53 protein-coding genes (2 of these 53 running past the window's edge) are annotated in these 57,671 nt (G+C 49.4%); 17 read left to right on the top strand and 36 right to left on the bottom strand.

Going from position 1 to position 57,671, the window contains the following annotated elements; genetic code table 11:
• The 3 genes in view from BSPA111_RS17900 to BSPA111_RS17890 are tightly spaced (at most 47 nt apart) and all read right to left on the bottom strand, a layout consistent with a single transcriptional unit that may run on beyond the window.
• Positions 1-247 carry the 5' portion of a BamA/TamA family outer membrane protein gene (locus BSPA111_RS17900; protein WP_183272504.1) on the bottom strand. It extends 887 nt beyond the left edge of the window, so the window shows 247 of its 1,134 coding nt (coding positions 1-247); its start codon is at positions 245-247; the stop codon falls past the left edge of the window.
• Entirely contained in the window at positions 247-1,209 is a 963-nt protein-coding gene (locus BSPA111_RS17895; RefSeq protein ID WP_183272503.1) for a hypothetical protein, read from the bottom strand. Before BSPA111_RS17895 ends, BSPA111_RS17900 begins: the two co-directional genes overlap by 1 nt.
• 47 nt (positions 1,210-1,256) lie before the next feature.
• Positions 1,257-2,408 (bottom strand): BamA/TamA family outer membrane protein, encoded by a 1,152-nt coding sequence (locus tag BSPA111_RS17890; RefSeq protein ID WP_183272502.1) that lies wholly within the window; start codon positions 2,406-2,408, stop codon positions 1,257-1,259.
• 302 nt (positions 2,409-2,710) lie between these two features.
• On the opposite strand from BSPA111_RS17890, the gene BSPA111_RS17885 reads away from it, so the two are divergent.
• Positions 2,711-3,805: a GGDEF domain-containing protein gene (locus BSPA111_RS17885; protein ID WP_183272501.1), complete on the top strand. Its 1,095-nt coding sequence runs from the start codon at positions 2,711-2,713 to the stop codon at positions 3,803-3,805.
• A gap of 99 nt (positions 3,806-3,904) precedes the next feature.
• On the opposite strand, the gene cspA is transcribed toward BSPA111_RS17885, so the two are convergent.
• The 4 genes from cspA to BSPA111_RS17865 form a co-directional block, all read right to left on the bottom strand.
• A complete protein-coding gene (gene cspA, locus BSPA111_RS17880) occupies positions 3,905-4,117 on the bottom strand; it encodes an RNA chaperone/antiterminator CspA (protein WP_034461105.1) in 213 nt (70 codons plus the stop codon).
• Positions 4,118-4,425: 308 nt separating this feature from the next.
• Positions 4,426-5,262: a shikimate dehydrogenase gene (locus BSPA111_RS17875; protein ID WP_183272699.1), complete on the bottom strand. Its 837-nt coding sequence runs from the start codon at positions 5,260-5,262 to the stop codon at positions 4,426-4,428.
• A 57-nt stretch (positions 5,263-5,319) separates the two neighbouring features.
• Positions 5,320-6,636, bottom strand: coding sequence for an MFS transporter (locus BSPA111_RS17870; protein ID WP_183272500.1), 1,317 nt, complete (start codon positions 6,634-6,636; stop codon positions 5,320-5,322).
• A 73-nt stretch (positions 6,637-6,709) separates the two neighbouring features.
• Positions 6,710-8,575: a bifunctional sugar phosphate isomerase/epimerase/4-hydroxyphenylpyruvate dioxygenase family protein gene (locus BSPA111_RS17865; protein ID WP_183272499.1), complete on the bottom strand. Its 1,866-nt coding sequence runs from the start codon at positions 8,573-8,575 to the stop codon at positions 6,710-6,712.
• A gap of 193 nt (positions 8,576-8,768) precedes the next feature.
• Here BSPA111_RS17865 and yghU point away from each other — a divergent pair, with 193 nt between their 5' ends.
• Positions 8,769-9,635: a glutathione-dependent disulfide-bond oxidoreductase gene (gene yghU, locus BSPA111_RS17860; protein WP_183272498.1), complete on the top strand. Its 867-nt coding sequence runs from the start codon at positions 8,769-8,771 to the stop codon at positions 9,633-9,635.
• A gap of 136 nt (positions 9,636-9,771) precedes the next feature.
• Positions 9,772-10,167, top strand: coding sequence for a hypothetical protein (locus tag BSPA111_RS17855; RefSeq protein WP_183272497.1), 396 nt, complete (start codon positions 9,772-9,774; stop codon positions 10,165-10,167).
• Between the two features lie 55 nt (positions 10,168-10,222).
• Here BSPA111_RS17855 and BSPA111_RS17850 read toward each other — a convergent pair whose 3' ends face one another.
• From BSPA111_RS17850 to BSPA111_RS17835, 4 genes are all read right to left on the bottom strand, one after another.
• Positions 10,223-10,624 carry a Spy/CpxP family protein refolding chaperone gene (locus BSPA111_RS17850; protein WP_183272496.1) on the bottom strand — a complete coding sequence of 134 codons (402 nt, stop codon included), beginning with the start codon at positions 10,622-10,624 and terminating at the stop codon, positions 10,223-10,225.
• A gap of 714 nt (positions 10,625-11,338) precedes the next feature.
• The gene (locus BSPA111_RS17845; protein WP_183272495.1) at positions 11,339-11,881 is read right to left on the bottom strand and encodes a YfaZ family outer membrane protein; all 543 of its coding nucleotides are present in this window, start codon (positions 11,879-11,881) and stop codon (positions 11,339-11,341) included.
• A 109-nt stretch (positions 11,882-11,990) separates the two neighbouring features.
• Positions 11,991-13,046 carry a porin OmpA gene (gene ompA, locus BSPA111_RS17840; protein WP_183272494.1) on the bottom strand — a complete coding sequence of 352 codons (1,056 nt, stop codon included), beginning with the start codon at positions 13,044-13,046 and terminating at the stop codon, positions 11,991-11,993.
• A gap of 184 nt (positions 13,047-13,230) precedes the next feature.
• Positions 13,231-13,860, bottom strand: coding sequence for a helix-turn-helix domain-containing protein (locus BSPA111_RS17835; protein WP_183272493.1), 630 nt, complete (start codon positions 13,858-13,860; stop codon positions 13,231-13,233).
• 324 nt (positions 13,861-14,184) lie between these two features.
• On the opposite strand from BSPA111_RS17835, the gene BSPA111_RS17830 reads away from it, so the two are divergent.
• From BSPA111_RS17830 to BSPA111_RS17815, 4 genes are all read left to right on the top strand, one after another.
• Positions 14,185-14,505, top strand: coding sequence for a DUF3302 domain-containing protein (locus tag BSPA111_RS17830; protein ID WP_183272492.1), 321 nt, complete (start codon positions 14,185-14,187; stop codon positions 14,503-14,505).
• Positions 14,506-14,529: 24 nt separating this feature from the next.
• A complete protein-coding gene (locus tag BSPA111_RS17825) occupies positions 14,530-15,669 on the top strand; it encodes an HlyD family secretion protein (protein ID WP_183272491.1) in 1,140 nt (379 codons plus the stop codon).
• Between the two features lie 23 nt (positions 15,670-15,692).
• Positions 15,693-16,604, top strand: coding sequence for a DMT family transporter (locus tag BSPA111_RS17820; protein ID WP_183272490.1), 912 nt, complete (start codon positions 15,693-15,695; stop codon positions 16,602-16,604).
• 78 nt (positions 16,605-16,682) lie between these two features.
• Positions 16,683-17,648 (top strand): sensor domain-containing diguanylate cyclase, encoded by a 966-nt coding sequence (locus BSPA111_RS17815; protein WP_183272489.1) that lies wholly within the window; start codon positions 16,683-16,685, stop codon positions 17,646-17,648.
• Here BSPA111_RS17815 and yghX read toward each other — a convergent pair.
• Positions 17,645-18,532: a YghX family hydrolase gene (gene yghX / locus BSPA111_RS17810; protein WP_183272488.1), complete on the bottom strand. Its 888-nt coding sequence runs from the start codon at positions 18,530-18,532 to the stop codon at positions 17,645-17,647. The genes BSPA111_RS17815 and yghX overlap by 4 nt on opposite strands.
• 64 nt (positions 18,533-18,596) lie before the next feature.
• Positions 18,597-19,484: a DMT family transporter gene (locus BSPA111_RS17805; RefSeq protein WP_183272698.1), complete on the bottom strand. Its 888-nt coding sequence runs from the start codon at positions 19,482-19,484 to the stop codon at positions 18,597-18,599.
• Positions 19,485-19,870: 386 nt separating this feature from the next.
• Between BSPA111_RS17805 and BSPA111_RS17800 the strand changes: the two genes are divergently transcribed.
• Positions 19,871-20,635, top strand: a complete 765-nt coding sequence (locus BSPA111_RS17800) for a hypothetical protein (protein ID WP_183272487.1) — start codon at positions 19,871-19,873, stop codon at positions 20,633-20,635.
• A 277-nt stretch (positions 20,636-20,912) separates the two neighbouring features.
• On the opposite strand, the gene BSPA111_RS22695 is transcribed toward BSPA111_RS17800, so the two are convergent.
• From BSPA111_RS22695 to tssB, 18 genes are all read right to left on the bottom strand, one after another.
• Positions 20,913-21,167: a hypothetical protein gene (locus BSPA111_RS22695; RefSeq protein WP_255459300.1), complete on the bottom strand. Its 255-nt coding sequence runs from the start codon at positions 21,165-21,167 to the stop codon at positions 20,913-20,915.
• Between the two features lie 101 nt (positions 21,168-21,268).
• On the bottom strand, positions 21,269-21,724 hold the full coding sequence (locus tag BSPA111_RS17790; RefSeq protein ID WP_183272486.1) for an adhesin: 456 nt from the start codon (positions 21,722-21,724) through the stop codon (positions 21,269-21,271).
• Between the two features lie 19 nt (positions 21,725-21,743).
• A complete protein-coding gene (locus BSPA111_RS17785; RefSeq protein ID WP_255459299.1) occupies positions 21,744-22,541 on the bottom strand; it encodes a peptidoglycan-binding protein in 798 nt (265 codons plus the stop codon).
• Positions 22,542-22,615: 74 nt separating this feature from the next.
• Positions 22,616-23,095: an Hcp family type VI secretion system effector gene (locus BSPA111_RS17780; protein ID WP_183272485.1), complete on the bottom strand. Its 480-nt coding sequence runs from the start codon at positions 23,093-23,095 to the stop codon at positions 22,616-22,618.
• 24 nt (positions 23,096-23,119) lie between these two features.
• Positions 23,120-24,460 carry a VasL domain-containing protein gene (locus tag BSPA111_RS17775; protein ID WP_183272484.1) on the bottom strand — a complete coding sequence of 447 codons (1,341 nt, stop codon included), beginning with the start codon at positions 24,458-24,460 and terminating at the stop codon, positions 23,120-23,122.
• A gap of 17 nt (positions 24,461-24,477) precedes the next feature.
• Positions 24,478-28,002 (bottom strand): type VI secretion system membrane subunit TssM, encoded by a 3,525-nt coding sequence (gene tssM / locus BSPA111_RS17770; RefSeq protein ID WP_308738508.1) that lies wholly within the window; start codon positions 28,000-28,002, stop codon positions 24,478-24,480.
• 19 nt (positions 28,003-28,021) lie between these two features.
• Positions 28,022-29,428, bottom strand: coding sequence for a type VI secretion system protein TssA (gene tssA, locus BSPA111_RS17765; RefSeq protein WP_183272482.1), 1,407 nt, complete (start codon positions 29,426-29,428; stop codon positions 28,022-28,024).
• A gap of 4 nt (positions 29,429-29,432) precedes the next feature.
• Positions 29,433-30,155: a type VI secretion system-associated protein VasI gene (gene vasI / locus BSPA111_RS17760; RefSeq protein ID WP_183272481.1), complete on the bottom strand. Its 723-nt coding sequence runs from the start codon at positions 30,153-30,155 to the stop codon at positions 29,433-29,435.
• On the bottom strand, positions 30,152-32,818 hold the full coding sequence (gene tssH / locus BSPA111_RS17755) for a type VI secretion system ATPase TssH (protein WP_183272480.1): 2,667 nt from the start codon (positions 32,816-32,818) through the stop codon (positions 30,152-30,154). Before tssH ends, vasI begins: the two co-directional genes overlap by 4 nt.
• An 8-nt stretch (positions 32,819-32,826) precedes the next feature.
• On the bottom strand, positions 32,827-33,642 hold the full coding sequence (icmH, locus tag BSPA111_RS17750; RefSeq protein ID WP_183272479.1) for a type IVB secretion system protein IcmH/DotU: 816 nt from the start codon (positions 33,640-33,642) through the stop codon (positions 32,827-32,829).
• Positions 33,643-33,646: 4 nt separating this feature from the next.
• Positions 33,647-34,990: a type VI secretion system baseplate subunit TssK gene (gene tssK / locus BSPA111_RS17745; RefSeq protein WP_183272478.1), complete on the bottom strand. Its 1,344-nt coding sequence runs from the start codon at positions 34,988-34,990 to the stop codon at positions 33,647-33,649.
• Between the two features lie 2 nt (positions 34,991-34,992).
• Positions 34,993-35,517 carry a type VI secretion system lipoprotein TssJ gene (gene tssJ, locus BSPA111_RS17740; protein WP_183272477.1) on the bottom strand — a complete coding sequence of 175 codons (525 nt, stop codon included), beginning with the start codon at positions 35,515-35,517 and terminating at the stop codon, positions 34,993-34,995.
• Positions 35,514-36,812, bottom strand: coding sequence for a type VI secretion system-associated FHA domain protein TagH (gene tagH / locus BSPA111_RS17735; protein WP_183272696.1), 1,299 nt, complete (start codon positions 36,810-36,812; stop codon positions 35,514-35,516). Before tagH ends, tssJ begins: the two co-directional genes overlap by 4 nt.
• A 16-nt stretch (positions 36,813-36,828) precedes the next feature.
• On the bottom strand, positions 36,829-37,875 hold the full coding sequence (tssG, locus tag BSPA111_RS17730; protein ID WP_183272476.1) for a type VI secretion system baseplate subunit TssG: 1,047 nt from the start codon (positions 37,873-37,875) through the stop codon (positions 36,829-36,831).
• A complete protein-coding gene (gene tssF / locus BSPA111_RS17725; RefSeq protein WP_183272475.1) occupies positions 37,842-39,662 on the bottom strand; it encodes a type VI secretion system baseplate subunit TssF in 1,821 nt (606 codons plus the stop codon). The genes tssG and tssF overlap by 34 nt, the downstream gene beginning before the upstream one ends.
• 5 nt (positions 39,663-39,667) lie before the next feature.
• Positions 39,668-40,093: a type VI secretion system baseplate subunit TssE gene (gene tssE / locus BSPA111_RS17720; RefSeq protein ID WP_183272695.1), complete on the bottom strand. Its 426-nt coding sequence runs from the start codon at positions 40,091-40,093 to the stop codon at positions 39,668-39,670.
• 5 nt (positions 40,094-40,098) lie between these two features.
• Positions 40,099-41,574: a type VI secretion system contractile sheath large subunit gene (gene tssC / locus BSPA111_RS17715; RefSeq protein WP_183272694.1), complete on the bottom strand. Its 1,476-nt coding sequence runs from the start codon at positions 41,572-41,574 to the stop codon at positions 40,099-40,101.
• 29 nt (positions 41,575-41,603) lie between these two features.
• Complete coding sequence (gene tssB, locus BSPA111_RS17710) at positions 41,604-42,104, bottom strand: type VI secretion system contractile sheath small subunit (protein ID WP_183272474.1); 501 nt, start codon at positions 42,102-42,104, stop codon at positions 41,604-41,606.
• A gap of 661 nt (positions 42,105-42,765) precedes the next feature.
• On the opposite strand from tssB, the gene BSPA111_RS17705 reads away from it, so the two are divergent.
• The 8 genes from BSPA111_RS17705 to BSPA111_RS17670 all read left to right on the top strand — a co-directional run bounded on the left by BSPA111_RS17705 (position 42,766) and on the right by BSPA111_RS17670 (position 52,296).
• Complete coding sequence (locus BSPA111_RS17705; protein ID WP_183272473.1) at positions 42,766-43,284, top strand: Hcp family type VI secretion system effector; 519 nt, start codon at positions 42,766-42,768, stop codon at positions 43,282-43,284.
• Between the two features lie 184 nt (positions 43,285-43,468).
• Positions 43,469-45,433: a type VI secretion system tip protein TssI/VgrG gene (tssI, locus tag BSPA111_RS17700; protein WP_183272472.1), complete on the top strand. Its 1,965-nt coding sequence runs from the start codon at positions 43,469-43,471 to the stop codon at positions 45,431-45,433.
• Between the two features lie 18 nt (positions 45,434-45,451).
• Positions 45,452-46,696: a hypothetical protein gene (locus BSPA111_RS17695; RefSeq protein WP_183272471.1), complete on the top strand. Its 1,245-nt coding sequence runs from the start codon at positions 45,452-45,454 to the stop codon at positions 46,694-46,696.
• 13 nt (positions 46,697-46,709) lie between these two features.
• Positions 46,710-46,946: a hypothetical protein gene (locus tag BSPA111_RS17690; protein WP_183272470.1), complete on the top strand. Its 237-nt coding sequence runs from the start codon at positions 46,710-46,712 to the stop codon at positions 46,944-46,946.
• An 87-nt stretch (positions 46,947-47,033) separates the two neighbouring features.
• Positions 47,034-48,059, top strand: coding sequence for a DUF2169 domain-containing protein (locus tag BSPA111_RS17685; protein WP_183272469.1), 1,026 nt, complete (start codon positions 47,034-47,036; stop codon positions 48,057-48,059).
• On the top strand, positions 48,056-49,096 hold the full coding sequence (locus BSPA111_RS17680; protein WP_183272468.1) for a hypothetical protein: 1,041 nt from the start codon (positions 48,056-48,058) through the stop codon (positions 49,094-49,096). The genes BSPA111_RS17685 and BSPA111_RS17680 overlap by 4 nt, the downstream gene beginning before the upstream one ends.
• Positions 49,083-51,605: a PAAR-like domain-containing protein gene (locus tag BSPA111_RS17675; RefSeq protein WP_183272467.1), complete on the top strand. Its 2,523-nt coding sequence runs from the start codon at positions 49,083-49,085 to the stop codon at positions 51,603-51,605. Before BSPA111_RS17680 ends, BSPA111_RS17675 begins: the two co-directional genes overlap by 14 nt.
• 13 nt (positions 51,606-51,618) lie before the next feature.
• Complete coding sequence (locus BSPA111_RS17670; protein ID WP_183272466.1) at positions 51,619-52,296, top strand: hypothetical protein; 678 nt, start codon at positions 51,619-51,621, stop codon at positions 52,294-52,296.
• Positions 52,297-52,521: 225 nt separating this feature from the next.
• Here the strand turns inward: BSPA111_RS17670 and gadC are convergent, their stop codons facing one another.
• From gadC to BSPA111_RS17650, 4 genes are all read right to left on the bottom strand, one after another.
• Complete coding sequence (gadC, locus tag BSPA111_RS17665) at positions 52,522-54,042, bottom strand: glutamate:gamma-aminobutyrate antiporter (protein WP_183272465.1); 1,521 nt, start codon at positions 54,040-54,042, stop codon at positions 52,522-52,524.
• A 112-nt stretch (positions 54,043-54,154) separates the two neighbouring features.
• Positions 54,155-55,552: a glutamate decarboxylase gene (locus BSPA111_RS17660; protein ID WP_183272464.1), complete on the bottom strand. Its 1,398-nt coding sequence runs from the start codon at positions 55,550-55,552 to the stop codon at positions 54,155-54,157.
• Between the two features lie 58 nt (positions 55,553-55,610).
• Positions 55,611-55,913, bottom strand: a complete 303-nt coding sequence (hdeB, locus tag BSPA111_RS17655; RefSeq protein ID WP_183272463.1) for an acid-activated periplasmic chaperone HdeB — start codon at positions 55,911-55,913, stop codon at positions 55,611-55,613.
• Positions 55,914-55,928: 15 nt separating this feature from the next.
• Positions 55,929-56,531, bottom strand: coding sequence for an HdeD family acid-resistance protein (locus BSPA111_RS17650; RefSeq protein ID WP_183272462.1), 603 nt, complete (start codon positions 56,529-56,531; stop codon positions 55,929-55,931).
• Between the two features lie 230 nt (positions 56,532-56,761).
• Here BSPA111_RS17650 and BSPA111_RS17645 point away from each other — a divergent pair, with 230 nt between their 5' ends.
• Positions 56,762-57,394, top strand: a complete 633-nt coding sequence (locus BSPA111_RS17645; protein ID WP_373925641.1) for a YfdX family protein — start codon at positions 56,762-56,764, stop codon at positions 57,392-57,394.
• A 146-nt stretch (positions 57,395-57,540) separates the two neighbouring features.
• Here the strand turns inward: BSPA111_RS17645 and BSPA111_RS17640 are convergent, their stop codons facing one another.
• A protein-coding gene (locus BSPA111_RS17640; protein ID WP_183272461.1) for a response regulator crosses the window boundary here: on the bottom strand, positions 57,541-57,671 show its 3' portion. The gene runs 3,100 nt beyond the window's last position; only the last 131 of its 3,231 coding nucleotides appear in the window; the start codon falls outside the window, past its right edge; its stop codon occupies positions 57,541-57,543.

Genomic DNA, 57,671 nt, shown 5'->3' with positions numbered 1-57,671 from the left:
TTGCACGATCGTTGGGATCAACCCGGTAAACGCCCGCCACGGCAGTCCCCAAACCCAGTTTCAATTCAGGGGTATAAAACGGCCCTGGCAGCACGCTCCAGTTAATACCTTTGCTGGCATCATATTGATTATCCGCGCCTAAATTTCCCAGAAAGCCGTCAATCTCTTCGCGCGTCATGGCTTCAGTACTCGCCGGTGCCATCATGAAACTTAGCAAACCCCAAAATAGCGCGCCGCGTTTGTTCATTAGAATCTGTATTCACCCGCGATGAAAAAGCTGTTGCGTTCGTTAAAGCCAAATTCAGTCAGCACATTGAAGTTCTTCGTAATTTCATACTGCGCCCCCACCAGCATGTTCCACGGCGAGCTCAGGTGTTGCTTGACGTCAAAGCGCCCATTTTCCACCACGCTGTTCAGCGCCGCAGGCAAACCTAAATCCGACAGATTCCCCTTAAACTCTTGTTCAACATCCTGATACATCGTGCCCACCCAGAGGCTCAGGTGTGAAGGGCCGGAAACCCCCGGAAGCTCAAAGCGATAACCCACGCGCGGCGAAACCGTCAGCGCCGAAATTTTACCGTCGAGAATATCGAAACTGGTCTGCGTATAGTTGGTATCCAGCAGCGCGAACCAGTTTTCATAGCCCCCCGCCAGCGTCATCCCTGCACCGTAGGTCGTACCTTCAAATTTCAGGGTAAAGTCGAGATCCTGTAGCGCTCCACTCTCATAACCCGCATGCACCGCCTGGGCAATGATCCGGTTCGGATCGAAGCGACCATATTGCGACGGATCGGCATCCACCGAGATTTGTGAAACGGAAGACCCTTTGGTATGCCCGAGAATGCCGTAGAAGTTGAGGAACGGAAACACCCACATATCAAGGCGCAGGTTTTCGGTTTCACTGCGCTCGCGGGTATCGCCGACGCCGATATTAAACAAGTCATCAGGGATCGGTCGGCCAGCAAAGCTCAGTCCCGTCAGGGCAATACTTTCGACATCAACGTTCTGGCGCATGTTCATGTAACTGAGATTCACGCCAAACGGCAGTGGAATGGAATAACCACGTGCGCGCGCTTCATCTCCCCAGATTGGAAACGTGCTGCTCTCACTCGCCGTATCCGTTGATGCACCAAATGCTCCGCCGGATAAAAACAGCAACGGCAGCGCGTAAACCCGACACTGTTGCACACCTTTTAATATTGATTTCATTAGGTTCTCTTTATAATTTGCTTTGTCAGTCTCGCGGTAAATTCCATTTACAGACCCGCCCCCACGTTGAAATAGACCGCTTGTTCGTCGTCGCTAAATGCAACATCAATACCAGTATGTAACCCAAACTCGCGCGCGATCAGGTAACGGAACCCCCCGCCCCACGCCACTTCAGTCGTCTGATAAAGCTCATCCACATTATTTGCAGCGCTCCCTGCGCCCACAAAACCCTGCAACACCCAGCGCGGCGTCATTTGCCACTCAAGCTGCGTTTGCACGGTACCGACATAATCACCTTGATAGCGATATCGCGAGATGCCTCGCAAATAGATATAGGGTCGCGCCATCGGCGGCAAATGGCTGTCAGCATTCGAAAGTGACTGATAATTTCCCGCCAACGCCAAAGTGAAATCGGCTCCGAGCGGCTGGAAATATTTACCGTCAATGGTCAGCATGTTGTACCGATAATCGCCGCCGAGAAAGTTGGAATAAAACTGGTATTCGCCAGTGACCGACAAGCCACTGCGTGGATAGAAAAAGTTATCTGTCGTGTCATATTCCATCAGCAACCCAACGCCCGAGGTCGAACTTTCCTCGCCAAGCACCCGCTGAAATGTACGGTTGATAAGCTTGTTATCGGCCGAGATTTTCATATTTGCATAGAATTGCGAACCACCAAGGAAAAACGGAGTATCTGCAACGCGGAACAGTAATTTTTGCATACCTCCGTACCCCTTTGTTTGGGTACTAATGCCTTTTCCGTTCTCAAAACCTGCAATATCACCCGAATAAATATCAATATTTACATTGGCATAGCCAAGGCCGACCAGATATCGAATGCTGTCGTTGTTCCAGGTATGACGATGCCCGCCGCCAACAAACCAGGTGCCATTTTGCGTCGCCCCACCACCAAAAGCCGAAACGGCCGGAGGAATGGGTCGCCCATCGGGACGGTTTTTTGCTCTCCGACTGTCTTCAGTGTCATGCAAAAACAGGCCAAATAGCCCGCCTCCGTAACCTACTGCGGGTTCGGTTATCACCACCGGAACCGGTAAGAAGCCGTAGCGGTTTTCACTCAGGTACTGGCTCATATCCAGCATGCCGTCGCTATCATCAATAAACCCAGATGCACGGGCTTCTACGGGCTGCCACAGCCCTGCCGATATAAGAACAGCGAGCAGGAACGTGAATTTATTCATAGCGTTTATCGGGTTGTACTGACGTTTGCAGCACGCAGGAGGTATACACAGGTGTCCATGCCAAAAGGAAAAGCAACGCCCTAATCATATGCATCATCCAGTAAAAATGTAATTTTGTTTTATTATTCAATCACACGAGAAATATCATTCCCGTCAAAGAACTGATTTGAGCATAGTCCAGCATCATGCACATTCAAGATAAAGGGGGAGAAGTTCAGGGCCTGGAGAGTGCGGATTTCAACGATGGCACAGCCAAAGCAAGCGCGGTATCATCAAAAAAACTTATTAAAAGGCAGGCATTAATGGATATTAATCACAGCACTGGCGAAAATGTCATTACCAGCACCAAAGCCTATATGTGGTTTTTGTCTCTGAACATTATATTTTGTGCCTGGTTATTGTTGCGTAGCACTTACCGACTCGATGCCGACGCACTTCCTCCGATATTACAAATTCTGTGTGGTTGTATCGCTGCGCTCTCCGCCACCAATCTCATTATTACGATCAATATAAAGAAGAATATCAACGACGGTTTCTACCACACCGTACTTCCTTTTGTGGTGCTGACTCTTGGATTGTTGTGGGCCGCTCTATTTATTAATTTCACCCTTTATTATCAAAACCCACTCATCACCTTGATAATGATCGTGTCGGTGTTACTCCCTGCCACCATTACCTTCTTTATTTCAGGGCGATTGTTGCTGCTTTTCTCCACACCTCTGGTGCTGTGTTTGCTGTATGTCGAGACTGCATTAAAAGAGCAATTTAGCCTGATGCAATTCATCGGCTCGCTGATCATGCTGTCAGTTATCTATTCTGCACGCTACATATTGCTGGAGTGGTATCAGCGCGTACAACGTAGCGAATACGAGAAGAACATCCTGATTAAAAAGTTGATGCAGCAGGCGCACTATGATGCCTTAACCGGCTTGTTCAACCGGCTGAGCATGGCGCGTTTTTTCGAAGAGTGTGTCAGCGCCCTTTCCGGCAATAAGAAAAAGCTGTTCATGATTGTTCTGGATATAGATTACTTCAAACAGTACAACGACAAGTATGGCCATGTGGCCGGTGATAAATGCCTGATCAAAGTCTCACAATGCATTGAGCAATCCCTGCGTAAAGAGACTGACAGCGCGTTTCGTTTTGGCGGTGAGGAGTTTGTCGTCATGACGGTGTGCAACGATATTTCCCAGGCCAAAGCGATCAGCCACAGGATCCAACAAAATATTTCTCATGCCCATATTCCTCATGAGGGTTCGGCTATTTCTTCAGTGCTTACGGTCAGCCAGGGTATTGCGCAATGGAGCGAAGGAGTGACACTGGAAGGGTTGGTCGAACAGGCCGATCAGCAACTTTATCAAGCGAAGCAAAACGGTAGAAATAGGGTTTGCTATTAAAACGGCGCAGCACTTATCTGCTCCACGAAATCGATGCCACAAAAACGAAAAAACCCGCCGAAGCGGGTTTTTAAATTTCTAGCTTAGTTAACGCTAACCTTACAGGCTAGTTACGTTACCAGCTGCTGGGCCTTTAGCGCCGTTCTCGATGGTGAAGGAAACTTTCTGGCCTTCATCAAGAGATTTGTAGCCATCGTTCTGGATAGCAGAGAAGTGTACGAACAGGTCTTTAGAACCGTCGTCTGGAGTGATGAAGCCGAAGCCTTTATCAGCGTTGAACCATTTTACCAGACCAGTCATTTTGTTAGACATGAATATTACCTTTTGAAATAAGTGTGCCTTACGGCGATTTGGTATGCTTTACAGATTTTATGAAGCGGTAGAGGAGCACACGACAAAGGGTATCCAGGGATGACTCTTGAAGGACTGCTTTACTAAGTTGCTTTAAAGGTCTGTACGTCAAACCGATGGGGCGTATTAACTCATGCTTAGGCGATGAATGACAAGGATTATTTTAGCCGTCCACAGGTCTGGAGCTAAAGCCCCCCTCTTTTAGCGCTTCGCTTAGAGGGGGTAAATGGCACCACAACACACCCATGGTTTGCACCGCTAATCCATTGTTAGTAATCTATTTTTGCTACCCTACGTAGCGCTTCTGGCGTCACTTCTGGCAGGCCAAAAAACTCCATATATGCAGGAATCATCTCAAATAACATATCTGTTCCAGGTTGTATCTGGCAGTCTCTTTCCAGGGCTGCGCGTAAAAATGGCGTGATTTCGCTTTTCATCACCACTTCACCGACAAAACTTCCCGGCGTTATCGCGTTCATATCCATCGGCAGTTCGTCGCCAGCATTCATACCCAGCGGCGTTGCGTTCACGACAATGGAAAACGCCTTTGGGTTGCGCAAGTGGGTCTGCACGGTGAGCCACGGATAATGGCGGCGCAGGCGTTTTGCCAGCTCTTCGCTGCTTGCCGTGCGGTTATCAAATAACGCTAGCGTATCGACACCAGCCGCCGCCAGCGACGCGGCAATAGCCGAACCGACTCCGCCGCATCCCACCACTAACGCCCGCGCCCCTTTCACCTGAATCCCTTTGCGCAACACGCCGCGGACGAAACCGTCGCCATCAAACATATCGCCGCGCAAACTGCCATCCGCTTCACGACGAATGGCATTGCAAGCGCCGGCAATTTGCGCGGTAGGGCTCAGGCTTTGGACTAAGGCGCAGGTCGAGACTTTGTGCGGCATGGTCACCAACGCCCCCACAATATTGGTCAGACGAAATAGAGAAGGAATCATCTGCGCATAATCTTCGCCTTTTACCCCCATTGGCACCACTTTGATATCAATCCCTTGCTCTTCAAACCATGGGTTGTAAATCATCGGCGCTTTGAAGGTGGTGGTTGGGTAGCCCAGATGAGCGATTAACCGGGTATTGCCACTAATTTCCATTGCATCTTCCTCATTAACGGCGTCACCGGGTTCTGGGACGCCGTTGCGCATCATTAATTAATCATCCAGTTCAATACGTTTGATATCGCCAAGAATAAAGACATACGACAATACGCCCAGCAGCGCTGCTCCGCCGATGTAGACCAGCGCATAGAAGAAGTTGCCCGTTGCCGCGACGATAAAACCGATGATGAGCGGCGTGATGATAGAGGCAAGGTTTGAGCAGAAGTTGAATAAGCCGCCGGTCAGCCCCGCCAGATTCTTCGGCGCCATATCGGAAATCAGCGTCCACCCCAGTCCCACCATCCCCTGCCCAAAGAAGGCAATGGACATCACCGAAATCACCAGCGCATCCGTCGGCATCCAGTTAGCCGAGATAATCAGGCTCGCCATCAACAGGCCAGCGATAATCGGCAATTTACGCGCGATGTTCACCGAACCCGTGCGTTTCAGTATCTGATCAGATACCCATCCACCAAACATCACGCCAACGGCGGCGGCGAGGAACGGCAGAATGGCGAAGAACCCCACTTTCAGCCAGGGCATATGGCGTTCGGTTGCGAGATAAGTTGGGAACCAGGTCAGGAAGAAGACTAACGTGGTATTCCCGGCAAACTGGCCGATTCCCGCGCCGAGGATCTGGCGACATTTCACCAGTTTGGCCACGTTCGCCCAACTGAAGTTCATCTTCGGCTCAGGTTCTGCTTCTTTTCGGTCATGGCCGATATATTCCAGCTCAAGCTGGTTAGCCGTTTTCGATTCATGCGGCTCGTGATAAAAACGCCACCACACCAACACAAACAAGATCCCCGCAACGCCGACGGTGATAAACAGCGTCCGCCAGCCGAAGGTTTCCATAATAAAGAACAATAACGGCGCAAATGCCGCGAGGCCGATGTATTCCCCTACGGTATACACCGCCGTAGCACGGGCGCGTTCGTGTTGCGGGAACCATTTGCCAACCACGCGGCTATTCACCGGGAAGCACGGTGCCTCACTAATCCCCAATCCTAAACGGCATAGCAGCAGAGTTTTCAGCCCCATGGTTAAACCGTGGAATAAGGTAAATGCCGACCAGAAAAACAGCGCCAGTGCATAGGTGATTTTGTTGCCAAAGCGGTCGAGGAAGATACCGCCGGGTATTTGCATGGCCGCGTAAGTCCAGGCAAACGCAGAAAAAACGATCCCCATCGTTGCCGCACCAATGCCGAGATCGGCACTCAACTGCGGCGCGGCGATACCTAATACCGTTCGGTCGAGGTAGTTAATCATGGTTCCAATAGCCAGAAGGGTCAGGATAACCAGCCGGGTACGGGAGCGTTTCTCTACACCAGTTTTCGGGGCGGCAATGTCGCCCTGGCCATAACTCGCCATTTTTTATTCCTCTGTCTGTAGGTTGCAGGTGTTCTAATTGAACCTGATGGTTCATTTATTGTTTTAAATCGCATTAACGCATTTGCATCGCCGCCAGACGAACCGCCGCGTTGGTTGCTCCATATTGTTGATAATCTCCTCGCCGCTCGACCAATTCAAAGAAGAAACGATCGGGGCGGAAAGGTGGTGTGTATGCGTGTAAAAACTCCTGCTGCCGGGCATCTCGCTCATAAAGGATATCCAGACGTTCCAGCCCTTGTAATAACGAATTGTTTACCCCGTAACGCGCCAGCAAATCGCCATAATAATTCGCCGGGATCGGCAGCAATTCCAGGCCGTTAGCTTGCAGACTTTCGACGGTTGCCGGTAAATCATCACAGGAAAATGCCACGTGTTGCAGCCCGGTTCCCTGATAACTCGCCACCGAACGTGCGATTTGAGTATCCAGGCTGTGCGACATATTTAACGGCAAGCGAATCGAATGACAGGGGCTGTGCATGACCTGGCTTCTGACCAACCCGTACGGGTCCGGCACACTCAACTCGTTATCCAGCTCAAAGCCAAACACCGCGCGGAAAAACATAATCCAGTTATCGCGACTGCCTTCGACCAGGCCTAACGCCAGGTGATCAATGCCGCGCAAAGCACCCGAGGCCGCGGGATCTGAAAGCTTAAAATCTGTCTGATAAATATCCCTCTCGCCTAAATCTGGCGCTTCAATCAGATAAATTAAGCTGCCATCTGGGGCGCAAATTGCCGCCAGCGCTCGCTCGTCTGGGCCATGTTCTTCATGCCAGATGGGATAGCCATAATCCTGCGCACGCTTGAGCACATTTGCCGCACCCTTGACGCGCCACGCCATAGCGCAAAGCGAAACACCGTGACGGCGATGAAACTCATCTGCCCAACTGTGTGACTGATGGTTGATGATCACATTCACGCCACCGTTACGCCACAGCGAAACGTCTTTTGAACGGTGCTCCCCAGCCAGCGCAAACCCCAGCGGTTGCAGCGCCTCACCCAGGGCGACGGCATCCTGGGCATCCGTGGCAAACTCTAAAAATTCGATGCCCTGATAACTGGCCTGGGGCGCACTGTGGAACAACGGTGCATCAATGTGTGGATTGTTATTCCAGGTCTGCTCTTCCAACCAAAGCAGCGAACGATAGCCATCTTTTGCGGTTGGCGCGTTTGGCGTGGCACGAAAATTGTCATTGAAAATCTCCAGCGACCACGGGCCACGATACCCTTTCTCAGTCAGCAGGCGGGTAAATTCAACTACCGGCAGTTCACCTTGCCCCGGGAAGCAGCGGAAATGGCGGCTCCACTCAAGCACATCCATTTTCATCAGTGGCGCATCGGCCAATTGCAGGAAGGTGATTTTCTCCAGTGGAATGTCATCAAGATTAATCAACTGGTCGCCAAGAGACAGCACGTGGAAACTGTCCAGCACCAGCCCTAACGCCGGGCTGTTAACTTGCTTTACCCGTTCCCAGGCCTGACGATAACGGTTCACATGTGTGCCCCAGGCCAGCGCCTCATAGCCAACAGTAATTTCATTTTGCTGTGCTAATTCAGCCAGATGTGCAAGGTCGCTCACTTGTAAATCAATATTCGCGGAGCAGTCCGGTGCCACGTTGCTGCACAGCAACATGGTGTTGCACCCCAGCTCCTGCATCAGAGCAAATTTACGCCGCGCACGTTCCAGGTTGCTGGCAAACTGCGGGCGCGATGCTCCTTCAAAATCCCGGAAAGGCTGAAATAGCGTGATGGAAAGCCCAAGATCAGCCGCCATTTTTCGCACGTCGGCGGGTGTTCCCGGGTAATAGAGCAAGTCATTTTCGAAGATTTCGACACCGTCAAAACCCGCAGCCGAGATTGCGGCCAGTTTTTCTGGCAACGTGCCAGAGAGAGATACGGTTGCAATTGAACGCTGCATGTTGACTCCTGGGGATCGGGGTAAGTGAGTTAATGTTGTATCATTTGGTTCATATTGCAAACTTATAGTTAATTAATTGTTACCCCAGATCACGCCGCCAGAAGTTAAAAAAAATAGCGGGCGATTACCGAACAAAACAAAGAGGGATTACACTTTTTAGTCACTCCCCTGGCAACTAAAAGGCCGACACAACATGTCAGATAATAACTATCAGCCCCCAAAAGTTTGGACGTGGAAAAAAGGCGAAGGCGGCACCTTTGCTAACATCAATCGCCCGATTGCAGGCCCAACCCATGAGCGCACGTTGCCCATCGGCAAGCACCCGTTGCAGCTCTATTCTCTTGGTACACCGAATGGGCAGAAGGTAACCATTCTGCTTGAAGAGTTGCTGGCGATAGGCGTGAACGAGGCAGAATACGATGCTCACCTGATTCGAATCGGCGAAGGGGACCAGTTCTCCAGTGGCTTTGTTGAAGTGAACCCGAACTCGAAAATTCCGGCGTTGATGGACCATTCAGTCACACCACCGATTCGCGTCTTCGAGTCCGGTGCAATCCTGTTGTATCTGGCGGAGAAGTTCGGCCATTTCTTACCAAAGGATCTTGCGGCACGCACCGAAACATTGAACTGGCTGTTCTGGCTGCAAGGTTCCGCCCCCTACCTCGGCGGCGGGTTTGGCCACTTCTACAATTACGCCCCCATGAAAATCGAGTACGCCATTAATCGCTTTGCAATGGAAACCAAGCGCCAACTCGATGTGCTCGACCGACAACTGGCGACGCATCGCTTTATTGCTGGCGAGGAATATACCATTGCCGATATCGCTATCTGGCCGTGGTACGGAAGCCTGGCAAAAGGTGGGTTGTATGACGCGGCAGAATTCCTCGACATAGCTTCATATAAAAACTTCGTGCGTTGGGCCGATGAAGTGGCAAATCGTCCTGCGGTGAAACGTGGGCGCATTGTGAATCGCACGTTCGGGGAGCCGTCTGAGCAGTTACACGAACGCCATGATGCATCTGATTTTGAGTTACGTACCGAAGATAAACTGGCGAAATAACATTCTCATGGCAGGTTGCAACCGTGGCCTGCCTATTTTATCGTTTAAAAATAAACAAACTTAATAGTGTTTCAAGATAACCGTGCAGGTAAGTTGCCGTCTGAGTTAATCAGTAAGCAAACTGCAAGGAAATACCGTGTTCAAGAAATCTATCCTGTTATTCACTCTAATTCTCGCTGGTTGCGCTAATCCTGGAGATGATAAGGTCGAAGCGTTAAATACTCTCGACTTCCAGGCCAGCCCGAAAACATCTGCTACCGCTAACGGCAACCCTGTGGAATTAGAAAGCCTGCACAACATCAATCAGAAAGCCATTGCCAGCCTGACGTCAGAGATTAAAGCGACACATGTGAATGGCCTGAGAAGTGATGATGTCCTTGATAATCGCGATGGAATCGATAACGTGTTTCAGGCGCTGACACGGCTTGAAGAGTTTAATGAGTTGAACAATATCTATCTGAAAGATCAGAATAAAAATGGTCTGGTACAGATTGGCAATGCATTAAAACCTCTCACCGAGAAAAACTCCTGAACGTCAATTAAAAGGATGTCCTGATGACATCCTTTTAAAATTCCTACAAAGCCAATCAGTAAAGTTGTTTCTCAATCAGCAACTGCTGTAAATGCTGCTTTTGTTCAGCAGTGAGCACTCGGCTGACATTAAACACGTATTTTGCTCGCTGGTAGCGCACCTGACTCTGAATGTCCCCAATGGCAGACAGTTGTTTCTTCGCCGCACTGTCATCCCACACGCCAGATTTAAACATACTCACAATAGCATCCTGAGCCAAAGCATCAGTATTAATCTTGCTGATCTCTTTTTGTGCCTCATCACGCAGTGCCTTCACCGTCTTTATTTGTTCTGGTGTCAGATTTAATTGCTGTGCCAGGCTATCTTGCGGCAGCGTTTCTGTTGAGGTAGATGCAGAAGCCATACCTGAAAAAGTCAGAGCTGTTGCCATCATGGCAATTTTAAACATTTTCTTCATTCGATACCCTTAAAAATAATAAGTAACAATTCCAATAGCACCCTTATATTAATAACGCAGCAAGAATGACATTGAAAATCCTTAGTCGTTTATTTTTAAACAAATAAATTAACTATTTGCTAACAACGTTCACTAAAACATTGCAGGTATGTAATCTGGCGCCCCCTATATTGGGAATAGATTTTATTAGCCTGTATTCTTGCTGTGAATTATTATTAAAAGAAAAGGTGAAAATTCCTAATTTTTATTTTAATGACACTCCATCCAATCAATATATTTGTCCTGGAGATTGTCGGGAGAATTGATGCTGCTTTATACCCTGATTTGCGAAAATATTATAAAAGCGTTTATTTTCAAACAGTAATAACAACACATAGTAAAAAGCCACACTATGTTGCCATAGTGTGGCTTCGTACTGCTTACTTATTTGATGGTTGCTTTCTTAGCTCACATCCCTATGAGCTACAGGCAGCATAAAGTTAATAAGCCAGGCATTCAAAAGCATTCTTATTTAAAAATAAATCTCATTTTTTTGATAAAAAAAACCCGCCGGACGGGCGGGATTATTGTATTGGCACTGCAAGATGCACAAACAATATTAAAGGATCGAATCACTCGAATTGATGATATCAATGAGGCTTGATGTCTCAACGTGATAATTGTAGTGCGTGATAATTTCTGCGGCAAATTTATTCATGTGTAAAAATAAACTTCTCAGAAGCTAAAATTAACCCCGGCGTAAGCGCCGTCCGCTATGATATTGTCTCTGTGGCCATCTTTCCCTTCCATACCAACATAACGGTATCCGCCATCAACGGAAAATGTTTTGTTCACATTCCAACGCAGACCCGCATTGGCTTCGCCGTACTGTGCAACGCCGCTTGAGAGCGAATCAGGTGAAAAATAAGCATCACCAAACAGAGTAAAATGTTCACCAAGTGGAAGCTGTGCACCACCACCAACCGCTACGGCATAACCTTCGTCGTTATCATCCGGGTTCAGATAAATTGTTTTGCCCCCGAGGGTGATCAACACGGAACCCAACGGAATATTCCAGCCTAATCCCAGACTCGCAACATCACCGTCATTATCGTTATGTGCCCAGTTGCCACTGAAGGTAAAACCGGGTTCATTGGCGCCAAAACTCATGCCCAGGTTGGTCCATTTAGAACCCGCCTCGCCGTGAAATGAAACTGCATTTGCCGAACCTGCGGCAAGTGTCGCAACAACCAGATAAGCCACTTTTAAATATTTCATCGGTTCCTCTTTTCTACATAGGGTTTTCAGATCAAAAAAAAGCCCGATAGGCACAAATGCATCGGGCAAAACGGACGTTACTGCTATTTTTTTAATGGCATATTAATGCTTACTGCTGTGCTGCTACACCGGCGATTTCAACAACAACGCGGCGATCAGGTGCCAGGCAGTTAATCAATTCTTGACGCTCAGTCACTGCATCACAAGTTGTTCCAGTCACCGGCTCGCTTGGACCACGGCCTTCGGCCTGGACGTGTTGAGCTGGCATACCTAAACGAACCAGTTCATCCGCAACGGCTTGTGCACGTTTAGTAGAGAGATCCAGGTTGTAATTCTGGGAACCCAGACGGTCTGTGAAACCGATAACCACTGTGGTTTTCTCTTTAGACGCCTGAATTTCTGGGCGGTTGTAGAGATCACGTACTGCAGCTTCACCTGCTGGTGAAAGCACTGCAGAGTTGAAGGCAAACATAACGTCTGACTTGAGGTTGAAGCGCTGTGGCTCAACTGGTGCTTCTTCTACAACTGGTGCTGCAGCAACTGGAGCTGGAGTATTTTGACCAAAGCGGTAAACCACGCCTGCCGTCACGGTGCTAACATCAGCAGTCATACCAATTTGGTTGGAGTTACCAACATTGCTAACCCACTGGTATTCCAGACGGCCAGCCCAGTTGTCGTTAAACTCGTATTCGGTACCAAATGCCGCCAATGGGCGAACGCCGGTTTCAAACTTGGTGTTGCCATCTTGTTGTGCTTCAGCACGGTACGCCATTGCACCAGCACGGCCGTAGATGTCCCAGTTTTCATTGAATGAATAGCTGGCTTTCATTGACAGTTGCAGACCTTGAGAGCCCAGTTTGGCACCCGCTACACCGTTGTTGCCTTCAACTTGCATGTTGCCAAGGTAGTCGTAGCCACCTTCAACAGCCAACCATGGAAGAATTTGGTAACCACCAAATACACCACCGCCGACATTATCGCTGCTCAAATCAAAGTCGGTAGCGTTGCTCAGATTATCATTGAAATCATTGTTACCATTGCCGTCAAAATAATGTGACCAACCTAATTTAGCACCGCCATACCAAGTATTGGTATCGGCTGCGGCATTAGCGTTCGTTACTGCGAAGGCGTTGAGTGCGATTAACGCAATAAGAGTCTTTTTCATCATATTCCTTGAAGTCGCTGCTGGGAGATTTCTCAATGGTATTAATGTTCTAGCGACGAATAGTATTCAGATTCCCCAATAGAAGGAATTTGAACTTTGTTTAAATTTAAATGAAAAAGAAGTAGATGAAATTATTGCATTAACGCACCAATAGAATTAATAACGCTAAAATAATTAGCCTGCTTTAGAATTTCTCAGGCAAATTTATAACTTCTAATAAATAGCCACCACGTCGAATATCAATGTAGCCACCATTTTTCAAAGCAAACATAACATTTAAAATACTGCTACGTGATAAGTGCGTTCTTTCCTGAATGTAATCCAGAATTGAAGTTCTTAAACGAGATTCTTCCGGCAGACGATTCATCTCAATAAGGTGACCACGAATAATGGAATAGGTGCGTTGTTGCACCACGACCGAGTCACGGTAGAAAAGATGGCTGGTGTAATAAGCGAGAATAATAGCAACATCTTTCCACAGCCCTTCTTGAGTGATTATCTCATGCGCCAGGCTGGCATCAAGACGAAGCATGGTGCATTCGGTTTCTGCACGCAGGATATGGCTACGCAAAGGTTGGATGCTCTCTGCAATACCAAACAAATTTTGACCGGCTACCGTCGCGATAACCAAACCGTCCGTTGCGCGGAGTACTGAAATCTCGCCTTTCTTGAAAACATAGAACTGCGGGACATCCTTATATTCCCAGTTGATACGCTTGCGAGGAATGATCTCCATCGGCGTTCCATGGGGCTCAAGGATAGAAAGCAGGCGCTGAATGGCGGCTTCTGGTCGTGTAGGAGGAGGTATAATCATTTGTTTTCCTGAAATTACTTACTATATATGCAGGTTCCTTGAAGTATATACCACGCCAAAGATCTAGCTGGGAGCGCTACCTTAGCGGTGTTTAGTACTTAGATACAACTATGTTTTGCAAAATACATACACTATTCGATAAAAATTTTACAACTATGTCGATGATGAAAAGAAGTGTAATTTCTGACTTTTCCTCTTGCACATTATTGTGATTCTGTGCAATTAAAAAATCGCTAAATGTTTATTTTTAAACAAAATAAATGTGGTGCCATGCACGCCTTCTCATTAGTGTCTCCGAACATTTTCTTACGGGGGCACCCATCTATGATTCTGGACTATCTTGCCTTAGGCGCTCTTATATTTGTGGGACTCACGCTCTTTTACGGTGTCATTGTTGTTCACGACATCCCCTACGAAATTGCAGTACATCGTAACCACCCGCACCAGGATGCGATTCATGCCGCAGGTTGGGTGAGTTTATTCACATTGCATGCATTATGGCCGTTTTTGTGGATCTGGGCGATGTTATATCGCGAAGACCGTGGCTGGGGATTTGCGACTAAAAACCATGAACTGGACGCGCTTCGTGAACGTCTGGCTCAACTGGAAGCTCAGCAAAAAAATAACACAGCAAACCATCAGTAACTGAATTATTGAGCAGGATTCATTGTGGATTTATTACTTATTCTTACATATACCGCGCTTTGCGTTGGTATATTTAAATTCTTCAAAATTCCATTAAATAAATGGAGCGTCCCTACTGCAGTTCTGGGTGGGATTATTCTTATTGGCTCTCTGCTTTTATTAATGAATTACAACCATCCTTATACTGAACGCGCCCAGATGGTTACCGTTACGGTACCTATTATCCCTGAAGTATCGGGTACGGTGGTAGAAGTGACCACTAAATCCAATACCATGCTGAAAAAAGGCGATTTCCTGTTCCGTATTGACCCAACGGCTTATCAAGCAAAAGTCGAGTCAATTAAAGGTGAGATTGAAAGCGCGCAGCAAAATGTTGAAATGCTTAAAGCGCGTCTGGCTTCCGAAAATGCCGATATCGCCCAGGCTAAAGCGCAACGTGATTTAGCCATGAAAGATGCTGACCGTTACCGCAATGGCAGCCAGGACAAAATGAAAAGCCCGTTCACCGACCAGGAAGTGGTTCGTGCGCAGCAAACTTATCTGGCGGCACAAGCTCAATGGCGCTCTTCTCTGTCGAAGAGAGACCAAACGGCAGCGGAACTTAGCGCTCTGATTAACGGCGAAAATGCCGTGGTGTATCGACTGAAATCCAACCTCAAAGAAGCAGAATACTTCCTTGAGAAAACCGTTATTCGCGCCCCTACCGATGGCTACGCGACGCAACTTTTCCTGAAACCAGGCATGTTTGTACGTCCGATACCGTTGCGTCCCGTCATGGTGTTTGTACCGGATCAGAAAACCAGTGTTTACGCCGTTTTCCGTCAGAACTCAGCGCTGCGTTTAGTCGCAGGTGATGAAGCCGAAGTGGTGTTCAACGGTCTGCCAGGCAGCGTCGTGAAAGGAAAAGTGAAACAAATCCTTCCAGCCATTGCCAACAGTAGCTACCAGGCACAGGGACATCTGCAAGGCTTAAGCCTTGACCCGAAACTCGACGGAATCTACGCAGAAATTGAACTCCACAACGTGGCAGATGTTGAAAGATTACCTGCAGGTACCATGGGACAAGTTGCCGTCTATTCAGATCATTTCGAGCACGTTTCCATTATCCGTAAAATCCTGCTGCGTATGACCAGTTGGATGCACTACCTGTATATCGATCATTAACAGAGGTAAACCAGGAGCTCCCCATGCAGAAAGCAAAAATGTTCACTCTTTTCGCCATCGTTATTCTGACATGGGGGAGCACCTGGCTTGCGATGAAGTTCGCGTTGGTCAGCATGCCACCTATCTTTGCCACGGGCCTGCGCTTTTTAAGCGCAGCTCCGCTGCTACTGTGGCTATTGAGAATCACACGCTCTACGTTGTTATTCCCACCAGGCCACCGTATTTTCCAGTTCTGCGTGTTCCTGTTCTGTTACTGCCTACCCTTCACATTGGTGCTCTACGGTGAGCAATACGTCGATCCCAGCACCGCTGCGATAATCTTTGCCGTGATGCCTGTCGCCGTAATGCTTATTTCGATTGTAGTGCTCAATGCCCCTACCAGCTTGTTACAACTCATGGGTGCCATGCTGGCATTGCTATCACTGTTTTGCATCCTGCAAGAGGAGGCAAGAGTGAGCATGAGCAACAATTGGAAAGGTGCTTTAGCCGTGGTTCTCGCCGTATTCATGCATGCTTTTATGTATGTTCAATGCAAGAAGCGCAGTTGCCAGGTATCGCTTTTCACGTTTAACACCCTGCCTTGCCTCGCCGCTGGATTAATCCTCACGATGATTGGCGTAATCGTGGAGAAACCGATGCTGGAAAATATTACGTTGCTGTCGTTTGCCTCGATTATTTACCTTGGCATCGTGGCTGGCGTGTTCGGGATTTTGTGTTACTTCTCGCTGCAAAAGCGCATTTCGACGTTCAGTACATCGTTGGTATTTATCTGTTTTCCGGTTATTACGGTCTTTCTCGAATGTCTGTTGATGGACAGCGTATTCTCACAAACATCATGGGCTCTGCTCGCGATGATGCTGGGCGGCGTCTTCCTGTCTCTAATCTCTGTAGAGAAGAGAAAAAGAGTCTCGACATCGCAACAGCAGTGGAATTAGCGCGATTTTTTCTTTCCCATATTTACAACTTATTAATAACTGTTAAGAATGGATATTATTTGAACATAAATATGGTCAATGTCAGAAGAGATCCTCAGGCAGCAGATCCAGAACCTTAAAAAGCATAACGCCCGGCTCAGAAGAATCGCCCATGACTCACGCAACAAGCTGAGTGCGGCTCTCGACGGGACAGGTTTGTGCTTGTGGCAACTCGATGTAAGCAGCGGCAAGCTGGTGATTTTCAATCGCCGCTGGGGTTCCATGTTAGGTTATCGTCCCAAAGAACTCAGCGCTCATTTTGATGTGTGGCGTGAGCACCTGCACCCTGAAGATAAAGATATGGTGCTCGCTGCGTTTTATAACCATCTCGAAGGGAAAGCGCCATATTACGAGGCGTTACACCGCATGCAGGCTAAAAACGGCACCATCACCTGGGTGCTCGACCGGGGAAGAGTGACCGAATGGAGCGATGAGGGAAAACCGTTGAAAGTTACCGGAACCCACATCGATATGACCAAAGAAAAGCAGTACGAGGAACAGCTTGCGAAGCTCGCCAACCACGACCCACTCACCGGTCTTGCCAACCGCCACGCGCTGCATGCGCAGTTCGATCTATTAAAGAAACTCGGCCCGCTGTCAGTGGCTTTTATCGACCTTGATGATTTCAAAAACGTTAACGATACCCTGGGGCATCGCAGCGGCGACGAAGTTCTGCTACAGCTGAGTCAACGTTTGTCCGAAGTCTGCCCTCCAGAAGTGACGATTGGCCGCATAGGGGGCGATGAGTTTATCCTGCTGATTCCGTGGGCGCTTGAAGATACCGAAATCAAAACCCTCGCCCGACGCTGCCTGGATGCTGCCATTACTCCGTTTGAATTGAGCAATGGCGCAGCTAAAGTCGGCGCATCCATTGGCGTTAATGAATCCTGGGCGAGCGACAACTTTGCCGACGCGGTGATTCGTGCCGATGAGTCCATGTACCTGATTAAACACACTGGCAAGAATGGCATCGCACTAGGTTCCAGCATCCTGCTGCACTGTTAAGCCAGATATTTGCGGAACCAGTCAAGAGTTCGCGACCATGCCAACTCCGCCGCCGCCTTGTCATAACGCGGTGTCGAATCGTTATGAAAACCATGATTCACACCCGGATAGATGTAACCCTCGTAAACTTTATGATTCGCTTTGAGCGCCGCTTCGTACGCAGGCCATCCTTCGTTAATGCGCGAATCCAGCTCACCGTAATGCAGCAATAATGGCGCTTTAATACGCGGCACATCTTCCGTTTTTGGTTGGCGTCCGTAGAACGGTACCGCAGCGGCTAATTCTGGATAGGCGACCGCTGCGGCATTAGCGACCCCACCACCGTAACAAAATCCAGTAATACCGACTTTTCCCGTCACGGCTTCGTGGTGCATCAAGAACTCAATCGCAGCGAAGAAATCATTCATCAGTTTGGTGGGATCGACCTGAGATTGTAGTTCGCGCCCTTTTTCGTCATTCCCCGGATACCCCCCGACAGAGCTCAAACCATCGGGTGCCAGCGCAATAAACCCTGCTTTAGCAACACGCCGCGCCACATCTTCTATGTAGGGATTTAGCCCACGGTTTTCATGTACCACGACAACGCCCGGCACTTTACCCGAGGCTTTTGCGGGGCGCACCATGTAGGCTCTCACCTGCCCGTGCCCTTGTGGACTTGGGTACTGAATGTATTCAGCCAAAATATCGGGATCGGTAAATTCCACTTGCTGCGCGAAGGCGTAATTTGGCGTCAGCAAAGTGCCAAGCGCTACCGCCGAAAGCCCACCGACCACAAACTTCCCTGCCAGGTCGAGAAACTCACGTTTGCTGATTTTGCCGTGGACGTAGAAATCGAAGTATTCGAGTAATTCAGGAGGGAAATCTTTTGCGGTAAGTCTGGTCATTTGCAGGCCCTTTATCGATAAAAGATGGATAAATAATGGCCTGCATTTGATGATTTTGCCTGTTCTAATTTAAGCGGGATTTCACGACATTCACTCGCCAGATCCCGAAGCACACCAGCACCAGCGCAAGGGCATAACGCCATTCCAGAATGCTTTCTTGCAAGAAGATGGCGGAAAGCACCGCACCCGACACCGGGATCAGGAAGTTAAACGGCGCAATCATTCCCACGCGATTGTGTTTGAGCAGCAGGCTCCACAACGCAAATGCCACGGAAGATAACAGCGCCAGATATCCCAGAATCGCCACAGACTCCAGCCCGTGAAACTCAAGCCGCCCGCCGCATGCGTAGCCTCCGACCGTCAACACCACCCCACCGATGGCGAGTTGCCAGCCGGTCATGATGGTCGGATCCATCGTTTGCGAAATTCGCTTTCCGTACAGCGACGCGGCAGAAAGAACAAACGCCGCCAACACAACGAAGCCGTCCCCCATCCAACTAAAACTAAAATCCATCAACTGGCTGTTGAAGTTCACTACCATGACACCGGCAAACCCCAGCACGCAGCCCACCACTTTGTTAATGCTGAGCTTGTCGTTTTGATAGATAAAATGCGCCAGCAGTACGCTAAAGAAAGTGCCTGTGGCATTCATAATTGAGCCTTTCACACCAGTGGTATAAGCGAGGCCAATATAAAAAAAGATGTATTGAATGGCAGTTTGGGTAACACCTAACACCGCGAGTTGCGAAAACTGGTGGCGGGATAATCGTGAAATCGACTTGCCTTGCAACATAGCAAACGCCAGCAATAACAGGCCTGCGATGACAAAACGATAACCGGCGAACACAATTTTTCCCGGTAAGTCATCCGTCGCTATTTGAAAAATCTCATAACCGTTTTTAATTGCCGGGTAAGCACTTCCCCATAACAAGCAACAAAAAGCGGCGCCCATCCAGGCGAATTTCTTGTTAGTAAAAAGTGACACACTGTTATTCACAACTTCATCCTATGAACAATTAAACACAGTTTTTCTGCCAACCATTATCCGGATAAATGCCATAAATTGCTTGTTTTTAGTTCGAAGAATGCTTCATTCCGTTCCAGCACACCACGCGGTGTGTACATAAGGCTCATCTTGCCGCTACAGAACGATGAACACCACAATTAATAACATTATCACATTCACTATATGCCATATATTTCACTCAATATATTCAACGAGTAAATATTTTATATAAAATAATTTATAGTTGTCGACTTATGATACCGGTATATAATCCATCACAGCTTTTAAGGAAATAATAAAAATTATCTTTCAAATATAAGGGAGCACGTAACATGAATTTCAGGTCAACAATATACTTATGTGCGACAGCATTTTTACTGGCCGGTTGTGCACCACGTTCCCCCATTGATGCGAAGAAAACAGGTGTATCCAGAACAGAGAGCAGCGCAAACAGAAATACATCTGCACTGCTCACGGACAAAGATATATTTGGTAATGAAACCACCCTGGCGGTTTCTGAAGAGGATATTCAGGCAGCACTAGAGGGGGAAGCCTTCCGCGTACCGCTGAATTCTACGGTTATCCTCGTTCAATCAGGCAGCCATGTACCGGAAACCGCTATACAACAAGAAATGAGTAAGTATTACACCGTTTCAACTTTTTCAGGGATTCCAGATAGGCAGAAACCCGTTGTCTGTAATAAGACAGAAGAAGGGGAACCTGTAGCTAGCGAAAATATGAATTACATGCAGGCACTGCGCTATATTGCAGCAAAAGGACATCAGAAAGCCATTATTGTTTACCAGGATACTTTGCAGTCAGGTAAATACGACACGGTGACAAAAACAACGGTATGGTCGGATTATAAAAGCGAAAAACTCCCGGATGTGGCGTCATTACGATACCTGGTTCGCTTTACGTTATTGGACGTAGCAACAGGTGAATGGGCAGCCTGGTCTCCGGTGAATTATGAATATAGTATTCTCCCTCTACAGACTGGAAAAATGGACATGGGTAATACGGAGCAACAAATTACTCAGCTAAAACAGAAAACCTATGCAGCGGTAGTTAAAGATTTGGTTAATCGGTATCAGTAAATAAAATTTGGCAGCCGCGGGTTTTGGCGGCTGCTTATATACTGTTACTATCTAAGATAAATCCATATTTAAATACCACAATATCCAGACATATTAACCTTCTTTTCACCATTTTTCGTTTTGATGGTGATAACGGCATTCACGTCACCTCCCTCGTCATCACCTGAGCCTTTTATCGGAGTCTGAGTTGAGATAATAGTCATATCATCGCTTTTGAAGATTGAAATATTTTTTTCTGAAGACACCTTCTCTAATATGGTTATTTTCCCATTCAATTTCATGATGGCAGAGTATGAACATTTCTTTCCAGCAGGGCAAATGTCGCCTTCAACATAGTTATCAAAGCCCTTTTTTTATTATCAACCAAGCTCAAGGTACAAACAAAGTGTTGTAAACCATTAATTTTATCAACATTAAAGCTATTTATGACAAGGCTTTCTATCGATATGCCGTCAAGATTTTCTGCATTGCATAAAATAGTGCCCGACATCATTAATCCTAAAATTATCGCTATATTTTTGAATATTTTCATTCACTCCTTGAATATTATGGGTTAGGAATATTACTTTCCGTTGAATCATTCCAGCCGCCCTGGATATATTTTATTTCACTGTCCGAAATGGCACCCAAGCATTAATCACCACAATATCCCGACATACTAACTTTCTTTTCACCACTTTTTGTTTTGATGACGATAACGGCATTGACGCCACCATCTTCATGATCCTTACCTCCTTCACTAAAATCATATGTTGTAATAATAGTCATATCATCGTTTTTGAAAACTGAAGTATCTTTGTCTGACAACGTCTGTTTCAATATCTTTATCTTTCCATTCAAAATCATAACTGCAGAATATGTACATTCCCCACCCACAGGGCAAATATCTCCTTCAGTATAGTTATAAAAATACTTTTTCTTATTTTCAGCCAAGATCAAGGTACAAACAGGGGATAAACCATCAATTTTATCGACATCAAAATTATTTATGACAAGGTTTTCCGATGGAATATTGACAGGATCTGCTGCAACACAGGAAATAATGCCAGACATCATCAATCCTAAAAGAAGTGCGATACTTTTTAACATTTTATCAATTCCTTGAATATTAAGGGTTAGGAAGAATATTTTTCCATACATCCAAGTATGGGGCAGGGTTTGTCAAATCGGCACGTCTTCTGTAAGGGCCGCCACGTTCGCCTCTAATTGAAAGTTCAGCCGAAGATGCTGCATTGGTATAAATCTCCAGATGCAGCATGGATCTACCACTGTCGAGTCTCCCAACCTTAGCAATAACCTGACCTTTGGTGACAATCGCACCACCTATATATGACCCATTAGCAATTTCACCATAACGAACGAGAATGTTGCCATGCCTGATTGATACAGCGGAAGTTCCTGAATAAAAGGGCCATTGATCATGAACTCGCACCCCATCAGCAACAGCATAAATAAGCGTTCCTTCAGGAAATATCAAATCACAACCGGCATGTCTGCGAGCGCCTCTATCGCGCGGAGCCCCAAATTGGCGGCCTCCATTTAACCATGATTGGCCAGGTAGTCTGGGGAAGGGAAAACAGAACCCCTCATTTGTCTCTGCCACAGTACCATTTGATCCAGTTGTCGTGCTATTTGAACCGCCAACACTACCACTTGAACCAGCAGAAGAACTTGACGGGCTACTAATTACAGGGTCCAGCCCCCCCAGTTTTCGCCAGGTTTTCGGCCCCACGATACCATCATCATTCAACCCATTAATTCGCTGAAATATTGTCACTGCGTTGTAAGTATTCCTACCAAAATCACCGTCCTCTACGAGCTTTGGCATAGCATTATTTTTATTGAGCAATTGTTGCAACTTTAATACGTTGCTACCTTTTGCATACATCCAAAGTGTTGCGACCATATTTATTCTCCTTGTGAAACATCTCCCGTTTCGGTTTTACTTAACACTGACTGAAGTCTATTTATTTGCGCAGGTTAAAAAATCCGTTCTTCCCACAGGCTATAAGCACTGGTTCCGGCAATACAATGTTCCTGGGTAATACTTTCATAGGTGAATGATATCGACTCCTCCGGTTGCCCTTGGGCATTGTCGATAGTATGCGGCACATCAGTATGAATACTGGCAATACGCGCATTGATCAGTTTCACTTTGAAATACAGCTCATTAATACCAAAACGGTTAGTGCGGTAATATTCAAAATCGCAGGTCAGGCATTCATTTTCGGTAATGGCCTTACTTAGCAATGGGGTAGATTTATCCACCGGTTTATGGATGGTTAATGCCAGATGATTAACGTTCTGCTCCCGACTCAAACCGTGAGATAACCCCAGCACCATAATCTGATCCATATGCGCAATTTGTGCTTTATTACCGATAGAAGCCTGTGAAGAACATCCTGCAGAAATTAGTCCCTGCTGTTGTCCGTTCAGGGTCAGATAAACAAGATTTGCCATGTTAATACTCCTTGAGGCTGGTAGTTATTTCCCAGCATTAGTGTCGGTATTTGCCGTTTCCGGCAGGGAATTGTTTTTTAGTAATAACCAGCGGCTTAATATGCCGCCCAACCGTGTATTAATCTCTTTTTCCAGGGCATTTGTATTCTGCCCCTGCGCACGAGCCTCCTGATATTGCGTCAGCAGGAACTCCAGTGGAGTCTCCTGGCTTAGTGAGCGCTCCGCCTTCCAGACAACATTCTTGATATAAGAAAGAGTGAGTCCTTCTTTTTCACGCTGCATCACCAGGTCAGCAAAAGCCCGTAGATCCTGGCGGGTCTGCTGCCAGCCTTTTAGCTGAGGCGTGTTTTCTGCACGGGTTTTCAGGGTTTCGTTCCACTGCGCACTTGCCTGTTGCTGCTGCAAGCTTTCCGGCCACAATGTGTCTGCCTGATGCACCATTTGCATCCCGGTTTCCAGCGGCTGTAACAGCGAAGCGTCAGGAAGCCGTTTCAGTCTTTCCTCATAACTCTTCAGTTCAGGGGAAGCCAGCCAGAGACTCGCAGCCCCCTGCGCGGTGTCACTAACCCGTGCCAGTTGTTGCTGTAGCGGGTGAACTTGCCACCACCAAACGGCCGTAGCGATAGCTGCTGTGCAGGCAACACCCGCTATAAAACCTTTTATGCTACGACCTCGAGTTGGTGCTGCCCCAGCGCCTGACATGCTGCGAACTGACACCTTCATTTCAGGCAAATCGGGCAGAGGAAACATTGCCTCCGGCACAGCAGTGGACTGCGCGCTCTCCGGCGCATACACCAGAGTTCTTAGCGTGGTCTCCGAAGATCCTGCGGCACCATTTTTTGGGGCAGGTTCAAGCCTCTTTCGCGTGTTCTGTACAAAATACAGCAGGTTCTCCACACGCGGCTGACGCTTCAGTTCCACCTGCTGAAGCTTGTCGCAGATAAGCTGTAATGCCCGCTCGGTACGGTAGAGCAGAGGCAGATCAGAGCCAATAAATGACAGTTGCTGACGCAGGATGTTGCCAGTGCGCACATTGAACCAGTCGAGCATTTCAGCTCGAGCTATGCCACCCTGCGGCCAGAACTTCTCCCATTCATGGCTTATCATCGCGGCCAGCAGCTCCGTCCCCTCACAAAAACCCGCCAGCCCCTGCGTGCGAGTACGCGCCAGCGTGTAATAAGAGGCGGTATGCAAATCCACACCGTTCGATTTGAAAATCGTCAGCGCCAGCGATTCGACCAGCCGCCAGTTCAGTTCCGGTTGTGACGGGTGATTCGCTTTGTTGATTTCTTCACGAATAGCGCTGAACTCCGGCAGATTGCGCGGATCGTTCCCCGTGATGATTTGAATTTCAGATGAGTCCATTATTTAGTATCCCTGTGTCAGTACAACGTATCCGGCAGTCGGAATTCACTGAACAGCCCACCAGTGAATGGATTGTCTTCGGTATCGGTGTGAATCCGGTACACCATCGCACCACCGTCCACATTAAACCGGACGTTGAAAGTGCCATTTTGCACACTGGTCAGTTGCCCGGCCCCGAATAACCGGAACTGCGCCCACGGCCCGTTGAAGCTGATGCTGCGCGGTGAACTTCCGCCCGCCCCGACTAGTGTCAGCTTGCTTTCGTTGCCTTCACGCATGTTGTTCGGCCAGACAAGGTGCGACGTAAAATTCCGCCCTTGAGCGTAATCGACAAGCTGACCATCAAGGTTCAACACGCTGCGGCGTTTATTGCCTGACAGTGACACGGTTTCCACCGCAAATTGCGTGCCCAGCCCGTTTTGCTTACTGAAAAAGATGTCACGAATTTTCTGTGCGGTGTCCAGTTGCTGGCTAATGTCCTCACGGATAATCACGCTGTTATCCCCATCTTCCAGGGTGAGGTCGTTCTCCATAAATAGCTTCAGGTTATGCTGGTAGAAGCTGTCCAGTACGCCGTCCGGTTTAAAGAAACGTTCGAATGCATCCAGAGACGCATCTTGTTGCCCGTGTGGGTTAAACGGATAGTTGTTTGCAAGCTGCTCGTTGAACGGTTTCACCACGTTGTCGCGCCAGTCCACTTCCATATAGTGAACGGCTTCCACCATAACCACATGCCAGGCCTGGTCGGCCAGTTTGCCCACCCAGCGGTTGAGCGGTGCAGGCAGGGTTTTTGCCATCTGGCGCGTAGTAAATATTGGGTCGCTGCTGTTCTGATCCAGACGCAGTTGCACGGCCTTTAAGGCCGATTTTCCTGGCACTGGCGCGTTTTGTACCGCCAACAGATAACGATGCAGTTCTGTCAGTTGCTGATATACCGCCTGCATCGTGTTTTCTTTATCTTTCTGTACCGCCAGCGTGCTGTTCTCTGCGGCAAACTCATGCCCCAACCGAGTCAACAAACGGTAGTCTGGCTCGGCCTGCGCTTCATCCCGTGCTTTGTCGTCCAGTTTTTCAGAAAGCAGGGCAGGCTGTGTGTTATCCCGCAGCGCGGTCAGCGCACGCTGGAGTGGCTGGTCGCCGCTGATCACCTGCTCCAGAGCAGTGGTCAGTTGTGCAATCGATTCATATTCGCGCACGTTGAGGTTATCCATACCAGCCCGCCAGGTCGCGGTGTAGTCACTGATATATTGTTCCGTCAGTTGGCGCTGGATTTCTGTGCGGTCGGCATCACTGTATTTTATGCTTCGGGTCAGGTTCAGCACCCACGAGTCCATCGCCGTCAGCTCCACCAGCTCATCACGCTGTTTGACGAAGTAGCTTTGTAGCCCATAGCGAGTAAGAAACTGCGGGACGACGAGTTTATTGTCGTCTGCGGAGGTAAACACCGATTCAAAAGTGGGGCCAACCTGGTCGCGCAAGTTTAAATCAGCGGGCAGAACACCCAGCGCCCGCGTTTTCAGACTCTGATAGACGCGCTGGTAAACCGGTAGCTTACTCAGTTCTTTTTGTGCCGCTACCACCGGGCTGTCATAAGGCGTCCAGCGGCTTATGGCGTCCCCATCACCTTTCTCACGATCTGCATGCCAGTCCGTGTGTAATAGTGCGTAATCCAGATGGGACATCAACTGTGCCTGGATATCACGCTGACCGTGGAACTCTTCGCTCCAACGCTTCGCCATATACTGTTTAACCACTTCATTATTGCGACCGCTTTTGTCCTCCAGCATCCTGATGACGCGCAGTACCGCGAGTTTTTCCTCACTTTCCGCAGGGGCGGCATTCATTGCTTTTATAAGGCCATTAAAAAGGGAGGGCAGATAACGTTGTTCTAATAGTTGAAGGTAAGTCTGTTCCACATACGGCCCGATGCGTTTGCCCTGGTACAACCCCATATCCGCCAGACGGCTGCGATCGCCCCAGTCACCATAAGCCAGGGTGGCGTCACGAACCGGGTTAAGCAGTGGCAATTGAAGATGGCCATCTTCGTCAATTCCCTGCGGAGGCGGCACTTCCATAAAAGCTTTAGCCTGCGCTAAAACCTGGACGCCAGCGCGCCAGTTACTGTTGTAGTAGTGCTGCCAGCCGGTGACTGCCAATACAGTAAGCACGGCACTACTGGCAGAAAACACCATCATCCGACGACGAGCATTCCCCAGCCAGACACTGTTTTCCCCAGACAGATTGGGTTCTGCCAGCAACGCCTGTGGGAAAAGGTTGCGGGTGAAATACGGCACCGTATCCACCAGCGGCCAGGCCGCGAGTGGCCCGTTACCCAGTTGATACTGACGAGCAGCAGACTGCATGAAAATGTCATCCACCTGACCGCGCTGCAATGAAGAGGTCAGATACACACCACGCAGCATCACATCCATGTTTTCGCCGTCCAGCAGGCCGCTGAGTAAGGCGATGAGATGCTCACGGCCACCTTGCATCTGGCGAGCAAAGCTGAACAGAGAACTGCGGGAGTGGTTCTGTGCCAACATCAGGTCCGGCAAAGAGTGATTCATCCGCTCTCCCCATGCCTGCCAGAAGCTGCTCAATTCGGCCTGCCAGCCATCATTCTCGTGGGCATGGCAAGTAAAGGTGACACCGAGGATAGCATCACGATCCTTTCTGGGCAGCGACTGGAATAACGCAGCGAAACCGTGCAAAAGATCCAGTTTCGTCAACACGATATAGACTGGCAACTGGCAATGTAGGTGCTGGCGAATCTCTTGTAATCGCTGGCGCAACATCTGTAACAGGTATTCACGGCGACGCTTATCGGCGGTCAGCAAGTCGGGGAAGTCAAGCGTAAGAATGAGTCCATTCAGCGGTTGGCGGGCACGTTTTTCCACCAGCCAGCCCAGAACATGTTCCCACAGACGACGAGGCAACACATCCGCATTAACCTGTTCCAGGAGTGATCCATCGACATCAAATATCACCGCTTGTTTTCCGACATACGGGGTAATGTAAATATGCTGTTCTGCCCCTCGAATGGCGTCTGGGGTATAAATAATATCGGACGGAAAACCTTCGCGCAGTAGCGCGGTTTTACCGCTTCCGGCCGCCCCAATGACCATGTACCACGGCAGCTGCCACAGATAACGGCGGCTATCGAGATGACGCTGCAAGCGCAGCAGCCAGCGGTCGAAGTAGCGCTGCTGGACGTTCATTTCCACTTTAAGCGGGTCCTGAGTCTCCTGACGCTGTTGTTTCTGCTGATGTTCCAGCTGTTTAAGGCGATTCATCACACGGACCGTAAGCCACGCGAGTGCGATAAATCCCCAAACCGCCGTTGCCAGCCAGCGGCGAGTCAGTGGCTGCAACCAATGTTCGCCATACAGCGTCCATGTCGGCCCCTTCCACCAGATCCACACCAGCAGAAAAATCCACGCCAGCGCGAGTAGCCCGGCTGCGGAAACTTTAAATCGGGGCATCGCCGGTCGGAGGGCAGACTTTAGCCCGCTGAATAGTCGGGGTGTCGGTAATCTGAACACAAAAACTCCTGGTTATCTGTTACTGTTCTGCCGTGAACTTTTTTTCTAATTGCTCTAACAGGGATGGTTCCCAGTCGGGCAGCATTATTTGTCGTCCCGTTTTGAACAACATCCGGTACTGCTGCTGCGCCAGTTGCACCATCCCGGTTTCTTCCATCAATTGCGCACCTAGATACTGCCGGTAAAACTGGTCGCGGGGATCGCCTTCGGGAAGTGCCTCCAGATACCGCAGCGCAGCCTCCAGCCCCTGTTCGTTAAAACACTGGCGTGCAGCTTGTGTATATTCATCTGTCTCAGGCACAGCCTGACTACCAGAAGGCGATAGAAGCCACTGTTTTGTTTGTGGGTTCATAAACGGGATTCGGTCGTTAAACAACAAACCAGCAAGCTGGGGCAATCGGGTAACAAAACGTCCTGTCTCATCGCGGATGGCCTGTGCCACATCCTCATAACCCAGACGTTGTGCAATTTGTGCAGAAAGATGGTGGCCATCCAGCCAGTACGGGGCCAGCAGTAGGCTGTTTTCCACCTGTTGCCACAACGCTGTATCTGCACTAGCAAGCCGGGCTTGATAATCTGCCACCATATCGACTGGCACTGCCGCCAGCGGTGTCCGTCCATCACTCTCTGCCTGCGGTGTACCAGTAATGCTTTGCCACTGCGCATGGCGGCGCAGACGGTAGCCCTGTGGCGAATCCGGCTGGCGTTCACAGAGAATGGCGGCAACTTTCAACAGCGTGTCTCGCCAGGCTTTATCGTCGTGGCTATCGATGGATACCTGCGGTGCAGAAGCAACAGCAGCAGGTTTATTCCCTACTGTGGTGTTCTGCTGTAACTCCCGCGAGGATGTGGTGGCAGGCGTCGTAGATGGTACTGATGCGATATCACGAAACGCACGCGGGTATAGAGCAAACAGATCGTCCGTCACCTGGGCCAACTCTGGGGTATTATTGACCTGCCAGCACTGCGCTAACTTCGCCAGTTCCCCCAGTAAGGCATCACGCTGCGCGGTATCAGCGCTTTCTGCAAAACTGGAAACGCCGCCTTCAAAGCGTTTTACCACCTGAGTGGCAAAACGCTTTTTGTGTGCCATATTTTGCGGCGCGGCGACCATCCAATAATGTTCTACATATAACGTCAGCAGACGCAGCGCCAATAGCTGTTCACCAGCATGTTGCAAGGTGCGCAACAGATGCGCCAGCAGGCGGAAATCTTTAGTTTCTGAAGCCAGAAGCATTAATCCCCGACGCTGTATTTCTGGAATATCTAGCTGGCTGTGAGCCAGCGACCCCAGCTTAACGATTTCGCCATCTATATATTCCCAGTCCGGGTTATCGTCTTTCAGTGCCGCGCACAGTTTCTCATCTGGCAGGTTTTCCAGCAGATGGGAAATCCAGGTATCCGGATGACTTAAATCCATTGTCATTATTTTATTCTCCCGCCCAGTGGCAGGCATCGCGCAGCGGCCTGATGGCCTGTGCCAGCCCGTCGATATTAAAGGTCAACTTTCCGGCGGTGCTGTTCGTGCCCGTATCCAAAGTCAGCGTTTTGGCACCGAACAACTGGGTTATTTCATCTATACCGGACAACCCTCGGCTGGATTCGAGCAACACGCCGTTCTCGCGCACAAACCAGCGGCTGCGGAATGTCTTGTTATCCGCAGTCAGAGTCACGGCGATATCATGCGTCTCCAGTGAGTGCCTCAGCGCCACTTGCATCCGGGTAATGTTGTCCACACAGCTGAACATCAGAACCGGGCGCGGCGGGACATTGCCAATTGCAGGGGTAGTTATGACCACAGTTGGGCGATCTCCCGGTGTTTGCGTTACCAACAGCGAAGTGGTGTTACCTGAACGTTGCTTTTCCTGCTCTGTGGCACGTGTCCACGCTTCACCCTGATAGCGGGCTTTGACCAACGCGCTTTCGAACCCGGTCTGCTCTGGTGCGAGAATGTGGTCATAGCAGCCAAGACGCTCCAGCGCCGCAGGCTCACGGCGACAAGACTGCATCGCCTTGATGGTAGCTTGCGTGTCCGGAGGGGTCGCACTAGCCAACCCCACACCAGATGCAGATGGCGCGTCCGCATAGGCAGTACAGGCGAACAGCCCTGCCATCAGCCATCCTCTTTGCCGGAAAACGCGCACCCAGCTCATAAAACAGTTTCTTCCTCTGTCTGCGGCAAGGCATCGGGAACGTCTTCTACTTCTGCGGAAAACGTACCTTCGGCGGCTGATAACCGAATATGTGCGATCGCCGTATTGGCCGCCATCTTCTGGAGTAGCAATAGCGAGAGTGGTGGCAGCATGTCGCCATCAATCACCGACTCCAGCATCCTGGCTCCGTTCTCTGCGCGGGTGACGCGCTTCATGATTTCGTCGGTCACTTCCGGCTCAATAACGACTTCCGCGTTAAAGCGGCTGCGCAGAACGTTATCTAGCCGCGCCAGTTTCCCGGCGATAATTATGGCGAGCGTTTCACGTGACAGCGGCAGGTAAGGCACGACTTCCATTCGTGCCAACAGCGCCGGTTTGAAGAAATCAGCGAGTACCGGATACAAAGCCTCCTGCATCAATTCCGGGGTGTCAGCATGCTCAACAATGGTCTGGTAGCCGAGATTAGAGGTCAGGAAGAAGACGATATTTTTACAGTCAATCAGACGCCCTTCTCCATCGGCCATTTCGCCTTTATCAAACGCCTGGTAGAACAGATTGAGTACGTCCGGGTGGGCTTTTTCCACTTCATCAAGCAGTACTATTGAGTACGGCTTCTGGCGAATAGCCTCGGTCAATACGCCGCCTTCACCGTAGCCGACATAGCCTGGAGGTGAACCAATCAGCCGGGAGACGGTGTGCTTTTCCTGGAATTCCGACATATTGATCGTGGTGAGATACTGACGGCCGCCATAGAGCAGTTCTGCCAGTTGCAGCACGGTTTCAGTTTTACCCACGCCGCTTGGCCCCGCCAGCAAGAATGCACCCAGTGGTCGACCAGGACGCCGCAGGTCAGCACGCGCGGTGAGCAGATGTTTATGCAGGTTGTCAATCGCCAGATCCTGGCCTTTGATAGTATCGCCAAGCCACTGCGGCAAATCGGTGATGACTGACATCTCGTTCTGCGACAGACGATTAAGCGGCACGCCAGTCCATTCAGCAATTACGGCAGCAATTTGTTTTTTGTCCACATGCGGAGAGACCAGCAACTGGGTGTGATGCAAAGCGTCCAGCTCCGCCGTCAGTTGTGCCAGACATTCAGCCGATGAAGGGGTTTCTGGCTCGATATCACTGACAGCTTCCATATCAGGTATTGCGTTCAACAATTGCTGGCGTAGCGCAATAATCTTCTGCACCAGTGTCTGTTGCTGATTCCAGGCTTCTTCCAGCTTTCGCAGCTCATCCTGTGTGGCTTCGTGCCGCGCATGTACCTCGTCCAGCCGCGTAGTATCGGTGCGTAACCCAATACGAATTTCACGCATAAGTTGGCTGATTTCGGCCTCGCACTGATGAGATAACGTGGTCAGCGCGGATATCTGTTTCGGTGGAGAAGAGAGGTTAATCGCCACCCGGGCACAGGCGGTGTCGAGCACGTCGATAGCTTTATCCGGCAACTGACGGCCTGACAGGTAGCGTTCGCTCAACATCGCCGCGGCCTGTAACGCCTCATCATCAATCAGCACTCCGTGAGATTGTTCATATACCGCCGACAGGCCGCGCAAAATAATCGTCGCTTCCGCAGCATTGGGTTCGCTCACCTTCACTAGCTGGAAGCGGCGCGAGAGCGCGGCATCTTTCTCAAAGTATTTTTTGTATTCGCTCCAGGTGGTGGCAGCGATGGTTTTCAGCTCGCCACGTGCCAGCGCAGGTTTAAGCAGGTTGGAGATATCAAGCCCCCCTTGCTGATTGCCAGCTCCGATAAGCGTATGAGCTTCATCAATAAACAAGATAATTGGAACCGGTGAGGAAATGACTTCCGCCATCAGCCCCTTAAACCGTTTTTCAAATTCGCCTTTCACCGATGCCCCGGCCTGCAATGCGCCCAGGTCGAGCGTCATGATGTCTGTATTTTTCAGTTTGTCTGGCACCTGGCCTGCCACAATTCTCAGCGCCAGGCCTTCAATTAATGCACTTTTTCCAACGCCCGCTTCCCCGACTACCACCGGATTATTCTTGCGGCGGCGGCAAAGAATATCGATCATCAAGTCGATTTCACGATCGCGACACAGCACCGGATCCAGCCGGTTCTGACGAGCCTCTTCAGTCATGTTTTTCGCATAACGCGCCAGCAGGCTGTCGCTATTGTCCGTTTTCGCACTGACGGTTTGGGCATCAGTATCCAGTGCAACAGATTCAGCAGACTCACGTGTCCATTCTGTAAACGCCTGGCGTAGCTGATCACGGTTAATACTGGTTAGCAGTCGGGCGGCAGCAACGGGGATATAGCGCAGCGGTGAGTGCAACAGAGCCATCAACAAAACACCGCCGCGCAGTTCGCTGTGCTGCATATCAGCCGATGCCAGCAACCAACCCTCTTTCAGCCACTCGGCAAGCATCGGGGAAAAAGCAGGATAGTTATCCGGTGTACGAGTTCCAGGCCAGTTTTCCACCGTCAGTGCCTGGCGCAACGCATTGATATCAATTTCAGCTCGTTCAGCTATCACACGCAGATCGCTGCGCACAGAGGCCAGCATTTGCAACAATACATGTGCCACGGTAATTTCCGGCGCCTGCTGACTCATGCACTCCGCAGCGGCAGCTTCCATCGCCTGGCGGGTAAAAAGGTTCAGCCGTTTTACCAGCGTGGGGAGATCAATCTGGATCATAAACGTCCTTATCGCAGTAATTTGTTAAGCTGCTGCAAAATGTCCTGTGCCTGGTTGTCCAGGCGCAGCAGGTAAAACAGATAAAAAAACACCAGCACGGTAACGCTGCCGAAGAAAATATGTTTGATGGTCAACCGTTTGATTAACTGATAGCGCCCGCCTTGCGTTTTTTTATCTTGATGCAGCAACGGAAACTGGGCATCGCCGCGCAGCCCATGCAGGACGTGGTGCAAACGGCGGTAAATCTGTTCAAACTCATCCTGACTCTGTACCGCGACTTTATAACGCCCGCGAAAACCCAACGAGAAACAGAGGTACAGAAACTCAAGCAGATCCTGGTAGCGCTTCGGCTCACGGATCAGGCGTTCAAGCAGGATAAATACCTTTTCGCCACCCCAGGCTTCGTTGTGAAAATGAACTAACAGCGATTGCTTGATCCATTCATTCTTGTTTGACCAGCCATTACCCAGCGCGGCTTCGTCTATATAGGTACAAAGGATGTAGCGAAACGAAACAATCACACCAGGTTCGTAACCTTGCTCCTGAAGCAGTTGCTCCACAGCCTGGACGTCCGTCACCACCTGAGAGAAAAGTTGCTCCGGCATGGCGTTACTGTTCATCCCCGCAACGCGCATCACCATACCCAATAGGGGCGTGGCAGCATCGATTATTGGATTGAGGCTGTTACCACGCAAAGTAAGCCGGTACTGGCGACGGGTGGTTTCTCCCCCTATTTCTAGCGAAAATGCCAGCCCTGGATCTGGCTCGTCGGTCGTGCTCAAGAGGTCATTTCTGTCGGGTATAAGAACGGACTGTTCACTCATGGCCTTAACCTCTTATCGCCCACAACTGCATATCCAGTTCCGGGAAGTTGCCGGAAATATGCAGCGCCAGCGCACCGGCTTTCACCACGTCTTGCCAGGCCGTTGCGCCTTTGTCGAGATCGAAATAGACGTAGCCATCGTGATACGGCAACTGGCGTGGAGCAGCAGTCAATGAACGTAATGGCACACCCGGAACCTGTACGCTAACCACGTTGCGGATTTTATCGGTGGCAGCAATTTTCGACTGCTGGGTGAACTGGAGAATAATTTGGTTATGTGGCATCCGCGCACGTACTGCCAGCACAAAGGAACCGGACTGCAACAGTGTTGGGTCGTTAACGGTGGCGATATAAACCCCATCACTAAAGATGAGCGGCAGGTTTTGCGCCCGCGGCATCAATACAGTATTAAGAGCCCGACGCAGCTCTGGAATCACCGTTTTAAACGATTGGGTGAGATCGCGGTGACTGTAAACTTCGACAGGACAAGGGAGACGGCTGTTTTCGGTAAACGTCATGAGTTCGCCCAGCAACCTGACCAGATCCAGATAAAAGGCTTCCGGATGCAAGGTATGCAGGTGTGACCGATGAGTGAAGTGCATCTGGCTGCGGTTGAGCATCTGCAGCATCATAAATTCCGACACATCAGCGATACCACTTTGCTCCGGCGAACCAATGCGCTTTGCTAGTTCACTGGCGCGATTGCTAATAAGCCCTTGCACGTCACCGACAAACCCGTTTAGTACCGAGCTAACCCGGATTGCCTGACAAGTGGGAATAAAACTATCGTCCAATACCAGAGCACCATTGGGCAATTGGTTACGAATACGACATAGCGGCAACGTCACCATCGCACTGAGATCATCAGCGCCACTAACAATTTTCAGGGCCAGTTGCCCCAACACTATCTGCTGTACATCACCACCATCCGAGTGCAGATCACGAACGTCAGCACGGGCCAGTCGATAACGCTCAGTTCCTTGTCCGGCGCTTTTGTAACCTTCAATTTCACAAGTGATATCGCTTAACACCGGTAACGCCAGGTAAATATCATGGCTTCCTGGCATCGATAGACCGAGTGGCTGATACGGCGTAGGAAGCTGGTCCTGTTCAGGTACGCTGAATACAGTCCCATCCGGCATGCAGCCCGCAGCGCTATCGAGCATAATCTTGCCCTGAGCCAGCAATTCGGTATTGAGAGCCAGTGTCGTAAATCCCCAGACAAAGTCATCCAGCGCATTCATGCGCTGGTTCAGCAGGTATTCATGGTTACGCTGCTGTTGCTGAAAATGCTGCGGTATGGCAAACAAACCTTCCTGCCAGAGCACCTTATTTTTCGTGGTCGCCATCGTTAGTTGTCCTCTTTTTTCATTTCGATGCTGTTCTGACGTACATGCACTAGTAGGCGGTAACTGTGACCGATTCCTTCTACTGGCTCGATTTGCTTCCATTCGGTGGTCTGGTCGTCGGAAAAATAGGCAATAACGCCAATGAACTGCGTTTTCGAATCCATTTTCACTGGTGGCAGGGTTTTCATGATGTCCGGCAGCAGGCTGAGATCCTGGTGATCGATATAGTTTTTCCCCAGAACATCTGGCAGCGGCGTACTGGCAACCTGGTCATAATCAGCGGCCTGTAATTTTGAATCGTCGCTCAGATAAACCAGTTGCACATCCACTGGAGCAGCTTCACCATCTGCGTTGACATTGGTGTCTGGTTCAGTCAGTAGTGTGACGGTAACTTCTGAGGGCTGATCCACCATCTTTCCAACCTGTATATTCGGGTTGCTGATCACCTGACCAAGTTTCTTCGCCGTTTCGCAACCGGTTAATGCAACACTAATCAGTACGCAGGCCAGAAGCGCCTTTGTATTCATGCTTCCGGCTCCCGCTGGTTCTCACGTAATACCCGGTCATAAACCTGGGCGTAAACCTCGTTGAACAGCATGGAGAACCCCTGCTGGCGGTCTGATGCCAACTCGTCGTAATAATGGCTATACATCCGCCAGGCCTCAGCGTCATTCAACGGCTGGCGTAGTTCGTGGCTACGGCGATACTGCACAAAACGACGCATCAGATTTTGCGGCGAAAAAGCGTCGAGCATCACGCGTAATGCCTCGCTAATCGCCACCCGGTTCGCATCCTCGTGATGGCAAATATTGCGCAAACTCTCACCAATAGCGGCGGGAGCCGCCAGATGCACCGGGCTTTTACCTTCGGCAAACATCACGTCCAACGCGGTGGAGTAATCCATGTTCAGACGTAGCGGGTTGTCCTCTAATGGGCGCAAGTGTTTATCAGACAGGCTATTCTGGCGGTGTTGTAAATCGAGCAACCCCTGAATCGCCGCACGCAATGCACGCCCCGCCTCTTCCAGAAAATCATCGGCATCTTGTGAATTACGCACAGCAAGCGAACAACCCAGCCCACGCAACAGTGGGGTAACGGCAAGATGGAGCTGCGCCATGTCAGCCGGGGAAGTCACTTCATCATTACTGTGACGTGGGTCGGCATATATCGGCGGTAGATCCATAAACTGATTATTGATCCCACCATTCCTGGCAAGATCGGACTGCGGTGCGGAAGAGCGAACATGCGTCACACCAGAAAATAAATCGCCTGCTGTGGTCAGGCTTTCAGCCTGCAATGCTTGTAATGGGTCAGCCGAAAAACCGTTTACTACAGTGTCAACCAACTGGTGGCGATGAGGCATTCCAGGGTAAGCAGGCTGACCATCGGTGGTCAACAATGCATCTGCCAGACGATCGCGGTTACTCACGATAGTTTCCGGTGCTGCCATCTGCTCACTATAGCTAAGCAGCTTTCCTTCATGGATAAACACCTTCAGTGCAAGTGCACCGAGAACTATTTCATCCCCCTGACGCAGCCGTACTAACCCTGTATCCACAGAGACAGGAGCCAGATTGATCATCAGTCCAGGCATCAAACTCCGTAGGCAAAATGCACCGTCATGCAGGACCACCTGGCAGGCACGGCCCGGGATCGATCCGGCCCGATCTTGCATTGGCCAATGGCACGTAGAGGAATGACCGATATCTCCGCCTTCGGCAGTAAAGACACATTTTGCGGCACGCCCGCTTTCCAGTTCATTGCCGTTCATTATCTGCAAAGTCAATGACAGTGCAGAAGACTGTGGTTTTTCCTCAGCCATATGCTGTTCCATAGAATTATTCCCTGATGTGGAGGGTGACTGAAGGCGGTGCTTTCGGTTGACCAATAAATGCAGTACGTCCCACACAAGATCTAGACCGATCGCCCAAACGCATTCCTTTTGCCTGATCCGGAGCCAGGCACAACCGTAAATCCCAGGCGAATTGGTCACGCAACAGGAAGGAAATAAACATCATCAATGCCTGGTGGTTTTTACCGTCCGGCAAAAACGAGAGATAGCGCTCCATTGACAGGTTGCCAATCTGCAACAGAAATTTCCCACTGCGATCTGGCACGCGGGCACCAAGCGTAAAATTAACGCCAATCACCGAACGCCCAGGAATATGACCGGCTGTTTTCTTTTTCGAATTACGCACGCCCAGGCGGTTCTGCTGCGAAGACTCAATCGGCACTTTGCGCAACTGCCAGTTCTCAATAGTGACTTCCTGCAGATCAAAACAGTGAGATACCAGGTTGCACACTACATCTGGCGAGCGTCCCGGCGTTGCCAGCACACCCGCGTAAGCCAGCATTTTGCTGTGGTTTATAGTCAGCTTGTCACGCACACTTTTATTACCCAGCCCGACTAGCGCGTACATCCGTTGTGAAAAAACATCCGTACCACCATTGCGAAAACAGATGTAATAGCGGTACTTGCGCCAGGCGTGGTACACAAACTGTGTCCAGCGGTGGCTGAACAAGTCGAGAAACGCCGCCATTCCCTCTTCATTCTGTGCAGACTCCCGCGCCATCCGATCCAGGTAGTAACCAGGCAACGGCGATTGGCTGCCGGAAAAACCGAGAAATTTAGTTGTCAGGGTGAACTGCCCGACGCCGTTACGCTCGAGCACATCCAGATCGCTGCCCGGAAAAGCAATACTGGCACTGGATTTGAACAGCGCAACTTCCCCTTCTGGTTCAGTACGCAGGGAGGGTTCCTGATTCGGATCGCCGTACTTGCGGTGCAGCGCATCCATCAGCACATAAAAATTTGCCCCACGTACATCTGACGGAAACGACGCAGGTTTCCCTACATCAGTGCGTGCTGGCCGGTGTGTTGCCATTCCCAGTACTCCTGACTTTCCGTGTTAATAATTTTCAGACAGTGAAACGAATTGATGCTGGCATACAACGAGAAGAATTCTGACAGTACGGTTCCCAGCAAATAGATTTCCCCCTCGCAAATAAATGGTGCGGGGTTTATCCACAGCGTGGTTGACAGTCCCCGCACTGGCACGCCCTTAAACAATCGATCAACAGGGCGAGATTCTATATTTTCGATTGCATCCAATTTTTGGCCGGAGAGTCGAGCCTGCTGCGGATGATGAATGCCGGGTAAATCGAATGTGCGCAGCACCTGAACCAGAGCCTCTCGATCCAACAGGGAGAGATAGTTCAGGTTCATGCAGGAAATCAGCGACCAGTGCATATCACCGTCTGTTATCGGATACAGCGGCCTGGTCGGTCGAGTGACATTACTGAAGGACGCTACCGCTGGATTTTTATTAACGGCAACGCAGATGTCGCCAGCATGCAGTTGAACTGGAAGCATTCGGTTGGTGCAAACCAGTGAAGCCGTGATGACTTCCCCCCCCAACAGGGAATTATCCGGTTGGCTACCGTCAGCATGGACAAAAGCAATGGAATGATCCTGACCACTATGGAAAAGTGAGTTTTTTGTGCGGTGATGCCAGTAAATAACTTCTCGTTTGAGGCTGTATTCGATCTGATGTTGAAATCCTTCAAACTCAGGCCAGAGACGAACACGTTTATCCTTAACGCTGTCTGTTATATTGCTGGAAACCGATTTTACCCAAAAAATATCATAGGATTCCGGGTGCTTTTGGCTGGCTCGCAGTGGATACTGCGATGCACTGTTATCCGGACTGACGGGTTCAGCATGATGCGCAAACAGGTTTACTGCTGGCGTACAATAGAGGCGTAAAGAATTTTTACGCAGTTTGACATCAACAGGTAGCGGCTGATTAAAGCGCAGGCGCAACGTAAAGTTAGTGACCGGAAAATCTTCCGGCAGTGGTGTGGCACACCGTAGATGAAAGAAGAAAAAACTCTCCGGATAACAGAAATATTCCTGAAGAACGCGGTAGCCGTTATGGACATTTTTCGGCCAGGGTAGCAGGGCATCCTCACGCTCAAATCCGGCCGCCTCCAGCCACAGATCCGGCTGTGGCACATGACGATCTCCGGCGACCAATTCAGCATCCATTAACCGCTCACTGAGCCACAAATAAAGCTGATGGCGGGTGTAATCGTCTTCGTTGCCCAACCAGAAAGTGAGTTTATTCAGGTCCAGTGCACCAGGAGGTACGTTACTGTCAGTAAACAGATCTATTTCAATGCACCCATCTTTCATGGTGCTGCTATTACGCACATCCCCGGCATGCAAGGGCTGTAACCAGATATCACGCGCCAAAGTAAAATGGCAGGCAGGTGGCGAATCTTCTTTATCGTCGGTCAGCGTACCCTGAGTGGCGGACAGTGACCCTCTTTTGGTCTGGGTTCTTACCAGTTCATCACGGCAAACCTGAACTGACGTTTTCAGTTCATTTTTAGGCTGATATTCGATGACCGTCATGGCTGGTACCGGGCGCAAATAATTTGGCCACAGCATATTAATTAAGCCGTGCGTGAATTCAGGGAATTCATCCTCCAGCTTTTGTCGCAACCCACCAGATAGAAAAGCGAAACCTTCCATCAGGCGCTCTACATCTGGGTCACCTTCCTTATCAGCCAGAAAGCGGGCCAGATAAGGTTTTTCCTGCGCCAACAGCTTTCCTAGCTGACGCAGGTAATCCAGCTCTTCACGATAGTAGCGCTCTTCGAAGGCCATCAGGTTTACTCCACACGCCAGTGCTGATGGTTATCCAGTAGGATGTCAAACTCCAGAACATCCCTGCTATCACTGAAATCCATTGTCGCAACAATATGAAAACGCAGTTCCAGCGGTGCATAACCATCCTCTGCCACAGCCGTCACATTCACATCAGAAATTCGTGGTTCAAAACGCAGAACGCAGTTGCTGATGGCATTTTTGATTCCCTCTCTGAAATCACCGGACACCAGGACACTATCATTTAAGTCAGTGATCCCCAGCTCCGGTGACCCATGACAACTGCCGGAACGAGTGTTAAGCACGTTTTGCAGGTTGTTCAGAACAGAGCGCAATAGCGCTTGTTTCGGTTTTCTGCGTAAAGGCGACTCAGCCGCCTCCCGAATACGTTCAAACAGACTGCCTGCACATCCTGACTCTCGTTCCATCATCATGGTTATTCCCTATCCAGACGCCCTACCAGTGACAGTTCGAAACTTGCACCCATAAACTTGAAGTGAGGGCGAACGCTAAGCGCGACTCGGTACCAGCCCGGCTCCCCTTCCACGTCCATCACTTCCACTTTCGCCTGACGTAACGGTTTACGGCTACGCACCTCAGAGGGTGGATTATCCTGGTCGGCAACATACTGGCGGATCCACGTATTCAGCTCGCGTTCCAGATCGCCACGCACTTTCCATGAACCCAATTGCTCACGTTGCAACACTTTGATGTAATGAGCTAATCGGTTGATAACAAATAAGTAAGGCAGTTGAGTACCCAGTTTGTAATTGGTTTCTGCAGCCTTTCCTTCTGGGGTTTTACTGAATGTTTTTGGCCTCTGCACAGAGTTTGCAGAGAAGAAAGCGGCATTGTCGCTGCCTTTGCGCATAGTCAGGGTAATAAACCCTTCCTCTGCCAACTCATATTCGCGCCGATCGGTGATGAGTACTTCTGTCGGGATTTTTGACTGAATCTGCCCCATCGCTTCGTACATATGGACTGGCAAATCTTTTACTGCCCCGCCGCTTTGCGGGCCAATGATATTTGGACACCAACGAGTAGAAGCAAAACTTTCCGCCATATTGGCTGCCAGCAGGAACGCGGTGTTACCCCACAGGTAATCTTCATGACTACGGCTGACATTCTCTTGGTAGTTAAAACTTTTTACTGGATTTTCGTACGCCGCGTACGGATGGCGCAGCAGAAAACGTGGCGCCGTCAGGCCAAGATTGCGAGCATCATCTGAATCGCGCAGATTGCGCCATTTGGTGTAAGACGGGCCTTCAAAAATAGCCGCTACATCCCTAATCCCCGGTAGTTCGGTGAAGGAGTTCAATCCGAAAAATTCAGGTGAGACTGAAGAAAGGAATGGCGCGTGTGCCATCGAACTGACCGCACTGATATATTTCAACAACTTCATATCAGCAGAGGTGTTTTCAAAGGCGTAGTTGCCAATGATCGCTGCAATAGGCTCGCCGCCAAACTGACCGAAACCGCTGGAGTAAACATGCTTATAGAAGCCAGATTGAGTGATTTCAGGGGCAAATTCGAAATCATCCAGTAATTCTTCTTTGGTGGCATGCATCACATGAATTTTGATGTTTTCGCGTGGATCGGCATGGTCAACCAGTAACTTCAGTGAACGCAGGAAAGATTCCAGCTCCTGAAACTTCGGCTCATGAAGAATGAGATCCATCTGACGGCCAGTACGCTCATCAATGTCGGCGATCATGGCGTTAACAGCCAGGATATCAATGGATTCTGCGCTATCGTCACTCTGCAACAGGGCGGTAATAAATGCCGTCACACCCTGGCGGGCAACATCGTAGCTTTCTGACTCAGGTTGGAAGCGAGTCTGCGCCATAATTTCGTCCAGCAAAGACGATGCAGCGGCTGGATTCGTGGTAACAGAGTCTTCCTGTAATAAGATGTCTGACATACTGAAATCCTTGTACAAAGTTATTTCTGGCCTGCAAGGCCTAACTCCGCAATCAACTGCTCGCGGGTTTCTTCGTTATTCAGCAACGCCTGAAGCCGGGCCCGAAACGCTGGCACGTTGCCCATAGGACCGCGTAGAGCCACCAGTGCTTCACGCAATTCCAGCATTTTTTTTATTTCTGGCACCTGGGCTGCAATATTGTCCGGCGTAAGATCGGCCATCGACTTCACTTTCAGGCTGATATTCATCAAGGCATTGGGGTCTTCACTTAGTGCTGACGAAACAGCGAACTCACGTTCGATCCCTGCACGCTCCAGCACCGAGTTAAAATTGTTTCGGTTAATAGCAACTGGGTGGCGCTCATCCAGCGGCGTGTCATCAGTTCCACCTTTCAGATCCCCAGTAACCAAAAGGTTAAGCGGCAGCTCAACCTCTGTCATTTGCCCATCAGTTTTTGGGGTGTAACGTATATTGATGCGCTCTTTAGGCGCGATACTGCCATCGTTTTTATTGCTGCTCATAAAAAAGTCCATCAGGTTATCGTTCAGGCCATGAATACAACATAACCCGGACAGCAATTAAATACCGGGAACGCTTACTCGGTGGCAGTAAATAATTAAACAACTACTTAATCGTGTCGCATATTACGCACTAAAAATAATTTTAAAAGAGTTTTATATAAACATGCAAAATGCAAATACAAATTAAAGAAGCATATAAATAATTAATAGATTCATAAAAATAATCAATAAAAACAACAAAATAAAATATCTATTCACTTAATTTATTTTAATTTAAAATATCAAAACAACCATCCATAGCTCAGGCAAATAGCGAATTCATTTACATGCATTATTATTAACGCCTGTGACATTGATAAACATTTAAAAAACCATCGATAATGAGATTTAAATCATAAAATGCAATGTTATATATGATTCGATATTGTCCTAAGTCGGATATATTTAAAATAGAACCAACAATACTAAAATATTTATGGGAACATATTTAAATAGCATTGGCAGGTATTTGTACAGTTATCTGGTCTGGCGAAATTTATTCGTAAACCGGATACAGGAACAAAGCGGTTCTCGATGTCTAGCCGTACCGCTTTCGCCTGCCGAGGATTAACGGCAGGCAGCCATAAGAGTAACTAAGACCATCCACAAGGAGTTAATGATTATGCCAACACCATGTTATATCTCGATGACAGGACAAACCCAGGGAAACATCACTGCAGGTGCATTCACCGCTGATTCTGTCGGTAACATTTATGTACAGGGCCATGAAGATGAAATGCTGGTGCAGGAATTCCTGCACAACGTTACCGTGCCGACCGATCCGCAATCCGGTCAGCCTTCAGGCCAGCGCGCGCATAAGCCGTTTATCTTTACTGTTGCGCTGAATAAAGCAGTTCCGCTGCTATACAACGCCTTAGCTTCAGGTGAAATGCTACCAACCACTGAACTTAAATGGTGGCGTACCTCGATCGAAGGTAAGCAAGAGCACTATTTCACCACCCGCCTGACTGACTCGACTATTGTCGATATCAACCTTCATATGCCGCACTGCCAGGATCCAGCACAGCGTGAATTTACACAGTTACTCGCCGTGAAGCTGGCCTACCGCAAAATCGAGTGGGAACACGTCAAGTCTGGTACTTCCGGTGCCGATGACTGGCGTGCGCCGCTGGAAGCATAAGCATCAGTTAACAGCCTCCTGCCCCTGCGGACAGGGGGCTGTTTTGTATCATGCACTCAAGGGCTATCAGTAAGGGATTACGTTTTCGCGAAAGATGGCGGCACCGGGAATGTCCGGGTAGCGGGCCTGAGCACAGGCGTAACACCGTACTGTTACAATCGTGGATTAGTGCCATGGAGGTTTTATGTCATTAAAAGGATTACGCTTTACCCTCGAGGTCGACGGCCAGGAGTCCGATACCTTTGCGGTCGTGAACTTTAGCCTAGCCCAGCATCACTCCTTTCCGTTTGTTCTCGTCGTGGACGTTGCCAGCGACACTTTCCGGCTGACTGCAGAAGAATTGCTGGAAAAGAACGCCACGCTGACTATCTGGCAGGGCGATACGCCTCAACGTTATGTCACGGGTGTAATCACCACCTTCGGGATGCAGGAAAACACCGGCTGGCAAATGTTGTACCGTTTCACTATCCATCCTCCCCTGTGGCGTGCAGGCCTGCGCCAGAACTTCCGTATTTTCCAGCAACAGGATATTCAGACTATTTCAGCTCTCCTGCTGCAGGAAAATGGCATCACTGACTGGCAGCCCTGGTTTTATGAAGACCATCCGGCCCGGGAGTTCTGCGTCCAGTACGGCGAAAGCGACCTGGCGTTTTTGTCACGCCTGTGGGCTGAAGAGGGGATTTTCTTCTTTGACAAGCACTCTCCGGACGGTGCGAGCCAGACATTAACTCTGTGTGATGATAAGGCGGGCCTGGCCCGGGCTGAATCCTCCTTCCCGTTTAACCCGAATACCCGCGAAGTCACCGGTGAGTGCATCAACATGTTTTGCTATGAAGCCTGCATCAGCCCTTCATCGGTATTAAGCCGGGACTACACCTTTAAAATACCGGACTGGCCAGGTCTCTATAGCCATGATGGCCAAAACCTGAACGGCCAGTTCTCGCAATATAAAATCTTTGATTACCCGGGGCGCTATAAAGACGAGCAGCACGGAAAAGATTTTACCCGCTACCGCATGGACGGCCTGCGCAATGACGCAGAAAAAGCCAGCGGCTCGGCTAATACGCCAAAATTGTGGCCCGGCGTACGCTTTACGCTGACCAGACATCCGCAGGACAACCTCAATCGCGACTGGCAGGTGGTCAGCAGCACACTGCTTGGCCACCAGCCACAGGCACTGCACGGCAGCCAAGGCAGAGGCACCACTCTCAGCAATGAATTTGAAGTGATACCGGCAGACAGAACATGGCGCTCAGCCCCCCTGCCGAAGCCGAAAGTGGATGGCCCGCAGAGCGCCGTCGTCACCGGCCCACCAGGAGAAGAAATCTTTTGCGATGAGTATGGGAGGATCCGCGCCAAATTCATCTGGGATCGTTATCACGGGACCACCGAAGACAGCTCCTGCTGGATACGCGTCTCGCAGGCATGGGCGGGTGCAGGATTCGGCAACCTCGCCATCCCACGCGTCGGCCAGGAAGTGATTGTTGATTTTCTACATGGCGACCCCGACCAGCCGATCGTGATGGGACGGGCCTATCACGAAGACAACCGTTCACCAGGCGATCTACCGGGTACCAAAACCCAGATGACCATCCGTTCTAAAACCTACAAAGGTAGCGGGTTTAACGAACTGAAATTCGATGACGCGACCGGCAAAGAGCAGGTCTATATCCATGCACAGAAAAACATGGATACCGAAGTACTGAACAATCGCACTACCGATGTGAAAGTCGATCACACCGAAACCATCGGCAACAACCAGAAGATTACTGTGGGTCTGGGGCAGACGGTGACGGTGGGTAAAGAAAATGCCGGCGGGCATGACCAGACCATCACTGTGGCCCATGACCAGAGCATGAGTATTGGAAATGATCAGAAAGTAGAGGTCACGAAAAATCGCAGCAAAAGTGTGGGGGAGGATCAAAACAGTAAAGTGACAGGAGATGATACGGAAAATGTTGATAAATCCCAGAAGATCACTATTGGAAAAGATTACACCCTAACGGTAACAGACAGTCTGACGATTAAAGTGGGGGAATGCCTACTGAAAATGAACAAGGACGGCACCATCATGCTGAACGGTGTGAAGATTCAGTTTAAGGCGCAAGACAGTATTAAAGGTGTTGCCAGTGATATTCATTTCAACTGATACCACTGAGAACGCGTCATGTTAACCCTTAGGCTTCGCCATCTACTTGCAGAGCAATATACCGATATGCTGGCGCAGGATTTCCGACTGCGCAGTGTACTGTTATCGTCACATTGCCATACCCTCAGTGACCTGACCTGGTTTGACTTGCGTATGCAGACCTACCAGGAAGGGATGATTTTGTTGAAGGAACAGACATCCGATTACCTCAGCCGCCAGATTCATGAACCGCTGTCTGCGGGAGAACTGTTTTCTGTGGCGCTATTTGCAGCCAATGCGAACGATGAGTTTCTATTGTCGGGTTGTCTAGGAATGGCACAGGCATTGCCACATTTATTCCCTCCCCTCTGCTCTGCGATTAACTGGATGCCAGGCCAATCGAATTTATGGTCGCAGATACTGTCACTACCGGCTTGCCGTGCTTACACGGCGGCAATACGAAACGATCAGCCTGCATCTGTAATGTTCAGCCAGCAAGAAGTCCAGATGTTGATTGAGCAAGATAAGTGTGTCGATTATCTGCTTCAGACTCTTTGCCGAAGTGCGTCGCCGCTATTTATTCCTGCCCTGGAAACCCTATTTTCCTCAGGTCAGGATGAACTCATATTACAGGGAAGCCAGGCTGTTTTATGTTCTGACTCACTGCCGAATGAATACACCATTGCAGCGACCAGGAATCTTCATCTGCTCACCCGCAGTAAAAAAACCGACATTCGAACCTTTGCCGTCAAATATCTGTTAACTCAAACACGGGGGGGTTCTCATTCTCTGGTGAGTGACCTGCTCGAAGAAGGAAATGATACCCGCCTGGTCATACAGGCAATGGGTTGGTCAGGCCAGGCTGAGTATATTCCTTCGCTAATGGCTTATTTTGACACGCCTGAATACGCCCGATTGAGTGCACTGTCCGTCATTACCATCACCGGTTCGTTACCCGAACATGATGGCTGGCAGCGTAAAAAAGATGGAGAAATCCCCCCCGACTTAACACCTGAGTCAGCTGATTTTCCGGTGCGTGATACCGAACAAGGCGTGTGTTGGCCTGACAGAAAAGCTTTTGCTAGCTGGTGGGAGGCTAATCAAGGCCGTTTTTCGCCGGATGCACATTATCTTTGTGGGCAACCTGATACACAGAAAGGGCTGAACACGGTGCTTGAACAAGGCTATCTGAATTTGCGCCCGCTGGCGTTGATGAGGATGGGTATGCTTTCAGAGTTGGCGGCCCTGCCTGTCGTTAATCTCAGCCAACTCACTGAAAATTAATAAAGGAACAACAATGCAACGGACATTAGTAAAGACGGCAGCACATGATGAAAAAAGAGAAGAAGCCATTCCAGTTACGAGCATACCGGAAGAACTGATTTTCACGGCGCAACAGAAAATCACACTCAGGTGTGGAAAATCATCTATCACGCTTCATCCAAACGGCAAGGTAGTGATTAAGGGTGATTACATTCTCAGCGACGCAGAAGGGGTAAACCGTCTTTCTGGTGGTCGTATCGAAGTGAACTAAATCATCACCCTGAAACAAAACAACCTTAAAGACAGCCATAACGCATGAATAAGAAAACAGGACGAATTAACCAACCGGAGCAGTGATATGTGGCAAGTAAAAAATCAGACGCCCTATGCTGTAAAGGGAAGCTGGATAAGAAGCAGGCAGGGAGAAGAAATCTGGACCATTGCGCTAAAAGCCACCTGGGATATATTGCCTGGTGGTATAACTGTACTGTCTGCCATTCAGCTACAGCCCAATACCGGGCCGGTATTTCAGGATGATGGCAAGACATTACTTTATGACACGGACTTTGGCCCAACCAAGACAGCCACCGATGTCGTACTCAACGGGCACGTTCATTCTCCAAATGGAAAAGCGTTCCGCACTCTGCCCATAGGGCTCAAAGTCGGAAATGTTACCCGGCTTGCCCGTGCTTATGGCGAACGGATTTGGGACGGCAAGCAGTACAGTCATCCAGTTCCCTTTAACAAAATACCTCTCAATTATAGCAACATGAGTCGGGGAAGCTGTATCCCGACTTGCATGAGTGATGTTAATCCTGTGGGAATCTCTGTCACTGCGACTCCTGAAAAGGGGCTATCAGCCCTGCCTAATATTGAATTTTATGGCGACGAAACTATGCCAGGGTTTGGTGCTGTGCCGCGGCAATGGCCGGGCCGCTCTCAGTTTGCTGGGACATATGACGAAAACTGGCAACGCCACCGTGCGCCATTGCTGCCGGACGACCTGGATGAACGTTACTGGCAATGTACACCGCCGCCAATGTATGCAGGTGGGCGACTGAAAGGCGGTGAGGTCGTCAGTCTGGGAAATCTCACACCATCCGACTATGGCCACAATGGGCTGCTTATCTTTGCCCTCCCGCGTCTTGTCCCCGCCTTCAGCACCCAGTTTTATGATGGAAGGATTCGCCTCCACCAGGCTACGCTCCACACGGTCATTATCGAACCTGATTTTCCTCGCGTTAGCATGGTCTGGCATAGCGCACTTCCTTGCCATCATCTGGTTAATCAGCTTGAGTCCACCACAGTGTCGGAAAAGCCTCTTCTGTCTGTCAAAACGAAAGCCCTTCCTGTGCAGTTTCCAGAATGGGAGGCATTACTGTGAAAGCTATTGTCGCAGCCGCCTGTATCTTCCCTTCCGGGCCAACACTCCCGTTGGCCGCCGTTGCTCACCGCCTTCAGTTTTCTCTGATAAGAAAGCACCCGATTTATGTGGATCAGCGTGGCTCACCGATAAGAGCCTGCTATTTCCCAGAAATAGTTTCGGTCTCCCTGGTTGAACGTTTTCGGCAGTTACTCTGGCAAGTGCTGACGGAACTAATAAATAACCAACCAGCACTGAAGCACCCTCCCCCTGGTCGGGTATCTATTTTGCTTCCACCTCTGGACAGGCCAGGCATCACCCCTGAACTGACCGCAGCGGTAAAAGAAGCAGTGAAGGAAATTACCGGCTGGTACGACACCCCGGTTCATGTTCTGCACGGTGGAAGTGCCGAGGCTGTCGGCATGATGGATTTGGCAACGGAAGCAGCGTCCTTCGTGCTGCTCGCCGTCGAATCATGGCTGTTAGCGCCCTCTCTGCAGTGGCTGGACGGTGAAAACTTACTCCACAATGCTCACCGAACATTTCAGGAAAACAAGATAGTCAATCCTTATGGACGGGTACCTTCCGAGGGCGCGGCTGCACTGGTGCTGGCATCTCCTGGCACAGGATGCAAGCCATGGTGCCACATCCGGGGTAGCGGGCAATCTATTGAAGATGTGTTGTATTCAGACAAAGGCGTCTGTCACGGAAAAGGGTTGCGTCAGGCCGCATCACTGGCGCTTGAGGCGGCAAACATAACCGAATTACACCATCTCGTGAGCGATATTAACGGTGAGCCTTACCGCGCAGACGAACTGGGTTTTACCCTGTTCGCAATGCATCGTTATAACGGTGAAGGGCTCATACGAGAAACGCCCGTACTGGCATCAGGCGATCTGGGATGCGCCAGTCTGGTGGCACACATGGCGCTGACTGCATGGCGAATGCGCTCATCAGAACACCCCAGCAATACGCTACTACTTTCCACGTCGGATGACGGGCGGCGTGGCGCGGTAGTCATGTCAAAAACTCAAGGAAGCCAGCATGCTGACAATTAATATCAATGGAATTACGCTCTGCCATAAAGGAAGTGAGGGCGTCAGCCACAACACATTGCCCGATGTCTGTAAAACGCCACCTTTCGCCATCCCCATCCCCTATGAGAATGAAGCCTATTCGGCAGACCTGGTCAAAGGGACAGTCAGTGTGTCTGCGGATGGCGGCAACATGATTGCCAATATGGGCTCACAGTTTGCTCGTAGCGTTTTTGATGAGCCGGGAAGTATGGGCGGGGTCATTTCGGGAACCAACAGGGCTGAAACAGAATGGATATCCCACTCGTTCGATGTCTTTTTTGAGAAGAAACCAGCGTGTCGTTTGACTGACAAACTACTTATGAATCATGGGAACACGGTGAATATGGCAGGTCTTATGCAGGCCCCACTACCACCAGTGCCAGAACTGCCAGATAATTCATCCGCCAGTTCCGGGTCAGAAGACGGGAAGCAGTCCGCACCACCACCAGCCCCGCGGTCTGATGAAAATGCGTCAACACCCCCATCGTCCGACAAGAATGACTCAACTCCCCCTCCAACAGATGATGACCCACCACAGGCCATGCCCTGTATCGTGATTCTGGTGCATGGTGTGAACGATGTGGGTGAGGCCTATCAGACCCAGGATGAAGGCATTTGTGCCGGGCTAAATGAACGGCTGGGGCGCAAAGATATACAGCATCACCGCTGGGACGCTGACAAATTCATGATTACAGATGTAGGCGGTAACGTTGCCCTTTCACCAGTGATCCCTTTTTACTGGGGGTATAAACCGGTCGATCACGATGTTTTTAAACAAGACCAGCTACGCTACAAAGACGAACTCAAACCAGAGAAAAAAGGCAATGAAGCTGACCTAGCCTACGATACCTACCGCGAAGATGACGCAGATAATATTGCAGCGCACAACAATGAAAACATCGACAACCTGTATAACTGGTTAGACTCTGTATCCTCCAAAGGCGGAGGAACATTCGCCAATGCGACCACCAATATTCCCGATATGTTCGGGCCGGGAGCCGCAGGGGTGATACTGGCCATGATTGCCAAGCTGATGTCACGTACTGAAGTATTCAACAGCCACGACTGGAGCCACCCGATTTACCAGAACCCGCATCGCATTTACCAGGCTTATGCCGCGCGAAGGCTGGCGGATTTGATCCTGGATATCCGCCGCAATGAGAAAACTCAAAATGACACGATTAATATCGTCGCCCACAGCCAGGGCACCATTATCACTATGCTGGCGAATATGTGGGTTGAGGCCGAAGGTTTCCCTCCGGCAGATTGTGCCATCCTGAACCATTCGCCTTATGCGCTGGAAAACCGCTGGCTGGAAAACGCCATGCCCGGTAACCAACAAACCAGCGACGCCCGAAAAAAGACCTTTGCCCATTTTTGTAATCTGATGGCAAAAAACCCACTCGCGCCGCAGGGCTCACTTTCTCATAACGCGGCCTATATTCAGAAAATAACGGATACAGGCTGTCTGCCTCAACAAGCACAGCTAACCCTCTGGAAAAATCCACTTTATAACCGCAACAATTTTGGCCGGGTTTACAATTATTTCTGCCCTAACGACCAGGTGGTGTCCATGTCACCCATTCAGGGATTTGGCTGGAGAGGTATTCCGGACGAAATCAAAGCACAACTGGGCAATAACCTTTGCCAACGCGCTTTTTGCAAAGACATACGGATTGGCGATAGAACAGGTTTTCATTATGTAATGCCTGCACACAAACCGGACGACTCTAAAAATACGGGTTACGACTTTACCGACGTCACCATCAACGCCCCGCTTCTCCCGGCCCCTTTTACATTTAAACTGATGGGCCAGGGAAAGGGTTATAAAGCTGAATTAAGCGGCAATGACCCCAAAATTGCCAAAGCCGCCATGAAAGCAGAAAGATTAATTTCTGAAACTATTCATGTCCCCGACACCCCGCAATTTTATCTTCTGGCCGATGGCTCTGCGCTGGGCCAGGCTCAGTTGAACGAATTAAATATCAGGTATTCACCGTGGGAAATATTAAAAGGTAACGTATCCGGCAACCGGGACTCTTTTCAGTTGCTGATTGTCTGGCGGCGAATGACGGAGGCAGAGTTGAATAAAGTGATAACGGATAATCCCTCTGAGTATAGCCAGCACTCTTCCATCGTGACCAATAAAGAGGTTTCGACAAAGGCAACAGTTTATGACATGGCTATCGGGCAGAATAAATCTTTTGAGAATAAGGATTTCTGGAATCGATTGTTATTGCAGGCAGACTGGCGCAGGCCTGACAATCCGATTGAAGGTGTAAAAACGTACTACCAGGAAGGTATTTTACCTTTTGGGCGTATCAAACAATTTATGAATAAGCCAGAGCGACCTAATGGCATGCCATTAGGCCACTTCGGGGTAGTCAATGATTACGGTTCACGCCAGAAAGTGATACCAGGAAACAAGCGTGATACGGAAAACCAGACGGCGGGTATTCTTCAGTGGGATATGCCAAAACCACAGGTCTGACAAGGAAACGTTAATGAAACCATTTAAAAAAGTGTTAATTGTACTTGGCATTAGTCTGATTAGCGGTTGTCATTCAGCACCGAAAACACCGCCAACGCAGGTGGTTTACCGCTTTGATGACCATCGTTACCTGGAGCTGACAGGATTTAACTGCCAGGGAGGGCTACGTTACATCGATACAACATTAAACATCCGATATCAGATTTACGATGTATCTGATGGCTACAGGATATTCACTAAAAAATTTATCCACCCCTCGGAGCGCTATATCGCCATAACCTCATTTGAGGGTGATGGTTTTTCTATTTCAAAAGATTATGGACGCACCTGGGATGGAGCAAGTTTCTCCCCTGGTGGCGGTGCCGTTAGATATGCAGATGATCAACCTCATCGCGATGAAATCGAGTCTTTCACCGTAGTCAACGACCAGGGCTTTATGCTGACAAAAACCGGTGATATCTACATGAGTTCAAAACCGTTTGATGCTGTAGATCCTGAATCAGGACAAGGGGGGAAATGGGGTAAAGAGTATGCATCCTGGAATTCTTTTGCCGGCCCTGAATCCTGGACTATTGATGCTAATCGAAAGAATTTCCAGAACATCCCCAACAAAGTCCCCGAAGTTAAAAACTACACCGGTTGGGACAAAATGCGCTGCGACCCGGATTTAGGATTACCGCCATCATCATGAGGAAATAAATGATTTCACTATATAAAGAAGCAGTGACAGAGAATAAGGGCTGATATAGAGACTCGATTAATATTTTGCAAAGCAGATGTGCCAATACTATCCCGTTCGTTCGATGTCTTATTTGAAAGTGTAGTGATGTGATGGACGCCCCTCCCCTTCCCTAAAAATAAACTCGCGAGAGTGCCATCCACACTTTGCGGTTGAGCAGATGGCACAACATTTAATTTATGGCTTTGGATAATGTGACGGACGGGCTTTCGGGTGAATCGCAAAATGGCCTGTCGGCGCGTTATCAACGGTCACAGGGACGATATGCGGCGCGTGCCTTATTCGTGAATGGTCGCGGAACATATAAACGATAAACGGCAGAATAAATACCAGACCGAAGCAGATTACCAGCAAGCCGGCATAGATATCATGGGCATGGGTGCCAGGCAGAGAGCTCGGTGGAATAAACGAAACCACAAACGCCAATACTGAAACCAGCAGACCTGAACAGGCGATAGCCAGCTTCACCGACTTCCCTCCGGGGATCTGGAAGGCACGCGTTCTATCACGCTGATGGCGAACCAACTGGATATATCCCAGAAACAGCATCAGGTAGCTGCACAGGTAAATAACCACGGTGAGTGACAGCGCAATCAGGAATGACATATTGCTACCGCCACCGGTATTGGTGAGAACAATCAATGCGATGGTTGTGATGGTTAATTGGGAAATCACCAGTGCTACTGGGACACCATTTTTGTTCACTTTGGCGAAGCGTGAAGGCAATAAACCGTCTTGTGCCGTCACTAACATGCCGCGGGAAGGGCCTACAATCCACGACGCGATTTCTGCCAATACCCCCAGCATTAACAATGCAGCTATCACGCGAACCGCCCACTCATATTCAGGTCCGTAATAATTTATCAAGGTGCTGAACGCCTGCATAACGCCCGCAGAAAGGTTGATTTCATTGTGCGGGATCACCGCTGCGACGGACAGGCCACCAATGGAGCTCAACACAATGGCGGCAATCACCAGCAGGAACATCGCCAGAGGATAATCGCGGGCTGGGTTTGTCATTTCATTAACGTGGGTTGCCGAGGCTTCAACGCCCATGTAACTGAGCACAAACGCCACAAACACCACTAATGTGCCAATCTGGGAAAAATCAGGGAAGAAGGTTTTCGCCGACATCTCAATGGCCAGCGGCTGCCCGTGATAAAGCCAGGCCACCGCCAACCCCACCAACACAATTGCCGGGAATAAAATCCCAAAGAAGAAGCCGAGTTTGGCAATTATCGCGGTATAGCGCGTCCCTTTGAATTGAGTCAGCGCCAGCCCCCACAAAATAACGATGGAAGCCACTGTTCTCACCAGCGGATCGGTGTTTAACGCAGGCCAACTGAGAATGTAAGAGAGTGCACCAAGCACAAAGTAAAGCATCGGGATAAAACCGATGGCGATTTGCAAATAGCTAAAGGAGATCGCTGCAAATCCCCAGCGCTCCCCGAGCGTATTAGAAACCCAGGCGTAGAGGCCGCCTTCTTGCCAGCCTTCTACGGTCGCCATTTCTGCGGCACACAGTCCCACGGGGATAAACCAGAAAATACCGCCCATCAGGAGAAAGAAAATCAGGCTAAAACCTGAGGTAGCAAACGTTGGATATTCATAAACTGCCATCACCATAGAGGCGGTAATGGCGAAAAAGCCGAGCAAAGTGAGCGATCTTGTAGGGCCGCTCGTCGTTGTACTGGACATAAGCCTCTCCACATCTTCAGGCATGAATAACCTATTGATGCTCATACAAAATTATGGAAGAGAGCCGAAATCGACAGGCTCTCTGAATGATTGATACTGATAAGAAAGGGTTTTATGCGTGGTTGAAGCCACCCGCTTCCTCGATGGTCAGCGGACGTGTGACAGGATTTTGCTCAAGCGTTGCAAGGGTGCGTTTCAGATCAGCAATCAGCAATTCGGCCAAATCGGTACTCATACCATGGCGAACCAGAATTCGCTGCACCACTAAGTCTTCGCGGTGAGTTGGCATGGAATAAGCTGGCACCTGCCAGCCGCGGCTACGCAGGCGGTCGGCAAGGTCGTAAAGCGTGTAGCCACAATTCTGGTGGTCCGCTTTTAACGTCCATGTCAGCCCAGGGATACCATGTTGTTGATTACCGTCATAAATAACCTCGAATGGGCCAATAGCGGCAATCTCACGCGCCAGATACTGCGCAGTGTGGTAACAAGCCATATGAATTTTACGGTAGCCTTCACAGCCCAGACGCAGGAAGTTGTAATACTGAGCGACAATTTGCCCACCAGGACGCGAGAAGTTCAGCGCAAAGGTCGGCATATTGCCGCCGAGGTAATTAACGTTGAAGACCAAATCCTCTGGCAGATCCTGTTTTTCACGCCATACCACCCAACCGGCACCCAGTGGTGCAAGGCCGAATTTGTGGCCGGAAGCATTAATGGATTTCACACGTGGCAGACGAAAGTCCCATTCGATTTCCGGTGCGCAGAACGGAGCAAGGAAACCCCCACTGGCACCATCGACGTGAATGGGAATATCAATCCCGGTCTTCGCGGACAAATCATCCAGCGCATCATTAATTTCTTTTACCGGCTCGTACTGGCAGGTAAAGGTAATGCCCAACGTTGGCACGACACCGATAGTGTTTTCATCCGCATATTTAAGCACTTCTTCGGCGGTCATCATCAGGCGATCGCCTTCCAGTGGAATTTCACGTAACTCAACGTCAAAGTAGCGGGCGAATTTGTGCCAACAAATCTGTACCGGGCCGCAAATCAAATTCGGTTTATCAGTCGATTTCCCGGCCAGTTCACGGCGTTTACGCCAACGCCATTTCATCGCCAGGCCGCCAAGCATTGCGGCTTCTGAAGAACCTATCGTTGAGCAACCCATCGTGTCGGTTGCTGACGGGGAATGCCAAAGGTCGGCGAGCATATTCACGCAACGCTGCTCAATTTCAGCGGTTTGCGGATACTCATCTTTATCAATCATGTTTTTGTCGATGGAGAGATCCATTAACTGGCGGATCTCATCATCAACCCAGGTCTGGCAAAAGGTCGCCAGATTTTGGCGGGAGTTGCCGTCCAGCATCAGTTCATCATGAATGGCATGAAAAACATTACGTGGATTACTTTCTTTTACCGGAAATGCGGTTTTAGGTAGCGGTGCCAATAACTCTACGGATGCATAAATATCGTCATTTTCATCTTCGACAGACTGAGTTGATATGATCATAATAACTCCTCTATTGGTCTCATTTCATTTAACAGTTCAATTAATCGTGAGTGTAGATTTACTTAACGCTATGAGTCAGTTCACCCAATTTTGCTTTAGGTGTTTTTTGACACTGTTTATAAATTCTTGGTACCGATACGGTTTCAACTTCCTGCCAGTGGACATAATCACCACCTTTAAAGTCGGTATCTTTATTCACCACCCAAAAGGCGACTGGCGTCATATATTTTGGGTTCATGTTTATAAACTCCTGACAGGTCATATTCTGCGGCGTCGTTTCTTGAGCAGCGAAAGCACTATTCATTGAGCCAGATAAAGCGGCAGCAGAAACAATTAACGAAATAAATACTTTATTCTTCATAAGTTAATCCAGTGTTTATTGTGAATTTGAAAAAGCTTGTTTAATCTGCGGAGCAGTCGTCAATTTCTTGCGCAAAATGAGAAAACTCACTGCGCTGAAAATCATCTCAATGCCAATAAATGCGGTCGTAAAGAGATACGATTGTTCAGGCGTCATCCCTAGCCAGATAATCGCAATCAGCAGATCAAAAATACCGATAAAAATGTTCGGGATAGCGCCTACGTGGCCTCGCATAGTGAACCCTGACACGATGCGTGAAACCCCACCGACAATAAACAAGCAGCAAAATACTATTGATAACGAATTCATTCCAACCAGCGGATGAGAGACGAAGCTGTAGCCCAACAATAACCAGGCTATGGCAAACACCGCGCTGACAAATTTAGAGCGCCAGTGCTGGGAACGAAAAACCACCAGGCTATAAAGAGTGTAAAAACCGCAGACCATAAACAGCATGCCAATGATATAGCAGAGGTACATCCCAGCCATAAAGGGGAAAATAAGACAGCAAGCACCGCATAGATATAGAAGCACTGCCATAACCATGGCATGTCTTTTATATTGAAGACGTGAAGCTTCACTAAGCGCTTTCACTCTAAATTGGTTAAATATGAACATTTGATATCCACCCTGTAGTTGATACTTAAAATAGTAAAACCAGTTACCCGACGAGGTAAATAAGAGTGAAGCCCCATTGCTATACGCCCAATCTGACGTCTGTCTCAGCAATCTGACAAGCGTCAGATGGCTCCTGCAATATTCATTCTGCGCTCTGATTTTCATCCTTAGCGTTATTTTCTATTCTGGCTCCGTTGGTGATTAACACCCATTTTATTGAGGAGAAGATAATGAAAAAATTAATTCTGGCTGGTGTACTGGCAACCATGATGAGTTCTGCACCGGTATTTGCTGCAACAACAGCGACTCCAGCGCAAACCGCTGCTGCAACCGCACAAATCCAAAAAGAAGCTGCTGACGTGATGCAGGTTGCCGTACAGGGCGCGAATGCCATGCGTGATATCCAATTCGCACGACTGGCACTGTTTCACGGCGAACCCGCCACGGCTAAAAAACTGACTGATGACGCGGCGACGCTGCTTAAAGATGACAGCGTGGACTGGAAGAAATTTGTCAAAACCGATTCCAAAGCGAAGATGATTGACGATCAATACGTCATCATTAATGCCAATGTCACCTTATCTGAAGACTATATTGCGTCACCGGCCAAAGAGAGCGCCATCAAGTCTGCCAATGAAAAACTGGCAAAAGGCGATAAAAAAGGGGCAATGGATACCTTACGTCTGGCGGGTATTGGCGTAATGGAAAATCAATATTTGATGCCACTGAACCAAACCCGTAAAGCGGTGGCTCAGGCTCAAAAACTGTTGGCAGACGGCAAATACTACGAGGCTAATTTGGTACTGAAAGGTGCTGAAGACGGTATCGTAGTGGATAGCGAAATGTTCGCTGCAACCAACTAAGCAGCGTTAACATTGCCGAAGTGATTTTCGTCTTGAATGTCGGATGTCGCTTCGCTAATCCGACCTACGAAAGCTGCGTTTGCATTATCGTCTCGTAGGTCGGATGCCGTTATGGGAAGGATTAGCCTAAGCGGTAACCCGCTTTTCTAGTGGCTTATCAAACTGTCTATCTCAATGTCGATTTCCCGCATCACCGCAGAAATTTTCTCAAGCGTTTCCTTACGTTCCTCAAGCGGTATCGCATCATGTCGGCGTGATTCGAAAGGTTCACACAACG

Source organism: Buttiauxella sp. A111, from assembly GCF_014189855.1.
In the GTDB taxonomy this organism is placed as follows: Bacteria; Pseudomonadota; Gammaproteobacteria; order Enterobacterales; family Enterobacteriaceae; genus Buttiauxella; species Buttiauxella selenatireducens.
The sequence above is the reverse complement of the archived record's forward strand: the minus strand, read 5'-3'. Positions and strand labels throughout refer to the sequence as shown.

Coding starts and splice junctions, on each gene's coding strand:
- tssI (WP_183272472.1), top strand. CDS start 43,469: ATGTCATTAAAAGGATTACGCTTTACCCTCGAGGTCGACGGCCAGGAG.
- tssA (WP_183272482.1), bottom strand. CDS start 29,428: ATGACAATGGATTTAAGTCATCCGGATACCTGGATTTCCCATCTGCTG.
- vasI (WP_183272481.1), bottom strand. CDS start 30,155: ATGAGCTGGGTGCGCGTTTTCCGGCAAAGAGGATGGCTGATGGCAGGG.
- BSPA111_RS17800 (WP_183272487.1), top strand. CDS start 19,871: ATGAATTTCAGGTCAACAATATACTTATGTGCGACAGCATTTTTACTG.
- BSPA111_RS17875 (WP_183272699.1), bottom strand. CDS start 5,262: ATGGAAATTAGTGGCAATACCCGGTTAATCGCTCATCTGGGCTACCCA.
- tssJ (WP_183272477.1), bottom strand. CDS start 35,517: ATGAATACAAAGGCGCTTCTGGCCTGCGTACTGATTAGTGTTGCATTA.
- BSPA111_RS17695 (WP_183272471.1), top strand. CDS start 45,452: ATGTTAACCCTTAGGCTTCGCCATCTACTTGCAGAGCAATATACCGAT.
- BSPA111_RS17815 (WP_183272489.1), top strand. CDS start 16,683: ATGTCAGAAGAGATCCTCAGGCAGCAGATCCAGAACCTTAAAAAGCAT.
- BSPA111_RS17845 (WP_183272495.1), bottom strand. CDS start 11,881: ATGAAATATTTAAAAGTGGCTTATCTGGTTGTTGCGACACTTGCCGCA.
- BSPA111_RS17865 (WP_183272499.1), bottom strand. CDS start 8,575: ATGCAGCGTTCAATTGCAACCGTATCTCTCTCTGGCACGTTGCCAGAA.
- BSPA111_RS17895 (WP_183272503.1), bottom strand. CDS start 1,209: ATGAAATCAATATTAAAAGGTGTGCAACAGTGTCGGGTTTACGCGCTG.
- BSPA111_RS17820 (WP_183272490.1), top strand. CDS start 15,693: ATGCAGAAAGCAAAAATGTTCACTCTTTTCGCCATCGTTATTCTGACA.
- hdeB (WP_183272463.1), bottom strand. CDS start 55,913: ATGAAGAATAAAGTATTTATTTCGTTAATTGTTTCTGCTGCCGCTTTA.
- tssG (WP_183272476.1), bottom strand. CDS start 37,875: ATGGCAACACACCGGCCAGCACGCACTGATGTAGGGAAACCTGCGTCG.
- icmH (WP_183272479.1), bottom strand. CDS start 33,642: ATGAGTGAACAGTCCGTTCTTATACCCGACAGAAATGACCTCTTGAGC.
- BSPA111_RS17835 (WP_183272493.1), bottom strand. CDS start 13,860: ATGATTATACCTCCTCCTACACGACCAGAAGCCGCCATTCAGCGCCTG.
- tssF (WP_183272475.1), bottom strand. CDS start 39,662: ATGGCCTTCGAAGAGCGCTACTATCGTGAAGAGCTGGATTACCTGCGT.
- BSPA111_RS17780 (WP_183272485.1), bottom strand. CDS start 23,095: ATGGCAAATCTTGTTTATCTGACCCTGAACGGACAACAGCAGGGACTA.
- BSPA111_RS17645 (WP_373925641.1), top strand. CDS start 56,762: ATGAAAAAATTAATTCTGGCTGGTGTACTGGCAACCATGATGAGTTCT.
- cspA (WP_034461105.1), bottom strand. CDS start 4,117: ATGTCTAACAAAATGACTGGTCTGGTAAAATGGTTCAACGCTGATAAA.
- BSPA111_RS17850 (WP_183272496.1), bottom strand. CDS start 10,624: ATGAAGAAAATGTTTAAAATTGCCATGATGGCAACAGCTCTGACTTTT.
- BSPA111_RS17885 (WP_183272501.1), top strand. CDS start 2,711: ATGGATATTAATCACAGCACTGGCGAAAATGTCATTACCAGCACCAAA.
- tssH (WP_183272480.1), bottom strand. CDS start 32,818: ATGATCCAGATTGATCTCCCCACGCTGGTAAAACGGCTGAACCTTTTT.
- BSPA111_RS17690 (WP_183272470.1), top strand. CDS start 46,710: ATGCAACGGACATTAGTAAAGACGGCAGCACATGATGAAAAAAGAGAA.
- tagH (WP_183272696.1), bottom strand. CDS start 36,812: ATGGCTGAGGAAAAACCACAGTCTTCTGCACTGTCATTGACTTTGCAG.
- yghX (WP_183272488.1), bottom strand. CDS start 18,532: ATGACCAGACTTACCGCAAAAGATTTCCCTCCTGAATTACTCGAATAC.
- gadC (WP_183272465.1), bottom strand. CDS start 54,042: ATGTCCAGTACAACGACGAGCGGCCCTACAAGATCGCTCACTTTGCTC.
- BSPA111_RS17650 (WP_183272462.1), bottom strand. CDS start 56,531: ATGTTCATATTTAACCAATTTAGAGTGAAAGCGCTTAGTGAAGCTTCA.
- tssE (WP_183272695.1), bottom strand. CDS start 40,093: ATGATGGAACGAGAGTCAGGATGTGCAGGCAGTCTGTTTGAACGTATT.
- BSPA111_RS17675 (WP_183272467.1), top strand. CDS start 49,083: ATGCTGACAATTAATATCAATGGAATTACGCTCTGCCATAAAGGAAGT.
- BSPA111_RS17890 (WP_183272502.1), bottom strand. CDS start 2,408: ATGAATAAATTCACGTTCCTGCTCGCTGTTCTTATATCGGCAGGGCTG.
- BSPA111_RS17705 (WP_183272473.1), top strand. CDS start 42,766: ATGCCAACACCATGTTATATCTCGATGACAGGACAAACCCAGGGAAAC.
- BSPA111_RS17870 (WP_183272500.1), bottom strand. CDS start 6,636: ATGGCGAGTTATGGCCAGGGCGACATTGCCGCCCCGAAAACTGGTGTA.
- BSPA111_RS17790 (WP_183272486.1), bottom strand. CDS start 21,724: ATGTTAAAAAGTATCGCACTTCTTTTAGGATTGATGATGTCTGGCATT.
- BSPA111_RS17830 (WP_183272492.1), top strand. CDS start 14,185: ATGATTCTGGACTATCTTGCCTTAGGCGCTCTTATATTTGTGGGACTC.
- BSPA111_RS17785 (WP_255459299.1), bottom strand. CDS start 22,541: ATGGTCGCAACACTTTGGATGTATGCAAAAGGTAGCAACGTATTAAAG.
- BSPA111_RS17670 (WP_183272466.1), top strand. CDS start 51,619: ATGAAACCATTTAAAAAAGTGTTAATTGTACTTGGCATTAGTCTGATT.
- tssK (WP_183272478.1), bottom strand. CDS start 34,990: ATGGCGACCACGAAAAATAAGGTGCTCTGGCAGGAAGGTTTGTTTGCC.
- BSPA111_RS22695 (WP_255459300.1), bottom strand. CDS start 21,167: ATGAAAATATTCAAAAATATAGCGATAATTTTAGGATTAATGATGTCG.
- BSPA111_RS17775 (WP_183272484.1), bottom strand. CDS start 24,460: ATGGACTCATCTGAAATTCAAATCATCACGGGGAACGATCCGCGCAAT.
- tssB (WP_183272474.1), bottom strand. CDS start 42,104: ATGAGCAGCAATAAAAACGATGGCAGTATCGCGCCTAAAGAGCGCATC.
- ompA (WP_183272494.1), bottom strand. CDS start 13,046: ATGAAAAAGACTCTTATTGCGTTAATCGCACTCAACGCCTTCGCAGTA.
- BSPA111_RS17685 (WP_183272469.1), top strand. CDS start 47,034: ATGTGGCAAGTAAAAAATCAGACGCCCTATGCTGTAAAGGGAAGCTGG.
- BSPA111_RS17805 (WP_183272698.1), bottom strand. CDS start 19,484: ATGGGCGCCGCTTTTTGTTGCTTGTTATGGGGAAGTGCTTACCCGGCA.
- yghU (WP_183272498.1), top strand. CDS start 8,769: ATGTCAGATAATAACTATCAGCCCCCAAAAGTTTGGACGTGGAAAAAA.
- BSPA111_RS17660 (WP_183272464.1), bottom strand. CDS start 55,552: ATGATCATATCAACTCAGTCTGTCGAAGATGAAAATGACGATATTTAT.